General features: G+C 72.7%; 46 protein-coding genes, 1 tRNA gene and 1 pseudogene (1 of these 48 running past the window's edge). 17 read left to right on the top strand and 31 right to left on the bottom strand.

From position 1 onward, the window contains the following. Positions 1-76 precede the first annotated feature (76 nt). A complete protein-coding gene (locus AC3ERT_RS08320) occupies positions 77-3,352 on the bottom strand; it encodes a TIM-barrel domain-containing protein (RefSeq protein ID WP_435131153.1) in 3,276 nt (1,091 codons plus the stop codon). Then, positions 3,349-5,652, bottom strand: a complete 2,304-nt coding sequence (locus AC3ERT_RS08325; protein ID WP_435173445.1) for a glutaminase family protein — start codon at positions 5,650-5,652, stop codon at positions 3,349-3,351. Before AC3ERT_RS08325 ends, AC3ERT_RS08320 begins: the two co-directional genes overlap by 4 nt. 578 nt (positions 5,653-6,230) lie before the next feature. Here AC3ERT_RS08325 and AC3ERT_RS08330 point away from each other — a divergent pair. Continuing rightward, positions 6,231-9,374 (top strand): glycoside hydrolase family 2 TIM barrel-domain containing protein, encoded by a 3,144-nt coding sequence (locus tag AC3ERT_RS08330; RefSeq protein WP_435173446.1) that lies wholly within the window; start codon positions 6,231-6,233, stop codon positions 9,372-9,374. A gap of 85 nt (positions 9,375-9,459) precedes the next feature. Continuing rightward, a complete protein-coding gene (locus AC3ERT_RS08335; protein ID WP_335976930.1) occupies positions 9,460-9,987 on the top strand; it encodes an NUDIX hydrolase family protein in 528 nt (175 codons plus the stop codon). A 31-nt stretch (positions 9,988-10,018) separates the two neighbouring features. Here the strand turns inward: AC3ERT_RS08335 and AC3ERT_RS08340 are convergent, their stop codons facing one another. The 7 genes from AC3ERT_RS08340 to AC3ERT_RS08370 form a co-directional block, all read right to left on the bottom strand. Continuing rightward, complete coding sequence (locus AC3ERT_RS08340; RefSeq protein WP_435131148.1) at positions 10,019-10,807, bottom strand: hypothetical protein; 789 nt, start codon at positions 10,805-10,807, stop codon at positions 10,019-10,021. 141 nt (positions 10,808-10,948) lie between these two features. Then, the gene (locus tag AC3ERT_RS08345; RefSeq protein WP_435173448.1) at positions 10,949-12,151 is read right to left on the bottom strand and encodes a Gfo/Idh/MocA family protein; all 1,203 of its coding nucleotides are present in this window, start codon (positions 12,149-12,151) and stop codon (positions 10,949-10,951) included. Positions 12,152-12,385: 234 nt separating this feature from the next. Beyond that, entirely contained in the window at positions 12,386-14,650 is a 2,265-nt protein-coding gene (locus AC3ERT_RS08350) for a galactose-binding domain-containing protein (RefSeq protein ID WP_435173450.1), read from the bottom strand. Further along, the gene (locus AC3ERT_RS08355) at positions 14,647-16,197 is read right to left on the bottom strand and encodes a M1 family metallopeptidase (protein WP_435131143.1); all 1,551 of its coding nucleotides are present in this window, start codon (positions 16,195-16,197) and stop codon (positions 14,647-14,649) included. The genes AC3ERT_RS08350 and AC3ERT_RS08355 overlap by 4 nt, the downstream gene beginning before the upstream one ends. Beyond that, complete coding sequence (locus AC3ERT_RS08360) at positions 16,194-17,876, bottom strand: extracellular solute-binding protein (protein WP_335976680.1); 1,683 nt, start codon at positions 17,874-17,876, stop codon at positions 16,194-16,196. Before AC3ERT_RS08360 ends, AC3ERT_RS08355 begins: the two co-directional genes overlap by 4 nt. A 77-nt stretch (positions 17,877-17,953) precedes the next feature. Further along, positions 17,954-18,814 (bottom strand): carbohydrate ABC transporter permease, encoded by an 861-nt coding sequence (locus AC3ERT_RS08365; RefSeq protein ID WP_435173556.1) that lies wholly within the window; start codon positions 18,812-18,814, stop codon positions 17,954-17,956. A gap of 133 nt (positions 18,815-18,947) precedes the next feature. Continuing rightward, complete coding sequence (locus AC3ERT_RS08370; RefSeq protein WP_435131139.1) at positions 18,948-19,940, bottom strand: ABC transporter permease; 993 nt, start codon at positions 19,938-19,940, stop codon at positions 18,948-18,950. Positions 19,941-20,244: 304 nt separating this feature from the next. Here AC3ERT_RS08370 and AC3ERT_RS08375 point away from each other — a divergent pair, with 304 nt between their 5' ends. The 3 genes from AC3ERT_RS08375 to AC3ERT_RS08385 all read left to right on the top strand — a co-directional run bounded on the left by AC3ERT_RS08375 (position 20,245) and on the right by AC3ERT_RS08385 (position 24,685). Then, a complete protein-coding gene (locus AC3ERT_RS08375) occupies positions 20,245-21,315 on the top strand; it encodes a hydroxyacid dehydrogenase (protein ID WP_435173452.1) in 1,071 nt (356 codons plus the stop codon). A 92-nt stretch (positions 21,316-21,407) separates the two neighbouring features. Beyond that, positions 21,408-22,517, top strand: a complete 1,110-nt coding sequence (locus AC3ERT_RS08380; RefSeq protein ID WP_435131136.1) for a LacI family DNA-binding transcriptional regulator — start codon at positions 21,408-21,410, stop codon at positions 22,515-22,517. A 236-nt stretch (positions 22,518-22,753) separates the two neighbouring features. After that, entirely contained in the window at positions 22,754-24,685 is a 1,932-nt protein-coding gene (locus tag AC3ERT_RS08385) for a DUF2264 domain-containing protein (RefSeq protein ID WP_435173454.1), read from the top strand. Positions 24,686-24,716: 31 nt separating this feature from the next. Here the strand turns inward: AC3ERT_RS08385 and AC3ERT_RS08390 are convergent, their stop codons facing one another. The 7 genes from AC3ERT_RS08390 to AC3ERT_RS08420 form a co-directional block, all read right to left on the bottom strand. After that, entirely contained in the window at positions 24,717-25,289 is a 573-nt protein-coding gene (locus AC3ERT_RS08390; protein WP_435131133.1) for a DUF309 domain-containing protein, read from the bottom strand. 35 nt (positions 25,290-25,324) lie between these two features. Continuing rightward, complete coding sequence (locus tag AC3ERT_RS08395; RefSeq protein WP_435173456.1) at positions 25,325-25,489, bottom strand: hypothetical protein; 165 nt, start codon at positions 25,487-25,489, stop codon at positions 25,325-25,327. A 142-nt stretch (positions 25,490-25,631) separates the two neighbouring features. Further along, the gene (locus AC3ERT_RS08400) at positions 25,632-26,522 is read right to left on the bottom strand and encodes a Gfo/Idh/MocA family protein (RefSeq protein ID WP_435173457.1); all 891 of its coding nucleotides are present in this window, start codon (positions 26,520-26,522) and stop codon (positions 25,632-25,634) included. A 156-nt stretch (positions 26,523-26,678) separates the two neighbouring features. Next, positions 26,679-27,899: an ROK family transcriptional regulator gene (locus AC3ERT_RS08405; protein WP_435173459.1), complete on the bottom strand. Its 1,221-nt coding sequence runs from the start codon at positions 27,897-27,899 to the stop codon at positions 26,679-26,681. Between the two features lie 22 nt (positions 27,900-27,921). Next, positions 27,922-28,788: a carbohydrate ABC transporter permease gene (locus AC3ERT_RS08410; RefSeq protein WP_335976695.1), complete on the bottom strand. Its 867-nt coding sequence runs from the start codon at positions 28,786-28,788 to the stop codon at positions 27,922-27,924. Beyond that, positions 28,785-29,756 (bottom strand): carbohydrate ABC transporter permease, encoded by a 972-nt coding sequence (locus AC3ERT_RS08415; RefSeq protein WP_435173460.1) that lies wholly within the window; start codon positions 29,754-29,756, stop codon positions 28,785-28,787. Before AC3ERT_RS08415 ends, AC3ERT_RS08410 begins: the two co-directional genes overlap by 4 nt. 44 nt (positions 29,757-29,800) lie before the next feature. After that, positions 29,801-31,222: an ABC transporter substrate-binding protein gene (locus AC3ERT_RS08420; protein ID WP_435173461.1), complete on the bottom strand. Its 1,422-nt coding sequence runs from the start codon at positions 31,220-31,222 to the stop codon at positions 29,801-29,803. Between the two features lie 161 nt (positions 31,223-31,383). Here AC3ERT_RS08420 and AC3ERT_RS08425 point away from each other — a divergent pair, with 161 nt between their 5' ends. The 4 genes from AC3ERT_RS08425 to AC3ERT_RS08440 are packed head-to-tail and all read left to right on the top strand — an operon-like array spanning position 31,384 to position 36,695. Then, positions 31,384-32,430 (top strand): zinc-dependent alcohol dehydrogenase, encoded by a 1,047-nt coding sequence (locus AC3ERT_RS08425; protein WP_335976704.1) that lies wholly within the window; start codon positions 31,384-31,386, stop codon positions 32,428-32,430. 31 nt (positions 32,431-32,461) lie between these two features. Beyond that, positions 32,462-33,262, top strand: coding sequence for a sugar phosphate isomerase/epimerase family protein (locus tag AC3ERT_RS08430; protein WP_435131128.1), 801 nt, complete (start codon positions 32,462-32,464; stop codon positions 33,260-33,262). Next, a complete protein-coding gene (locus tag AC3ERT_RS08435) occupies positions 33,259-34,611 on the top strand; it encodes an MGH1-like glycoside hydrolase domain-containing protein (RefSeq protein WP_435131126.1) in 1,353 nt (450 codons plus the stop codon). The genes AC3ERT_RS08430 and AC3ERT_RS08435 overlap by 4 nt, the downstream gene beginning before the upstream one ends. Next, complete coding sequence (locus AC3ERT_RS08440) at positions 34,608-36,695, top strand: amylo-alpha-1,6-glucosidase (protein WP_435173463.1); 2,088 nt, start codon at positions 34,608-34,610, stop codon at positions 36,693-36,695. Before AC3ERT_RS08435 ends, AC3ERT_RS08440 begins: the two co-directional genes overlap by 4 nt. A 530-nt stretch (positions 36,696-37,225) precedes the next feature. Here the strand turns inward: AC3ERT_RS08440 and AC3ERT_RS08445 are convergent. The 5 genes from AC3ERT_RS08445 to AC3ERT_RS08465 form a co-directional block, all read right to left on the bottom strand. Further along, positions 37,226-37,819 (bottom strand): DUF4291 domain-containing protein, encoded by a 594-nt coding sequence (locus tag AC3ERT_RS08445; RefSeq protein ID WP_435131121.1) that lies wholly within the window; start codon positions 37,817-37,819, stop codon positions 37,226-37,228. A 91-nt stretch (positions 37,820-37,910) separates the two neighbouring features. Beyond that, positions 37,911-38,849: a GlxA family transcriptional regulator gene (locus tag AC3ERT_RS08450; RefSeq protein WP_435173465.1), complete on the bottom strand. Its 939-nt coding sequence runs from the start codon at positions 38,847-38,849 to the stop codon at positions 37,911-37,913. A gap of 10 nt (positions 38,850-38,859) precedes the next feature. Next, the gene (locus tag AC3ERT_RS08455; protein WP_335976719.1) at positions 38,860-39,501 is read right to left on the bottom strand and encodes a cysteine hydrolase family protein; all 642 of its coding nucleotides are present in this window, start codon (positions 39,499-39,501) and stop codon (positions 38,860-38,862) included. An 86-nt stretch (positions 39,502-39,587) separates the two neighbouring features. Continuing rightward, positions 39,588-40,490, bottom strand: coding sequence for a transketolase family protein (locus tag AC3ERT_RS08460; protein ID WP_435173466.1), 903 nt, complete (start codon positions 40,488-40,490; stop codon positions 39,588-39,590). A 96-nt stretch (positions 40,491-40,586) separates the two neighbouring features. Beyond that, on the bottom strand, positions 40,587-41,318 hold the full coding sequence (locus AC3ERT_RS08465) for a transketolase (protein WP_335976724.1): 732 nt from the start codon (positions 41,316-41,318) through the stop codon (positions 40,587-40,589). 54 nt (positions 41,319-41,372) lie between these two features. Here AC3ERT_RS08465 and soxR point away from each other — a divergent pair, with 54 nt between their 5' ends. After that, complete coding sequence (gene soxR / locus AC3ERT_RS08470) at positions 41,373-41,837, top strand: redox-sensitive transcriptional activator SoxR (protein ID WP_435131113.1); 465 nt, start codon at positions 41,373-41,375, stop codon at positions 41,835-41,837. A gap of 112 nt (positions 41,838-41,949) precedes the next feature. Here soxR and AC3ERT_RS08475 read toward each other — a convergent pair whose 3' ends face one another. Continuing rightward, complete coding sequence (locus tag AC3ERT_RS08475; RefSeq protein WP_335976729.1) at positions 41,950-42,243, bottom strand: YiaA/YiaB family inner membrane protein; 294 nt, start codon at positions 42,241-42,243, stop codon at positions 41,950-41,952. Positions 42,244-42,397: 154 nt separating this feature from the next. Here AC3ERT_RS08475 and AC3ERT_RS08480 point away from each other — a divergent pair. Beyond that, positions 42,398-42,471 (top strand) — tRNA-Pro (locus tag AC3ERT_RS08480). Positions 42,472-42,510: 39 nt separating this feature from the next. On the opposite strand, the gene AC3ERT_RS08485 is transcribed toward AC3ERT_RS08480, so the two are convergent. The 7 genes and pseudogenes from AC3ERT_RS08485 to AC3ERT_RS08515 form a co-directional block, all read right to left on the bottom strand. Beyond that, positions 42,511-43,101, bottom strand: a complete 591-nt coding sequence (locus tag AC3ERT_RS08485) for a hypothetical protein (RefSeq protein ID WP_435173468.1) — start codon at positions 43,099-43,101, stop codon at positions 42,511-42,513. 396 nt (positions 43,102-43,497) lie between these two features. Further along, a complete protein-coding gene (locus AC3ERT_RS08490; RefSeq protein ID WP_435173469.1) occupies positions 43,498-43,836 on the bottom strand; it encodes a cyclic-phosphate processing receiver domain-containing protein in 339 nt (112 codons plus the stop codon). A 750-nt stretch (positions 43,837-44,586) separates the two neighbouring features. Next, a complete protein-coding gene (locus AC3ERT_RS08495) occupies positions 44,587-45,594 on the bottom strand; it encodes a TetR/AcrR family transcriptional regulator (RefSeq protein WP_435173470.1) in 1,008 nt (335 codons plus the stop codon). Positions 45,595-45,813: 219 nt separating this feature from the next. Continuing rightward, positions 45,814-46,800, bottom strand: coding sequence for an SMP-30/gluconolactonase/LRE family protein (locus AC3ERT_RS08500; RefSeq protein ID WP_435173471.1), 987 nt, complete (start codon positions 46,798-46,800; stop codon positions 45,814-45,816). Positions 46,801-46,876: 76 nt separating this feature from the next. Continuing rightward, positions 46,877-47,476 carry a carboxymuconolactone decarboxylase family protein gene (locus AC3ERT_RS08505; RefSeq protein ID WP_435173472.1) on the bottom strand — a complete coding sequence of 200 codons (600 nt, stop codon included), beginning with the start codon at positions 47,474-47,476 and terminating at the stop codon, positions 46,877-46,879. Further along, positions 47,473-48,069, bottom strand: a complete 597-nt coding sequence (locus AC3ERT_RS08510) for a carboxymuconolactone decarboxylase family protein (RefSeq protein WP_435173474.1) — start codon at positions 48,067-48,069, stop codon at positions 47,473-47,475. Before AC3ERT_RS08510 ends, AC3ERT_RS08505 begins: the two co-directional genes overlap by 4 nt. Positions 48,070-48,289: 220 nt before the next feature. Continuing rightward, positions 48,290-48,737, bottom strand: a pseudogene (locus tag AC3ERT_RS08515) (ISAzo13-like element transposase-related protein); the annotation flags it as partial. A 218-nt stretch (positions 48,738-48,955) separates the two neighbouring features. Between AC3ERT_RS08515 and AC3ERT_RS08520 the strand changes: the two are divergent. Together AC3ERT_RS08520 and AC3ERT_RS08525 are read left to right on the top strand one after the other, a co-directional pair. Beyond that, complete coding sequence (locus AC3ERT_RS08520) at positions 48,956-49,429, top strand: hypothetical protein (protein ID WP_435173475.1); 474 nt, start codon at positions 48,956-48,958, stop codon at positions 49,427-49,429. Between the two features lie 164 nt (positions 49,430-49,593). Then, positions 49,594-52,179, top strand: a complete 2,586-nt coding sequence (locus AC3ERT_RS08525) for a tetratricopeptide repeat protein (protein ID WP_435173477.1) — start codon at positions 49,594-49,596, stop codon at positions 52,177-52,179. Positions 52,180-52,394: 215 nt separating this feature from the next. On the opposite strand, the gene AC3ERT_RS08530 is transcribed toward AC3ERT_RS08525, so the two are convergent. After that, on the bottom strand, positions 52,395-53,111 hold the full coding sequence (locus AC3ERT_RS08530) for a G1 family glutamic endopeptidase (protein WP_335976807.1): 717 nt from the start codon (positions 53,109-53,111) through the stop codon (positions 52,395-52,397). A 332-nt stretch (positions 53,112-53,443) separates the two neighbouring features. Beyond that, positions 53,444-53,767, bottom strand: a complete 324-nt coding sequence (locus AC3ERT_RS08535; RefSeq protein ID WP_435131063.1) for a response regulator — start codon at positions 53,765-53,767, stop codon at positions 53,444-53,446. A 200-nt stretch (positions 53,768-53,967) separates the two neighbouring features. Here AC3ERT_RS08535 and AC3ERT_RS08540 point away from each other — a divergent pair, with 200 nt between their 5' ends. The 4 genes from AC3ERT_RS08540 to AC3ERT_RS08555 all read left to right on the top strand — a co-directional run. Beyond that, on the top strand, positions 53,968-54,912 hold the full coding sequence (locus AC3ERT_RS08540) for an ATP-binding cassette domain-containing protein (RefSeq protein ID WP_335976810.1): 945 nt from the start codon (positions 53,968-53,970) through the stop codon (positions 54,910-54,912). Continuing rightward, positions 54,909-55,748: an ABC transporter permease gene (locus AC3ERT_RS08545; RefSeq protein ID WP_435131060.1), complete on the top strand. Its 840-nt coding sequence runs from the start codon at positions 54,909-54,911 to the stop codon at positions 55,746-55,748. Before AC3ERT_RS08540 ends, AC3ERT_RS08545 begins: the two co-directional genes overlap by 4 nt. 64 nt (positions 55,749-55,812) lie before the next feature. Continuing rightward, positions 55,813-57,078, top strand: a complete 1,266-nt coding sequence (locus tag AC3ERT_RS08550; protein WP_435173558.1) for a sensor histidine kinase — start codon at positions 55,813-55,815, stop codon at positions 57,076-57,078. Continuing rightward, positions 57,075-57,671, top strand: partial view of a response regulator gene (locus AC3ERT_RS08555; RefSeq protein WP_435173479.1) — the 5' portion only. It continues 72 nt past the right edge of the window; only the first 597 of its 669 coding nucleotides appear in the window; it begins with the start codon at positions 57,075-57,077; its stop codon lies off the right edge, out of view. Before AC3ERT_RS08550 ends, AC3ERT_RS08555 begins: the two co-directional genes overlap by 4 nt.

Raw genomic sequence — 57,671 nt, forward strand, 5'->3', positions numbered from 1 at the left:
CCCCCCCCCCCCCCCCCCCCCCCCCCCCCCCCCCCCCCGGGGCCTTTTCGCTTCCTGCTTCCTGGTGGGGCGTTGCCTAGTGGAAGGTGACGGTGGTGCCGTTGCGGACGCTGCGGGCCGGGAGCGTGACGGTCAGGGTGTGGCTGGCCGCATCGAGGTGCCAGGCGGTCCTGGGCAGCCGGGTGCCGGACGCGGAGACCGCGCTCGCGGTGTCGACCCCGCGGAAGGCGACCGTCCACTGCCGGCTGGTGACCTGGCCGTGGAAGCTGCCGCGGGCGGCGCCGATCCGCAGGGTGTGGGCGCCCTTGCTCTCGGTGTAGTGCACGGCGGTGGTCGCCGAGCGGGCCGGCACCGCGGAGGTGCCGTCGTCCTCGTAGAGGGTGAACGCGCCGGAGGCGCCGGTGGTGACGGTGAGCGTGACCTTCTTCAGCGGGTTGTTCGCGTCGTCGGCGACGTGGTCGGTCCTGGTGGGCACGACCGCGCCGGCCTTGACGAACACCGGCATCGTGTCGAGCCCGGTGGTGACGGTCTGCGTGGTGCCGCCGGGGTAGGTCTTCCCGGTGAAGTAGTCGGTCCAGGTGGTGCCCGGCGGCAGCCACACCGAGGTGGTGGCGGTGGTGCCGGGCGTGGTGACGGGCGCGACCAGCACGTCGGAGCCGTACATGTACTCGCTGTCGGCCGTGGTGTAGGCGCTGTCCTCCTCCGGGTACTGGAGGTACATCGGCCGCACCACCGGGATGCCGGTGGCGTTGGCCTGCTGGGCGAGGGTGTAGGTGTACGGCAGCAGGTCCTCGCGCAGGTTGAGGAACTTGTCGGCGCTGGTACGGGCCGCGGTGCCGTACTGCCAGGGCAGCCGGTCGCTGTGGTTGCCGTGCAGCCGGTCGATCGGCTGGAAGGTGCCGAGCTGGACCCAGCGCGCGTACAGGTCGTCGGGCAGCTTGGTGGTGCTCTTCTGCGTGCCGCCGTCGGTGTACGTCTCGGCGCCCTTCAGGCCGGTGGTGTCGTTGAAGCCGCCGATGTCGTGGCTGACCGCGGACAGCCCGGTGGCCGCGGACTCGCCCGGGGTGTAGCCGACCTCGTACTTCAGGGTGCCCCAGCTGGAGGAGGTGTCACCGGTGAAGTGGACGGTGGTGCGCTTGTCCGCCCAGGGCCCGGTCGGCAGGCCGGTCGGGCTGCTGTAGCCGCCGGACTGGAGCGACCCGAAGGCCCGGGAGAGCACGAACCCGCGGCCGACGGTCTTGTCCGCGTCGGTGGCGTACTGCTGGTTGATCCAGGCGTCGGGGGTGACCCCGGCCAGCGTGGACTGCGAGTTGTCGCAGCACCAGTCGAGCCACCAGAAGTCGGCGCCGTCGCTCTCCATCGTCTGGTGCAGGTCCAGGTACGCCTTCAGCTGGTCGGGGTCGCCGAAGTCGAAGGTGTACGTGCACACGTCGCCGTCGCAGCCGGCCTTGGCGAGCTTGTTCTTCGCGGTGGCCTCGGCCTGCGCGAACTGCGGGTCGGTGCTGATGATGCTCGGGTGGATGTTCAGGGTGTTGTGCAGGCCCTGGCTCTGCGCCCAGTCGAAGAACGCCTTCTCGTCGGGGAACTTCGACGGGTCCATCTCCCAGCCGTCCCAGGTGGCGGGCGACTTGAAGTCGGTGTCGGTGACCAGCACGTCCAGCGGCACGTTCTCGGACCGGAAGTCGGGCAGGACGGTGTTCTCGTAGTCGGCCGCGGTGCGGTCGAGGTACTCGGAGTACCAGACGCCGTAGGCCCACTCGGGCAGCAGCTCGGAGGGGCCGGTGAGCGTGGCCAGGTCCCCCAGGGCCTGCTGGTAGTCGTGCCCGTAGCCGAAGAGGTAGCCGTCCTGGTAGGGCGTGCCGTTGTGGCCGGGGCGCGGCGAGGTGGTGCCGGTGGCGGTGGAGTACAGCGCCGAGGTGGTGTCGTCGAGCAGGTACCAGCCGTCCCGGTAGAGCAGGCCGGGCGTGGTGGCCGGGTCGCCGTTGTCGCCGTTGACGCCGTCCAGGCCGCGGCGGTAGCCGCCCAGGGAGATGTGCGGCTGCGGGGCGGCCGCGCTCTGGTCGGCGACGGAGACGGTGTCGGCGTTGACGTGGCAGCTGGTCGCGTCGGGGCAGCCGAGGGTGATCGTGTCGGTGCCCGCGCTCAGCGCGACGGGGACCGACGCGGTGCTCCAGGTGTCCCAGTCGGTGGTGGCCGGCAGGCTGAGGGTGCTGGTGGCGCCGCCGGCCGTGACCGTCATGGTGCGGGTCTGGTGCAGGCCGTCGCCGCCGGTGCCGTTGGCGTAGCGCAGCCGCAGCAGGTAGGTGCCGTCGGCGGGCACCCCGACGATCCGGTGGGTCAGGGACGTGCCCTGGTTGAGTTCCGCGACGAAGCCGGCGCCGGAGTAGCCCTTGTGGTCGGTGGCGGTCTTCGCGTTGCCGGTGGTGCGGCCCGCCTCGGACTCGCAGCTGGTGCCGAAGGGGCAGTCGAGGATCGCGGTGGTCGACGCCTGGGGGTAGGACGCGCCGGGCGTGACGACCGCGATGCTGTCGAGGTTGACGTGGCCGGTGTCGGCCGCGGTGTGCGCCAGGGTGACCGTGTGGTGCCCGGCGGTCAGCGTCAGCGGCACCTTGGCGACGGCCCAGGTGTCCCAGTCGGCGGTGACCGGCATGCTGACGGTCTTCGCGGCGCCGCCGTCCACCGAGACCGACAGGGTGCGGGTGACGTCCTTGCCGTCGCCGCCGACGGCGTTGGCGTAGCGGGCGTCGAACTCGTAGCTGCCCGCCGAGGTGGCGTCCACGTCGGCGGTGACCGCGTTGCCGGTGGCCTCGAAGCCGGCGAGGAAGCCGGTGCCGGTGGCCCCGGTGTGGTCGCTCGCGGTGCCCACGCCGGAGGCGGTGAGGCTCTCCGCCTCGCACAGCTCGCCGACGGCGCAGGTCAGGCCGTTCCACGGGGCGGCGGTGACCGCGGCGCTGCCGGCGTTCTGCTGCACCGTCAGGTTCTGCGCGGTGAAGGCGCCGGAGTCCAGCTTGTAGCGCAGCGTCACCTTGCTGGTCTTGACGGTGAGCCAGCCGCCGGCGGTGGAGGAGGTGTAGGGCGTGCTGGTGAAGGAGTCCCGGCCGATCGCGTTGAAGGTCGGGCTGTCGGTGAACTGGCCGTCCCCGGCGTACTCGGTGCGGATCAGGGTGGGCGAGAGCACCTCGAAGCGGGCGTCGCCCGCGGTGACCGTCGGGATGTGCGGGCGGGCGCTGCTGTGCGCGGACGCCGCCTGTCCGGTGCCGGTCAGCACCGTCGCCACGGTGGCCGCGGCGGCCACCACCGCCAGCCGCCGCCGCGGGGTCCGGGTCCGGCGGCGGGCCTGTGCGGCGCTCATCGGGCCACGCTCAGCAGGGCGAAGATGCCGCCGACCACCGGGCGGGCCTGGAAGCCGCCGCTCTGCCGGTCGTTGACCGTGTCGTACCAGTCGGTGAACGGCACCCGGGTCGGGGTGGTGTGGACGAACTCGTAGAGGGAGTCGATGAGGTAGCCGCTGACCGGGTGGTCGCGCAGCCAGGCCGCGGTCCACATCTCCCAGTCGGCCTTGGTGTAGGCGTGCCGGTTGTCCAGCGGGATGCCGTGCTGGTTGACCTGGGTGAGGTACCAGGCCGCCTCGTCGGCGGCGACCGACTTCGGGACCAGCCCCAGGCCCAGCAGCGCGTCGGGGTAGCCGTTGTACTTCAGGCTCCAGGTGCCCGGCTGGTCGTAGGCGAGCTTGAGGTGGTCCCCGCCGGAGTCCCCGCTCGTGTCCCCGCCCGTGTCCTGCGCCTTGCCGACCCACTGGCCGATGTAGTCCTTGGCGACGCCGAGGTAGCGGGTGCGGTCGGCGGCGTTGCCGGCCGCGGCGGCGACCTGGCTCATCGCGCCGAGCGCGAGGATGCCCTTCAGCGCGAGGTTGGCGCTGTGCCCGATGAACCCGGTGAAGTCGTCGGTCTGGTTCTGGTAGCCGGGGTCGAGGGCGTTGTCGACGAGGTAGTCCGCCCACTGCTTGAGGATCGCGTAGTGGCCGGTGGCGAAGGACTTCGCGTCGGCGGCGGAGGCGCCCTTGAGGTACGCGGCCGACATCAGCAGCATGTTCGCCGACTCCTCGACGGGCATGTCCTCCTCGTTGCCGTCGTTGTGGCCGCTGGCGTTGGGGTAGGAGGAGCCGATGTCGTGCTCGGCGAACTCCTTGGGCCAGCCGCCGTGTTCGGCGTACTCCAGCATCGGCGCCAGCAGCAGTCCCAGATAGGCCGGGTCGGCCCAGGCGAAGACCGGGACCGTGGGGTAGGTGACGTCGATCGAGGAGACGTTGCCGTCGGAGGAGATCTCCTTCAGCAGAGCCCAGGGCTTGCCGTCCTTGCTGACCAGTTCGGTGGCGCCGTACGCCTGCCGCAGCGCCAGCGCGCACAGCGCCGCGTACTTCGCGCCGCCGGCCGCCGTGGCCTCCTGCCGCACCTTGCGGTCCAGCGCGGCGGTGCGGGCGGCGGCGGTGGTGAGGTCGCCGTGGAAGAACGCCGCCATCTGCTGCCAGGTGGACCAGTACGACTTCCACAGCGGCGGCAGCGGCGTGCCGAGGTAGCTCACCGCGGGCTCGCGCACATGGCCGAGGGACAGCACCGTGTGCTGCGCGGCGCCGTGCACGCTGCCGAGGTCGAAGTGGAAGGCGAAGACGGGCCAGGCGTCGTTGATCGCGCGCGGCTGGCGGCTGTCGGTGGAGCCGTCGAGCTTGCCGTCGGTGAGCGCGGCCGGCCGCACCGCGGTGTCGGCGCCGATCTGCCAGGTCAGCCCGGCGCGGTTGGTGGCGCTCCACACCACGGTGCCCCAGGTCGCCATGTCGCCGTTCTCCGCCAGCGACTTGGTGCCGTCGGGGCTGAAGGACAGCGAGGTGAGCGAGCCGCCGCCGGCGCCGGCGACCTGCTCCGCGGACCAGCCGATCTTCGTGCCGGAGTCGTTGTGCGCCCACTCCCCGGAGATGTCGAAGTACAGCTTCACGTCGTGGGCGGCGCCGTCCGCGCTGCGCACGTCGGCGGTGACGTACGTCAGCGGCACCGACTGGCGGCGCAGGTCGCCGGGCTCCACCGGGGACAGGAAGGTCACCGTCAGCTCCACCCCGGCCGCCTCGAAGAGGAACACCGAGCGGGTCGCGGTGGTGGTCAGCGAGCGCTGCGCCATGCCGCGCAGCACCTGCCCGCTGATGTTGGGCGCGCCGAGGAAGAGGAACGGCACCCCGTCGATCTGGGCGATGCCGACCATCGCCATGGTGCGGCCGGTCCAGAACGTCGGCCAGGTGCCGACCGGGCTGCTCGCCGGCAGCCAGGCGCTCAGGTACGGCGAGCGCACCGCCAGCGGCACCGACGGCGGGCGGATCGGGTCGAAGACGGTGGTCACGGTGCTCACGGCCGAGCCGTGCGCGCCGCTGTCCGCCGTGGCGCCGGCCGCGGCCGCCGCCGCGGGCGCGGGCGCGGCCTGCGCGGCGCTGACCGCGCCCGGCAGCATGCCGGCGCTCGCCGCACCGATCCCGACGACGCCGGCCGCTCCGGTCCAGCGGATCAGGCCGCGCCGGCTCATCCCCGGCTCGGGCCCGGCCGCGGCGGCCGGCTGCACGCCGTCCGCTCCGGCCGCGGATGGCGGGACGTCGTTGTTCCTGTGGGTCATCTATTCCTCCCGGGACCGCTCCGGTGCGGAGCGGGATGGCAGGGGCAGGCGCTCCGGCCGGTGCGGCGGCAGGCCGGAGCGGGGGGTGGCGGAGGGTCCGCCGTGGAGATTCCTACAACGATGTAAAGAGGGCAGGATGATGACAGCACAGCCCGCATGTCATGTCCATCCCTCGAACTCGACGGGTTTCCGCCGTGTTTCGCGTCCCGCCGCCACCGTGCGTGCGACCGCGCCGACAAGGGGAAATCCTGACCCGGCGGCAGGTTTGAGGGCGCCGTCGAGCGGCGCGGACGACACGCGGGAGGGGGTGGCGGGGGTCGCCCGGGAGCAGCCGGGCGGTGTCCGATCTTGAGGCGTGCGGGCGGATTCCTTACATCGATGTAAAGACCCGTCGCAGACCCGCCGCACCGGGTCCGACCTGCGCTCCCCGGCCCGGGAATCGCCGGCACGCCCCTTGACCGGCGGCGGCCCGGCAGTGGGAGAATCCGTAGGTTCGTGGTCGGTTCTGTTCAGTCCTGGTGAGGTGTGGCACCTCCCGGCGGGTGCCGGCCGCACGCGTCCACGAGAGGGGTCCCGCCATGGCGGCCGACCGCACATCACACCCGACCGCCGGGGCGTCCGCCGCCGCTGCCGCCGTCCCGCCCGCTCTGGCAGGCGCCGCCGACGAAGCCGCCCTGCCCAGGACCGTGGAACTCGCCGACGGCTGGCGCTTCGCGCTGGTGGACCTGTGCGACGTCACCGACCCCGCCGGCGCCTACGCGGACGCCGCGACGCCGCAGTACGACGACTCCGGGTGGCGGGCGGTGCGGGTGCCGCACGACTGGAGCATCGAGCAGACCCCGACCACCGACCACCACACCACCAGCGGCGGCGGCTACCTCCCCGGCGGACTCGGCTGGTACCGCACGGCGTTCGCGCTGCCCGCGGCCGCCGCAGGCCGCCGGGTGGGCATCGAGTTCGACGGCGTCCACATGGACAGCGACGTCTACTGCAACGGCACGCTGCTCGGCAACCACCCTTACGGCTACACCGGGTTCGCCTACGACCTCACCGGCCTGCTGCACACCGACGGCCGCACCGCCAACGTCATCGCGGTCACCGTCCGCAACCAACTGCCCAGCAGCCGCTGGTACTCCGGCAGCGGCATCTTCCGCCATGTGCGGCTGGTCCTCACCGACCCGGTGCACGTCGCCCGGCACGGCGTCCAGATCACCACGCCCGGCCTCGCCACCACCCTCGACCCGGCGCACGGCACCGCCCACGCCGCCGTGCACGCCCGGGTCGAGGTGGTCAACACCACCGGCGGCGCGGTCGCCGCCACCGTGCTCGGCACCGTACGGGACCGGCACGGCCGCCAGGTGGCACGGTCCGCGACGCCCCTCCCGCTGGCCGCTTCCGCGCAGCCCCAGCCGGCCACCGCCGAACTGCGGCTGGAACAGCCCGAGTTGTGGTCGCCGGACACGCCCGCGCACCGCTACACCCTCACGACCGAGGTCCTGGTGGGGGACGCGGTGGTGGACACCGTCACCACCCCCTTCGGCGTACGCCACTTCACCCTCGACCCCGATCGCGGCCTGTCGGTCAACGGCGTGCACACCAAGCTCAAGGGCGTCAATCTCCACCACGACCAGGGCGCGCTGGGCGCCGCCGTCCACCACGACGCGATCCGGCGGCAGTTGACCCTGATGAAGTCCATGGGCGCCAACGCCGTGCGCACCGCCCACAACCCGCCCGCGCCGGTGCTGATCCGGATCTGCGAGGAACTGGGCCTGCTGCTGGTGATCGAGGCGTTCGACTGCTGGCGCACCGCCAAGTGCGCCTACGACTACGGCCGGTTCTTCGACGAGCACCACGTCGGCGACATCGCGGAGATGGTCCGCGCGGCCCGCAACTCCCCCGCCGTGCTGATGTGGTCGATCGGCAACGAGGTGCCCGACACCACCGAGACCGCGGGGCTGGCCATGGCCGACGGCCTGATCGCCGCCGTCCGCGCCCACGACACCACCCGCCCGGTGGTGGTCGGCTCCGACAAGTACCAGCAGCTGCCGCCGGCCGGCTCCCCCGCCGACCTGCTGCTGGCCAAGCTCGACGGCCTGGGCCTGAACTACAACAGCGCCGCCACCGTGGACGAGCTGCACGCCCGCCACCCGCACCTGTTCCTCTTCGAGTCCGAGTCCTCCTCGGCCACCGCCAGCCGCGGCACCTACCAGGACCCGCAGGCCCTGAACACCGGCGAGAACCACACCCCCGGCCGCCGCGCCACCTCCTCGTACGACAACAACCTCGCCCGCTGGACGATGAGCGGCGAGTACGCCCTGAAGAAGGACCGCGACCGGCGCTTCTTCGCCGGGCAGTTCCTCTGGTCGGGCATCGACTACATCGGCGAGCCCACGCCCTACAAGGTGTTCCCGGTGAAGGCGTCGTTCTTCGGCGCGGCCGACACCGCCGGCTTCCCGAAGGACATGTACCACCTCTTCCGCAGCCAGTGGACCACCGAGCCGATGGTGCACCTGGTGCCGATGGACTGGACCGGCCACGAGCCGGGCGAGACCGTCGAGGTGTGGGCGTACTCCACCGTGGACACCGTCGAACTGCGCCTGAACGGCCGCTCGCTGGGGGTGCGCCGGTTCGACGCCAAGAAGACCGCGGACGGCCGCGACTACCTGGAGACCACCGAGCCGACCGGCGACGACAAGACGGTCACCACCGGCCCCTACCCGGGCAGTTACACCAGCCCCGGCGGCAGCGCCGGCAAGCTCCACCTGACCTGGCGGGTGCCCTTCGAGCCCGGCGAGCTGACGGCGCTCGCCCTGCGCGACGGCGAGGTGGTCGCCACCGACGTGCTGCACACCGCGGGCGCGCCGCACGCGATCCGGCTCACCCCGGACCGCGCCACCGTCACCGCCGACGGCGACAGCCTGGTCCACGTCACCGCCGACGTGGTCGACGCGTCCGGCGTCCTGGTGCCCGACGCCGGCCACCTGCTCACCTTCGCCGTCACCGGCGGATCGCTGGCCGGCCTGGACAACGGCCAGCAGGACAACGCCGAGCGCTACCAGGCCACCACCCGCACCGCCTTCCACGGCAAGGCGCTGGCCGTGGTCCGCTCCGGCACCGCCTCCGGGCCGCTGACGGTGACCGCGAGCGCCCCCGGGCTACGCGACGGCACCGCCTCGATCCCCACCACCCCCGCCACCGGCCCGGTCGCCACCACGCCCCCGGCCGTCTTCGCCCCCGACCCCGGCCCGGGCGAGCCCGCCTACCCGATCGCCGACGCCAGCTTCTCCGGTTCGCCCGCCAGCACCCCCCAGGCGATCCACGACGACGATCCCGCCACCGGCTGGTCCAACGCCTTCACCAAGGCCGCGACCGGCCTGCTGCCCGCCTTCGACGGCGCCCGCCGCGCGGACTGGTACTCGATACGGCTGCGCAATCCCCGCACCTTCGACAGCGTCTCCGTCCGCTTCACCGTGGACGACACCCACGCACTGCCCGCCGAGGTCACCCTGTCCGCCTGGATCGACGACCGCTGGACGCCGGTCCAAGGCCAGGTCGTCACCTGGGCCACCGCCAGCGACGAGCCCACGATCATCGCCTTCGCCCCCGTCCGCACCGCCGCCCTGCGCCTGGACATGACCAGCTCCGCCCCCGGCACGCCCGCAGGCGCCCTGCGGATCAGCGCGGTCCACTTCACCGTCCTCGGCGTGTGCAGCCGGGGGTAGCGTGCGCGCCCGGAGCCGGGGGGCGGAGTTCCGAAGGTCATAGTGGAGAGCGCGCCCCTCCACGTACGATCACGCAATGGCTGACATGACCGACACCACGCCCGGCTGGCTGGCTCCCGAGGACCTGGAGCTGACCCGCGCTCGTATGCCGATCCTCTACGTCGACGCCGTACCGGTGCGGGTCGACGACAACGGAGAAGTCACCCACATCGGGCTGCTGCTGCGCATCGGACCGGACGGCACGGTCAGCCGCAGCCTGGTCTCCGGCCGGGTGCTGCACCACGAGCGGGTCCGCGACGCGCTGGTGCGGCACCTGGAGAAGGACCTCGGGCCGGTGGCGCTGCCGCGGGTGCCGGCCTCGCTCCAGCCGTTCACCGTCGCGGAGTTCTTCCCGACCGAGGGCGTCACGTCCTACCACGACCCGCGGCAGCACGCGGTCTCGCTCGCGTACGTGGTGCCGGTGGCCGGGGACTGCCGGCCGCGGCAGGACGCGCTGGACCTGGTCTGGTTCACCCCCGAGGAGGCGTCCTCGCCGCAGCTCCAGGAGGAGATGCCGGGCGGCCGCGGCATCCTCCTCAAGCAGGCCCTGGCCCACGTGGGCCGCCTGGCCTGACGGTCCCCGGCCGGTCCGGGCCGGGGGCGCGCTACCCGGTGTAGGAGTCGCCGGTCACCGTGACCTGGCGGCCCTCGGCGGTGGTGGTGGACGTGGTGCTCAGGCAACTGCCGGAGGACGGGTCGGTGACCGTCGGCAGACCGCCGGTGTAGTCGGTCCCGTCCTCCGTCCCGACCGGGGCCCCGTAGGTCACGGTGACCTGCTGGCCGCACCCGGCGGTCAGGTAGGGCTCGATGAAGCCGCTGTCGGCCGCCTTGAACCGGCCCGACGCCGACGGCAGGCTGAAGCTGCCGATGTGCGTCACCGTCGCGCCGGTCGCCTCGTCCACCACGTCCCCGGTCATCAGCTGGGTGTCGCCGGTGACGCTCGCCAACTGGAGCACCAGCGCGTAGGTGCGGCCCTTGGTGTAGGCGAAGCGCGCCGCGCAGCTCACCCCCGCACCGCCGTCGGCGCCGTAGGAGCAGTTGGCGTCGGTGGTGGTGGCCGCGGCGTTGAAGGAGCTGAACACCGCCTGGAGGGTGGGGTTCCCGTCGGCGTCCGCCTCCTTCGGCTGGAAGCCAGCGTAGGGGCGGGTGCCGCTCTCCAGCGTCGTGTAGTAGGCGAAGTAGATGCCGCCGGCGGCGGGCGCGGACTCGAAGGACATCGGCAGCGTGAGCCGGCTGACCGGGGTCGGTGCGCCCGTGCTCCAGGTGGAGGTGGGCGTCGAGGCCCACGACTGCCCGGTCATGGCGACGCCCAGCAGCGCGGCGGCGCCGGCGACGGTGGCCGAGCGCAGCAGTGCGCGGCGGGGGCGGCGGCCGAGGAGTGAGGTGGGTCGCATGTCATCTCCGTTCGTGGGGGCGGTGCATGGCTGCGGTGCGGTGGAACGGGTGGTGCGCGCCGGTCGGTTGGGACCCGGACGGTTGCGGGCCCGGGCGGTCGGGGGGCCGGGCGGTAGGGGGGCCGGACGGACGGGGGCCGGTCAGTTGCGGGTCCGGGCGGTCTGGCCGCGGTCGAAGTAGGCGGCCAGGTCCGGGTCGAGGGGAGGTACGTCGCGGGGGCGGCCGCCGTCGCGCAGCGACTCGGTGGCGCGCACGCCCGCGGCGACCGCCATCCGGGCGGCCACCGGCGAGGTATCGGTGCGGCCGCCGTCGCGCACGAAGCGGACGAACTCATCGATCAGCAGCGGGTCGGCGCCGCCGTGGCCGCCCTCGTCCTGGGCGTCCGGCACGGCGTGTTCGGCGTCGGCGTCGGCCCGGTAGCCGGAGCGGCGCGAGTTCCAGACCTTCACCACCGCGCCGGGCCCGTCGCCGAAGTTCTCCAGCCGCCCGGCGTCGCCGATAACGGTGTAGTTGCGCCAGTAGTCGGGGGTGAAGTGGCACTGCTGGTAGGCGGCCAGTACCCCGTTGTCCAGGCGCATGTTGACCAGCGAGACGTCCTCGACGTCGATGACGGGGTTGAGGTCGCGCTGGGTGCTCGGCGGCCAGTGGCCGTCGCGGGTGTACCAGTCGGCGGTCTTGGGCTCGCCCGGCGCGCGGCGGTGCGGGTTGCCGCCGTACACCATGAGGTCGCCGAGCGCCTGGACGGTGCGGGTGTAGCCGCCGGCGATCCAGTGCAGGACGTCGAGGTCGTGGGCGGCCTTCTGGAGCAGCAGGCCGGTGGTGTGGCGGCGTTCGGCGTGCCAGTCCTTGAAGTACCAGTCGCCGCCGTATCCGACGAAGTGCCGGACCCATACCGCCTTGACGGCGCCGATCTCGCCGCGCGCCACGATGTCCCGCATCAGCCGGACCACCGGCATGTGGCGCATGTTGTGGCCGACGTAGAGGGGGGTGCCGGTCTCGTACGCGGTGCGCAGGATGGTGTCGCACGCCTCGACGGTGATCTCCAGCGGCTTCTCCAGGAAGACCGGGGTGCCGGCCCGCAGCGCCTGGCAGGCGAGTTCGGCGTGGGTGTGGTCGGGGGTCAGCACCAGGACGGCGTCGATGCTCCGGTCGGCGACGACGTTGCGGTGGTCGGCGACGGTCCGCACGCCCGGCAGGTCGGTGGCCGCCTTCTCGCGCGCTGCCGGGTCCGGGTCGGCCAGCAGTGTGACGCGTGCGCCGTTGCCGGGGCGGTGCGCGGTGCGGGCCAGCGAGCCCCGCAGGCCGTAGCCGAGGACGCCGAGGGCCAGATCCGTGGTGGTCACGCGGGTATCAGTCCTTACGGGCGGGTGCCGCGCGAAGCGACGGCACGAGTGCGGGTGCGGGCGCCGGGCGGCGCCCGGGGTGGGTGCCGCGGCCGGTGCGGACGAGGTGGGCCGGGTCGCGGCCGGGTCCGGACCGGCCGCGGCGGTCGGCGGGTCGGGCGGTCAAACGGTCAGGCGGTCAAACGGTCAGGCGGTCAGGCGGTCAGCGGGGCGGTGCGCGGTAGGGGCCGGCGGTCAGGAGTGGACGCGTACCTCGGCGAGGCCGATCCGCCCGGCGGTGGTGGCGGTGATCCGCACGTAGCGGCCGCGGGCGTGCAGGTGGTCCACGGTGGTGGGGCGCAGTGCGGTGCCGCCGAGGTGCACCGTGGTGGCGTGGGCGAAGTCGGGGGTGGCGCTGATCTCGATGTCAGCGTCGGCGGTGGCCATGGTGGCGTCGTTCCAGATCTCGATCCGGTCGACGGACCGGACCGCGCCGAGGTCGGTCTGCCACCAGGCGCCGGGCCCGGCGAGGGTGAGCGCGTCGGTGGTGGTGTCGCCGTCGACGGCGTTCGCGGCGCTGGCGGTGCCGTCGGTGGTGGACTGGCCGGCGGTGCTGCCGCGGGCCAGGTCGGCGCTGAGCGGTTCGACGTGCGGGCCATCGGCGCCGGCCCGGGCGGCGATCGCCACGGCCTGCGCGGGCAGGGTGTCGAGCCGGGTGTGGTTGCCGGTCGCCACCGAGCCGGTGCCGGCCAGGGCCGGGGCGTCGGTGTCGGTCCAGTTGCCGGTGGCGGTGTTGTCGATGCCGTAGTCCGCCCAGTTGGAGATCCACTTGTAGCCCAGGCGGGTCAGGACGTTGCCGGTGACGGTGATGTGGGAGGACTGCTCGTCCAGGTAGATGCCGTTGCCGTCGCGCTCGGTGTTGCCGTACGCGGAGCGGTTGACGTAGTTGCCGGAGATGACCGTGCCGGGCTGGTCGCCCTGGGTGTAGATCGCGCCGCCGTCGTGCTGGCCGCCGGCGACCGCCATGACGTCGGTGATCCGGTTGCCGGTGACGCGGTTGTCGCGCAGGACGGACGTCTGCGCGCCGGGCTGGTCCCAGCCCCATCCGACGGAGATGCCGGAGTACGGCAGGTGCTCCAGCGTGTTGTGGTCGACGGTCAGGCCGGCTTCGTAGCCGGCCCAGATCCCGGCGGCGTCGGTGTACTCGGCCCCGGCGTGGTCGATCGTGTCGTAGGCGACGGTGTTGTCCCGGCCGGCCAGCTCCGGGGCGGGGTCCGGGTCGGTGTCGCCGACGTAGAGGGCGCCGGAGGACAGGTCGGTGAAGGTGGAGTGGGTGACGGCGGAGTCCTGGGTGCCGTCCTGGAGTACGGCTCCGGCGCCGCCGAGGTGGGTGAAGTCGGCGTCCTGAACGTGTATCCGGCGGCCGCCGTCGACGGTGAGCGCGCCGGCCGGCTTGGTGTAGTAGCGGCCGGACTGGTCGGCGGGGCCGCTCGCGCCGGTGAGGGTGAGGCCGGCCTGGGTGCCGGCGTAGCCGTCGCCGGTGTCGGGCTGGTGGTAGGCGGCGTAGGCGAAGCCGAGGCCGGTCAGGTCGAGGTCGTGGGCGTGGTCGAGGACGACCAGCTGCTCGGTGGCGGGGGTGACGGCCTGGGCGCGGCGCATGTCCTGGCCGGGCCGCGGTAGGTAGGTGACGGTGCGGTCGGCGGAGTTCCAGGTGAACTCGCCGGGGGTGTCGAGCAGTTCGGGCGCGTTCTGGAACCAGGCGACGCCGGTGTAGCGGGTGGAGTCGACCGTGGTGGTGTCCCAGGAGGGCCCGGTGCGGCCGGTGCCGCTGGAGGAGTCCGCCCAGCAGGGCTGGGCGAGGGTCATCTCGTCGCCGCTGACGCCGGTGACGCGGCACTGGTAGTTCCGCCAGCGGACCTTGATGACGGCGGTCACGTCGGTCGGGCGGGCCGATCCGGCGATGCCGCTCGCGACGGCGCCGGTCAGGCCGTCCTTCGTCGCGTGGCAGACGCTCGCGGCGCACGCGGCGCCCCGCGCGGGTGTCGCCCGCTCGCCGTCGACGAAGAGCTGGCGCGGGGTCACCCCGGCGGGCACGGGCGCGGTCCAGGTGCCGTCGGTGTGGTGCGTCCAGCCGGTCAGGGTGCGGCCGCCGGTCAGCACGGGGTGGGCGCCGGGCGCGGCGGCCCAGGTCACGGTGTGCCCGTCCCGGCCGGAGTCGGCCGCGCCGAGCGTCAGCGGTGCGGTCAACGGGTAGTTGCCGTCGCGCAGTTCGACCCGTACGTCGCGGGTCATGCCGCCGGCGACGGCGGCGCGGACCTTGGCGCGCGCGCCGTCCAGGGAGCAGGGGTGCGCGAGGTCGCAGGTGTCGCCGCTGCCGGTGGGCGCGACGTGGTAGACCGCCGGGGCGGGGGACGGCGCGGACGCGCCGGGCGCGGCGGCACCTGCGGCGCCGGCGGGCAGCAGGAGGGCGGCAAGGGCGGTGGTGGCTGCGGCGAGTACGGCGCCGGCGGTCCGCTTCACGCGTTCACGCTCCAGTCGGGGTGCCCGGGCATCGGCGGGTTGACGGCGCCGAAGAGCCAGTCGCGCAGGAAGGGGTCGAGCGAGGGGTCCCCGGTGACCTGCACGGCGTGCCGGATGAAGTCCTCGCTGGAGGCGTTGGCGTTCTTGAAGCGCTCCGGCCACAGCCGCATGATCCGGTCGAACCGCTGCTGGCCGGCCCGCATCCGCAGCGCGTACAGCACCAGCGCGCCGCCGTCGTAGATGTTGGTGCCGCCCAGCCCCTTCGGCAGCCCGGGCGGGCCGTCGGCGGCGCGTACGGCGTCCAGCAGGCCGTAGGTCTGCCGCATCTTGTCGGCCAGCACCGACCAGCCCTGCTCCTCGCTGTACAGGGCGGCGTAGTAGGTGGCGGGGCCCTCGTTGAGCCACGCCTGCTGCCAGTTGCTGGGGGTGACCGAGTCGCCCCACCACTGGTGGGTCAGCTCGTGCACCATGGTGTTCTCCCACGTGGGGTTGCCGGAGGCGGTGGGCTTGAACCAGTTGGTGCCGAACAGGCTCAGCGTCTGGTTCTCCAGGGCGTCGGTGTAGCCGCCGTAGATGTGCAGGCCGTACACCGAGAACGGGTAGCGGCCGAACTTCGCCTCCAGCCAGGCGAGATGGTCCGCGGTGCGGGCCACGATCGGGGCGTAGGTGTCCTCCTGGCCCTGCGGGACGACATGGCGCAGCGGCAGCCCGGTGTGGCTCGCGCCGTACAGGTAGGTGCCCTTGACGACGGCGATCCCGCACAGCTCGGTGGGCATCGGCTCGCGCAGCGCGAAGTGCCAGACGGCCGAGCCGTCGGCCCGGGGGGTGGTGTGCAGCAGTTCGCCGTTGGCGGCGGCCACGTAGCCCTCGGGGGCGCTGAGGTGGAAGGTCCACTCGGCCTTGTCGGAGGGGGTGTCGTTGCAGGGGAAGAAGGTGTCGGCGCGCGAGGCCTGGGCGGCGCAGGCGAAGCCGCCGTCGGCGCCGAACACCCAGCCGGACAGCCCGGACCGGGGGTCCTTGCCGTTGCCGTGGTAGTGGACCTCGACGGTGAAGGCCGCCCGGTCGTGCAGCGGGCGGGCGGGGGTGACGGTCAGCTCCTGGCCGCTCTGGCCGAGCGAGAGCGCCCATGCGGCGGCTTTCCCGTCCACGGTGACCTGGTCGATGGTGTGCCCGTCGGTGTCGAGGTTGAACGCCGAGAGGTCCTGGGTGGCGCGGGCCCGGATCGCGACCACGCCGGTGTAGTCGTAGTCGACGGGGGTGAAGTCGAAGGTCAGGTCGTAGTGCGTGACCTGGTAGCCGCCGTTGCCGAGGGTGGGGAAGAGCGGGTCGCCGGCGCCGGCCGCGCCGGGCCGCGGGTCGAAGCCGCGGGCGGCCGCGGAGGCGGGGGCGGTGCCGGCCACGGCGGCCGCGGCGGTGGCGGCCGCGGCGGTGGCCCCGGCGCGCAGCACGGTCCGGCGTGCGGGCGCGGCGGGTACGGACGGCTCGGCGGGTACGGACGGCTCGGCGGGCAGGGCGGGCTCAGCCGGCAGGGCGGGCGGCAGGGTCACTTCGCGCTCCCCTTCTGCGCGGCTTCCTCGAACTCGGTGCGGGCCTTCTCGCCGCCCGCGGCGAGGTAGTTCTTCGTCAGCTCGCTGTACCAGGACATCGGCTTGCGCCCGGTGATGAGGTCCTTGGTGCCGTCGCCGAGCAGCGTGTTGAGGCTGCCCGCGCCCTTGGAGTCCCAGGTCGGCGAGGAGTAGCCGAGGGTGGGGTCGGGGATCATCATCGGCACGAGCACGGTGTACGCGTCGTGGGAGTAGCGCACGCCCGCCTCGGAGGTCGCGCTGAAGACCGCCGGCACCGCGGAGCCGAAGAACTTCCACGGCACGGCGATGTCGGCGCTGCCCTTCGTGGTGAGCACCGGGTTGCCGCCTGCGTCCCGGGTGAAGTCGGTGCCCTCCACGCCGTAGTTGATGAGGGTGTACTCCACGCTGCCGAACGGCGATGCGGCGAAGTCGGCGAATGCCAGCAGCTGCTTCACCCGCTGCCCGGACGCCTTCTTCAGGTGCACGTTCTGGAGCGAGACGTTGTCCATCCAGCTGACCGCGCTCTTGCCGAACGGCACCATGGGCCGCGGGTCGAAGCTCTTGTCGACGGCCTTCATGGCGTCGACGTAGCCGGTGCTGGGGGTCAGGTACGCCGGCATGCCGTCGTAGACGTAGGCGGCCTTGCCATTCTTGAACAGGTCGGTGTACTTGGCCTTCTGGGACCCCGACATGCCGATCGACCCCGGGTAGTAGCAGCCCGCCTTGTACAGCGTGCGCTGCACCTCGATCGCCGTGCGGAACTCGTCCGTCTCCAGCTGGTGGGTGAACTTCCCGGTCCTGGCGTCCATCCGCCAGGACATGGGGGAGCCGGTGCTCATCGCCACCAGGTTGCCCGCGCCGGCCATGATGGCGTACTGGTCCTTCGACGGCCGGGTCAGCTCCTTGCACAGCTTCACGAACGCGTCGGTGTCGGCGATCTCGCGCGGGTCGGTGACGCCGACCTCGGCGAACAGGTCGTGCCGGTAGAAGCCGGCGCCGCCGGTGCCCATCCGGGAGATCGGCACGCCGTACAGCCGGCCGCCGAAGACGGCGCCCTGCCAGGCCGCCTTGGGGATCGCCGCGAGGTTCGGGTAGGCGCTGACCTTGGCGCCGGCCAGGTACGGGGTGAGGTCCGCGCAGGTGGCGGCGAGGAAGGCGGCCTTGTCGTCGACGCCGCCGGTCTCCGGGTACTCGAAGATGTCGGGCAGGCTGCCGCCGGCCACCATGGTGGAGAACTTGGTGGGGTAGTCGTCGCTGGGCACCGCGGTGACCTCGACCTGGCCGCCGAGCAGCTTCTCGATCGCCTGCCAGGCCGCGTTCTTGCCGCGGCCGGGCGGCGGCGGCATGAACGTCTCGGAGGTGGCCCGCACCGGCTGCGCGCCCGCCAGCGGGGTGCCCTTGGTGGCGCGCAGCGGGGTGGCGGGGTAGCGGAAGAAGCCCTGCGGGACGCCCGCCGCGGTGCCCGGCAGGTCGGCCTTGACGCCGATGTCGCGGACGGTGGTGGCCGGCAGCAGGTCCGCGGCCTTCGCGGACGCCTTCGCGGTGCTTCCGCCGTCGCCGCAGGCGCTGAGCACGGGGGACGCGGTCAGGCCCACGCCGACGCCGATGGCCGAGCGCAGCAGCGATCTGCGGCTGAGGGAGGGAAGGGCGGAACGGGACATGTCTCTCCTTGCCAGGAGTGGGGCGGGGTGCTTGCGGGAGGGTGCGGGCGGACGAGCGGGGGGACGAGCGGGGGGACTCAGCCCTTGACGGCGCCGGTGAGCACGCCCTTGGTGAAGTAGCGCTGGAGGAAGGGGTAGACGAGCAGGATCGGCACCACGGCGATGACGAGCACCGCCATCTGCACGGCCTCCTGGGGCGCGACCGTCTCGCCGGTCGCGGCGCCGCTGAGGCTCTGGCCTTGGAGCACATAGCTGCGCAGCACCATCGGCAGCGGCCACTTCGCGGAGTCGTCGAGGTAGAGCAGCGCGTTGAAGAAGGCGTTCCAGTACGTCACCGCGTAGAAGAGGCTGACGACGGCGATGACCGCCTTGGACAGCGGGAGCACGATGCTGACCAGGATGCGCAGGTCGCCGGCGCCGTCGATGCGGGCCGCGTCGAGCAGTTCGGTCGGCAGGTTCATGAAGAACGCCCGCAGCACCACGAGGTTGAAGGCGCTCATCAGCGTCGGCATGACCAGCGACGCGTACGTGTTGTACAGGCCGAGGTTCTTGACCAGCAGGAAGTTCGGGATGATGCCGGCGTTGAAGAGCATCGTGACCAGTGCGGTCATCAGGATGAAGCGGGAGCCGGTCACCTCGCGCCGGGACAGCCCGTAGGCCATGCCGATGGTGAACAGCAGGCTGACGAGGGTGCCGACAGCGGTGACGCCGATGCTGACGAACAGCGCGCGCAGCACCACGCCGCCGGTGAAGACGGTGCGGTAGGCGGCGAGGGTGGGGTGCGCGGGCCACAGCACCAGGCCGGAGTTCTTGATGATGTCGGACTGGGAGGCGAAGCTCGTCGCGATGATGCCGATCATCGGATAGGCGACGGCGGCCACCACCAGGACCAGGATGACGGCCTTGCCCCAGCGTCCAAGCAGGCTGGGCCGCTCCATCCACGGCGGCCGGCCCTCGGGCGCGCCGGCCCGGCGGCGGGCGGCGCGGCGGGCCGCGAGGAAGGCCCGGGCCCCGCCGTCGGACGCGGCGGACCGCGCCCGCGCGCCCGCGGATCGCGTGGTGTCGGCTGTCTCAGCGGTCAGCACCGCGGTACACCCCCTCGTGGCCCAGCCGGTGGGCGAACTTGTTGGCGCCGACCACCAGCACGGTGCCGACGACGGCCTTGACCAGGCCGACCGCGGCGGCGACGCCCCAGTCGTTGTCCTGGATGCCGTGGTAGTAGACGTAGGTGTCCAGGACCTCGCCGGCGTCCGGCCCGACCGCGTCGCGCTGGAGCAGGACCTGCTCGAACCCGACGGAGAGCAGGTTGCCGAGGTTGAGGATCAGCAGCAGCACGATCACCGGCGAGATGCCCGGCAGCGTGACGTGCCACAGCCGCCGCCAGGGGCCCGCGCCGTCGATGGCCGCGGACTCGTACAGCCCGCGGTCGATGCTCAGCAGCGCGGCGAGGATGATGATGGTGCCCCAGCCGGCGTCCTTCCAGATGGACTCCAGGGTCAGCAGCCACGGGAAGGCGTGCGGGTCGGACATCATGTCGTAGCGCGGCAGCCCGACCTTGCCGAGCAGGTGGGGCAGCAACCCGGCGCCGCCGAGCACCTGCTGGAAGATCGAGACGATGATGATCCAGCCGATGAAGTGCGGCAGGTAGACCACGCTCTGCACGAACCGGCGGACCTTGCTGCTCAGCACGCTGTTCAGCAGCAGTGCCAGGGCGATCGGCACCGGGAAGAAGAACACCAGCTGGACGACCGCGATCTCCACGGTGTTGCGGGTCGCGGACCAGAACGCCGGCTGGGAGAAGGCGTCCGAGAAGTTCGCCAGCCCCGTCCAGGTGCTGTGCATGTAGCCGAGGTAGGGCTCGTAGTGCTGGAACGCCACGACGTAGCCGAGCAACGGGACGTAGTGGAAGACCACGAAGTACAGCAGGCCCGGCAGGGTGAGCAGCAGCATCACCTTGTCCCGCTTGAGCCGCTGCCACAGCGACAGCTTGTGCACCGGCGGGGCGGCGGGCCCGGCGGGCTTGCGCCGGGCGTTCATCGGGGGGCCTGTTGCGGTGTCAGCCATACGACGGGGTTCCTGTTCGACGAGGTGGCGCAGGAGTCGCCCTGGGCCGCGCCGGGTGTGTGATCGGTCCGGTTCTGCTGCGAGAACGTAGTAAGCGATTACGTCGAGCGTCAATAGTCTTCATGAAACGTCTGTGTTTCCTGGCGTTCCGACCGTCGATGCCCGCCACCGGAAAACCCGTGGTCAGATGCCATGTGTGGCCGCGCACCGCATGGTTGGGCGCCGACCGGTTTCTTGACGGCCGCCCCGGCGAGTGCCTAGCGTGCCTCCTGTCCGTAGTACACGTTTACTGTCCGGAGGCAGGGTGCGTAGCATCGATGAGGCGTCGACTGGTCCCGCAGCGGACGCCGACGGTCCACCGAGGCGGCCGCGCGCGCTGATCACGATGAACCCCGGCCAGGTCGACGAGGTCTTCCCGCCGGACGTCAGGCGCCGCCTGGCGCAGGTCGCCGACCTGCGCCTGGCGCACCCGGTGGACGACTTCTCGGCCGGCCCCGCCGCGGCCGAACTCGCCGACGTCGAGGTGCTGGTGACCGGCTGGGGCTGCCCCCCGGTGGACGCGGCGGTGCTGGCGCGCGCGCCCCGGCTGCGCGCGGTGGTGCACGCCGCGGGCACGGTGCGCACCTTCCTGTCCCCGGAGGTCTTCGACCGCGGCATCGTCGTCTCCTCGGCCGCGGCCGCCAACGCCGTACCGGTCGCCGAGTTCACCCTCGCGGCGATCATCATGGGCGCCAAGCGGGTCATGCCGCTCGCCCGGCTCTTCCAGCACCGCCGCACCCACCGCACCGCGGCCGACCTGCGCCGCCAGCACTGGCTCGGCACCCACGGGCTGACCGTGGGGGTGATCGGCGCCTCCCGCACCGGCCGCCGGGTGACCGAGTTGGTGCTGCGCACCCTCGACGCCCAAGTGCTGCTCTACGACCCCTACATGAGCGACGGCGAGGCGGAGGGGCTCGGGGCGCGGCGCACCGACCTGGACACCCTGGTGGCCACCAGCGACGTGGTGACCGTGCACGCCCCCCAGACCCCCGAGACCCACCACCTGATCGACGCCCGGCGGCTGGCCCTGATGCGGCCGGGCACCTTGCTGGTGAACACCGCGCGCGGCGCCCTGGTCGACATCGAGGCGCTCACCGAACACCTGGTCAGCAACCGGCTGGACGCGATGCTCGACGTCACCGAGCCCGAACCGCTCCCCGCGCAGCACCCGTTGTGGACCCTGCCGAACGTCTTCATCACCCCCCACCTGGCCGGCGCCCAGGGCAACGAGGCGGCCCGGCTGGGGGCGCTGGCCGTCGAGGAGGTGGCCCGCTACGCGCGGCGCGAGCCGTTCGCGCACCAGGTGCGGCAGACCAGTTGGGAGTATCTGGCATGACGGCGGCCGACCCGGTTGGCGCGAGGTGGCACGACGGCGCCCGCCCAGACCATAGGCTCAGTGGAACCAGACAGCGGGCAGAGGGCGGCACGATGCGTCGGGCAGGAACGACACCCCAGGACGCGCCACGGCGCGCGACCGTCACCGACGTGGCACGGCACGCCGGTGTCTCCACGGCCACCGTGTCACGGGTCATGAACGGCAACTACCCGGTGGCCGCGGCCACCCGGGAGCGCGTCGAGGCGTCCATGCGCGAACTGGGCTACGTCGTCAACGCGCACGCCCGCGCGCTCGCCGGGGTGTCGGCCCGCACCGTCGGCATCGTCGTCAACGAAGTGATCGACCCGTTCTACGCCTACATCGCGCGCGGCGTGGAGCGGGAGGCCACCGGCGGCGGCCGGCTGTGCCTGGTCTGCTGCACCCAGGGCGACCCGCAGCGCGAACTCGCCTTCATCGAACTGCTCCACCAGCGCCGCGCGGACGCGGTGATCCTGGTCGGCGGCAGCGTCCAGGACCGCGCCTACGTGGCCGAACTGGAGCAGCGGGCCCACGCGTTGCACGCCGACGGCAGCAGACTGGTGCTGTGCGGGCGGCCGGGCATCGGCGGGGACGCGCCCACCGCCCAGGTCGAGTACGACAACGAGGGCGGCGCGTTCGCCGTCACCGACCACCTGCTCGCCCAGGGCCACCGCCGGATCGTCTACCTCGGCGGCCCGCCGCGGCTGTCCACCAGCCGCGACCGGCTGGCCGGCCACCGCCGCGCGCTGAAGGCCCGGGGCCTGGCCGCGGACCCCGCCCTGGTCCAGCACGGGCCCTTCAGCCGCTCCTTCGGCTACCGCCGGATGGCCGAACTGCTCGACGACGGGCCGGAGTTCACCGCCGTCTTCGCGGCCAACGACATCGTGGCCGCGGGCGCCGCGCAGGCCATGGAGGAAGCGGGCGTGCGGGTGCCGAAGGACGTCTCGCTGGTCGGCTACGACGACATCCCCGTCGCCCAGGAACTGCGCCCCCGCCTGACCACCGTGCACGTGCCGCTGGAGGAGATGGGGCGGCAGGCGGTGCGGCTGGCCCTCGCCGACGCCGACGGCGACGGCGACGACTGGCGGGCGCAGCCGAGCGGGTCCGTGCGGCTCGGCACGCACATCGTGGTCCGCGACTCGGTGGCGCCGCCCGGCGGCGGCAGCCGGGCCCGCCGGGGCTGAGCAGGCGGGGCCCCGCTCCCCCCGGCGGATCACCTGGCCCGCCCGACCACCCAGCCCGCCCGGCCGTCGAATCACCCGCCCGGCCACCGGACCCGCCCGGCCACCGAGCCCGGCCACCGCACACAGCAACCGTTTACCCCCCGGACCGCTCACCGCCGGCGCACCCGCGCGATCCCCGCGCCACACCCCGCCCCTCCCCACCCCCGGCACCGTACGCAGGAAGGCAGGACCTCCGCATGCCCGCTCCGTACCTCCGACTCCCGCCGACCGACCGGGTGCGCTCGTCCCGCACCGGCTGGACCCGCGCCCACTGGGAGGCCCTCGCCGACCATCTGCTGGACTCCGTCGTGCCGTTCGCCACCCCGGGCTTCGCGCAGTACCGGCTGCCGGGCCGCAACTCCTGGTCGGGGGTGGTCTCGGACGGCCTCGAAGGATACGCGCGGACCTTCCTGCTGGCCGCCTTCCGCATCGCCGGCGCGGGCGGCGCGGTCGACGGGCGGCTCGTGGAGCGGTACGCGCGGGGACTGGCGGCCGGTGTGGACCCCGGCTCCGGCGAGGCGTGGCCGGCCCTGACCGACTGCTCGCAGCAGATGGTGGAGGCGGCCTCGATCGCCATCGGCCTGCACGAGACCCGGCCGTGGATCTGGGACCGGCTGGACGACACCGTGCGGCAGCGGGTGGTCGACTGGTTCTCCGGCTTCGTCGGCGCCCGCACCTGGGACAACAACTGGCGGCTCTTCCAGGTCGTGTCCGAGCAGTTCCTCGCCTCGGTCGGCGCGCCCTTCAGCCGGCGGGACATCGACGGCGGCCTCGACCGCATCGAGGACTGGTACCTGGGCGACGGCTGGTACACCGACGGCGACGGCCGCAACTTCGACTACTACGGCGGCTGGGCGCTGCACCTGTACCCGCTGCTGTGGGCGCGTATCGCGGGCGCGGAGGACGGCGGACGGGCCCGGGAGTACCGCGCCCGGCTGGCCCGCTTCCTCACCGACTACCCGCGCTTCTTCGGCGGCGACGGCGCCCCGGTGCACCAAGGGCGCTCGCTGGCCTACCGGTTCGCGGCGACCGCGCCGGTGTGGATGGGCGCGCTCGCGGACTGCTCGCCGCTTCCCCCCGGGCTCACCCGGCGGCTGGCGTCGGGCGCGGTCCGGCACTTCGTGGAGCGCGGCGCGCCGGACGAGCGCGGGCTGCTCACCCTCGGCTGGCACCGCACCTTCCTGCCCGCCACCCAGGCGTACTCCGGGCCGGCCTCGCCGTACTGGGCGAGCAAGGGCTTCCTCGGGCTGCTGCTGCCGGCCGACCACCCGGTGTGGACCGCGCACGAGGCGCCGCTGCCCGTCGAGGAGTCCGACCTGCGCACGGCGCTGCCGGTCCCCGGCTGGCTGCTGCACGGCACCCGGCACGACGGCATCGTCCGGCTGGTCAACCACGGCAGCGACCACAACCCGCCCGCCGGCCCGGGCCAGGACGACCCGCACTACGCCAAGTTCGGCTACTCCACCGCGACCGCGCCCGAGTCGGCGCCGCACGCCTGGGAACGTACGGTCGACGGCCACCTGGCGCTGCTCGCCCCCGACGGCACGGCCTCGCGCCGGGTACGTATCCATCCGCTGCACTGCGAGGGCGCCACCGCCGCCTCCCGCCACGACGCCCAACTCCCGGGCTGCGAGGCGGTACCGGTCGAGACGGCCAGCGTGCTGCACGGCCCGTGGGAGGTGCGGGTGCACCGGGTCGGCGGCGGCGCGCCGCACGCGGCCGTACGGGAAGGCGGTCACGCGGTCGCCGGCGCGCGGCCGCCGCAGGTCGAGACCGGTCCCGGCTGGGCGCTGGCCCGTACCGCGGACGGCCTCACCAGCGCGGTGGTCGCCCTCCACGGCTGGGACGAGGAGGCCGCGGTCGCCCGCGAGGTCGCCGCCAACGCGTTCGGCTCCCACTCGGCCACGCCGTACCTCACGCGTGCGGCGCGAGAGGCCGAAAGGGCGGTGCCGGACGGGGAGACGGACGCGGAGCCGGGCGGGAGCGTGCACGTCACGCTGGTCGTCCTGTCCCAGGACACCGTGGACCCGGCGGCGCTGCGGCAGGCGATCGGCTGCGAGGTGGAGGGCGACCGGGTCCGGATCGTCTTCCCGGGCGCCGCGCCGGTGGAGGTCCCGCGGCGGTCGTGAGCACCGGTCGCTCGTGAGGGCCCGGCGCCGGTCAGTGGCCCGATCGCGGGGCACGCAGCGGCGGGGGTGCTCCGGCGGTGGTGCCGGGTACGCCCGACGGACCGTCCTCGGCGGCCGCGTAGTACGCGGTTACTGTTCCGGGTTCGACCGCCGCGCCCTGTGCGGCGGCCCACCGCACCAGTCCGGCCGCGTCGATGCCGTACGGGGCGCGGTCGCCGTACGGGGCCAGGCCGCGGGCGGCCCGCTCCAGGAGGGTCGCGGCGCCGCGGGTGTTGCCGCGGGCGGCGTGGGTCAGGCCGACCGCGAACTGGGCGAGGGCCCGCCACAGGCCGCGCTCGCCCTCCGGCGCGGCCTTCCACATGTCCTCCAGCACCTCGTGCGCGTGGAAGGGTTTTCCGTCGTCGAGGAGCCGTTGGGCCTCGTCCAGGGTCTGCCGCGGTGTGCGGCGGATGCCTTCGGGCTGGCGTTCCACGCCCGGGGCGCCGTACGGCAGGGGGCGGCCGAGGCCGTCGCGCGGCCGGCTGTTGCGGGCCCTGCCCTCGGCGTCCCGGTCCCGCCCGGGACGCCGCGCCGGCCGGTCCGCGTCCTGCGAGGCGTCGCTCATGCTCCCATTGTGCCGCCCGGCGACACGCGCGAGCGTCAGCGTCCCTCCGCCACCAGGAGGACCGGGTTGGCCAGGGCCGCCATCGGGCCGAACAGCAGCGCGTCGCCCATGGTGTTGGCCTGGCCCGGGGTGCCGTCGGCCATCGGGTGGCGCACCTCGGCGCGGACGTAGGCGGCGAGCGAGGCGGTCGTCCGCCACACCGCTGGTCCCGTCGCCTGGACCCGCACCCGGCGCCGTGGCCAGCAGGTGATGCCGGCGTGGCCGGCGTGGCAACGCGCCGTGAGCGTCGGCGCGCCGGGGCCGGCCCGCTTGCCGCGCGGAACCCGGACGCCCCGCCGCGGGTCACGCCGAGAGGTCGGCTTTCGCCATCGCGATCAGTTCCTGAAGGCGCAGCCCGCGCGCCGCGTCGAGCGGGCCGGGGACGCCGGAGCGTACGGCGGCGGCGAACTCCGCGCGCAGCAGGGGCCAGCTCTCCTGGTGGCCGGCGCCGTTGCTGTCCCACACCACTTCCTCGTCGGCTCCGAAGAGCTCGACGCGGGTCCGGGCGCGCGGCAGCCGTACCGCACCGGACAGTGACGCCTGGCTGACCGCGCCGTCGTCATGCACGCAGGCCAGTTCCACCCAGCGGCGGGGGTCGCCGGTGGCCCGTACGGAGACGATCGGGCCGAGCGCCGTGTCGAGCAGGTCGAGCAGGTGCGGGCCGAGGTCCAGCAGCGCGCCCTCGGTCAGCCGCCAGCCGGTGGCCATCTCGCCGCCGAGGAAGGCGCCGTGCAGGTAGCAGGAGCGCGCCCCGGTCGGCGTCAGGTCCCGAGCCCGGTCCAGGAAGGCGCGGGTCGCCGGGTGGTAGCGCTTGGTGAGGACCATCTGCGAGACCACGCCGGCCTCGGCGACCGCGTCGGCCACCGACCTGGCCGCGGCCAGGTCGGCACCCAGCGGCTTGTCCAGCAGCAGTGGCTTTCCGGCGCGGGCCGCGCGTACGGCGAGCTCGGCCTGCACGGCCGGCGGCACCGCGAAGGCCACCGCCTCGCAGCTGTCGAAGAGCTCGTCGATGCTGGTGGCGGCGACCGCCCTGTGGGCGGCGGCCAGTTCGGCGGCGGCTTCAGGCCGCCGGGCCCAGACGGCTGTCAGGTTGGTCTGGGGCCCGGCGGCCAGCATGGGGGCGTGCATGTCGCGCGCCCACGGTCCGGCTCCGATCAGTCCGACCCGGACCGGGTCGGGGGCGGTGGAGTGCACGGTGGTTCTCCCGGGAGGGGTCGTGGGTCCGCGGCGCCGGAGGCCGGGTCGTACCCGTGGTCGGGTCCGTACCCGTGGTCAGGTCGTCCCGCAGGCCGTGTCGAAGGCCGGCCGGTGCCGGACAGCGACGGCAGGGTCAGAGGGCAGGGGGCAGGGTCAGGTAGTGGCGGGCTGGTCGGCGAGGGTGGCCGCCAGGCGCAGGTCGGCCTGTTCCGGCGCGTAGAGGTGCTCCACGACGGTGGCGGCCGCTCCGGCCAGCGCGGCCCGGTCGCCGAGTCGCGAGGTGACGATCTGGAGGCTGCGGGTGGAGCGCGGCAGCGCGCGCTGGTAGAGCACCTCCCGTACCCCGGTGAGGAAGTGGGTCTCGGCGAGGTCGCCGGCGATCATCAGCACGCCGGGGTTGAGCAGGGTGACGGCGGTGGCCAGCACCTCGCCGCAGCGCTGGCCGGCCTCGCGGGCCAGCCGTACCGCGTCGGGCTGCCCGGCGTCGAGCAGTTCGCGTACGTCGGTGCCCGACTCGGCCGCGACACCCAGTCCGGAGAGCTGCCCGGCCACCGCCCTCCCACTGGCGACGGCCGCCAGGCAGCCGTAGGAGCCGCACATGCAGCGGGCGTCCGGCTGGTCGTGCAGGCGGATGTGGCCGAGGTCGCCGGCGCCGCCGTCGATGCCGCGGAACGCCTGGCCGTCGATCACCACGCCGGCGCCGATCCCCGTGGAGACCTTGACCAGCATGAAGGTCGAGCAGTCCGGCCAGTCCGCGCGCTGCTCGCCCAGTGCCATCAGGTTGGCGTCGTTGTCGAGCAGCACCGGCAGCAGCGGCTCGGTGCCGGCGCGCTCCGCGAGCGCGGCGCGCATCCGGTCCCGGATCGGGTAGCCGTCCCAACCGGGCATGATCGGGGGCCGGATGACCAGGCCGGTGTTGAACTCGACCGGTCCGGGCACCGACAGGCCCACACCGCATACCTTCGACGCGGCGGCGCCGAGGCCGTCGAGCAGACCGGTGAACCAGTCGGCGAGGGTGTCCAGCACCGTCTCCGGCCCGTCGGCCACCCGCAGTTCGCCCCGCCGCTCGGCGAGCACCGCGCCGGCCAGGTCGAGCACCGCGGCGTGCGCCTGGCTGGTGTCGAGGTCGGCGGCGAGCACCACCGCGTGGGTGGTGTCGAAGGTGAGGCGCACCGACGGCCGTCCACCGGTGGACAGTTGGCCCGGGGCGGAGGCCACCCAGCCGGCGGCGAACAGCTGGTCGAGCCGATGGCCGACGGTGGAACGGGACAGACCGGTGAGACTCAGGAGCTCTCCCCGGGTGCCGGCCTGGCCGGTGCGGATGAGTTCCAGCAAGTGGCCGGCGGTGGTCCGCGGCGCGGCCGTCTGGGCCATCGGGTGGGATCTCCTCATGGTCTCAGCTCTTGTCGGCGCCGGTGGTCAGTCCCTCGGTGAGGAACCGCTCAGCAGCGTAGAACAGGACTATCACGGGGATGGTGAGCACCACCGAACCCGCCATGAGAACCGTGGTGGGGACCTCGATGGCGTTGTTCATCTGCGAAAGTCCGAGCGAGACCGTCCACTTGGCGGGGGTGGCGGCGAGGAACAGCAGCGCGAAGAGGAACTCGTTCCAGGCGATCATGAAGACGTACAGCCCGGTCGCCATCAGCGAGGGCGCCGCCAGCGGGAGGACCACCCGCCACAGGATGCGCAGCCGCGAGCAGCCGTCGAGGGCGGCGGCCTCCTCGATGCTCACCGGCACGGTGGTGAAGTAGTTCTTCAGCATGTAGATCGACACCGGCACGGTCTGGGCGATGTAGACCACGGCCAGCCCCACCAGGCTGCCCTGGAGGCCGATCTTGGCGAACATCACGAAGAGCGGGACCGCGAGCAGGGTCGCCGGGAAGAGGTACACCGCCAGGAACAGCGCGCTGATCTGGCGGCTGCCGACGAACTTCAGCCGGCTGATCGCCCAGGCGCCGGGGACCGCGGCGGCCAGCGTGAGCACCACCGTGCCCAGGGAGACCAGGGCGGAGTTGCGCAGCATGCCGAGCAGGCCCTGACCGCCCTTGGAGGTCGGCTCCAGGATGGTCTTGTAGGTGCTGACGGTGATCTCGTGCAGCGGCACCCACAGCGACCCCGGGTGCAGCAGTAGCTGTCCGGTGGGCCGGAAGGAGAGCATCACCATGTAGTAGAAGGGGAAGAGCGTCGCCACCAGCAGCGCCGCGATGACCACCCACCGCAGCGTGCCGAAGAGCCGATCCTCGAACTGTGCCCGGCTCATGCCTGCTCCTCCTGTACACGCTTGGCGAAGAACCCGAAGTAGATGCCGAGCAGCACCATGAGGATGACGGCCAGGACGAGTGCCTGCGCGGCGGCGGCGCCGACGTCGTAGCTGGCGGTCAGGAAGTTGTAGACCCGCACCGAGACCACCTCGGTACCGGAGTTGCCGCCGGTGAGCAGGTAGATGTCGTCGAACTTGTTGAAGGTCATGATGAAGCGCAGCACGGACAGCAGCGCGATCACCGGCATCAGCTGCGGCAGCAGGATGTGCCGGAACCGCTGGGTGAGGGTGGCGCCGTCGACCTCGGCGGCCTCCTCGATGCCGGCCGGGACCGCCTGGAGGCGGGCCAGCAGGAAGAGGAAAGCGAACGGGAAGTACCGCCAGATCTCGAAGGCGACCACGGTCAGCAGGGCGAGCGGCAGGTGCAGGTGCCAGCCGAGCAGGTCCACCGGGTAGGAACTGGTGGACAGGAACGCGATCGGCTTGCGCCAACCGAACACGTGCGTGCCCCAGTTGTTGATGATGCCGGTCTGCGGGCTGAGCGCGGTCTCCCATACGAAGGTGACCGCGACAACCGGGGCGACGTAGGGCAGCAGCATGGTGCTGCGGACCACTCCCCGGCCGCGGAACGGGCGGCGCAGGGCGAGCGCGGCGATCAGACCGAGCACGATGGAGCCGACGGTGCCGCCCACGGTGTAGATGAGGGTGGTGGTCAGCGAGCTCCAGAAGCCGGGCGCGGTGAAGACCTGCTCGAAGTTGTGCGACGTCCAGTTGCCGAACAGGCCCATGCCCTGGAGGTCGATCAGCTTCGCGTGCTGGAAGGCGAGCAGGACGGTCCAGATGATCGGCACGACGACGATCACCAGGACGACCAGCAGCGTGGGCGACACGAAGGCCAGCCCGGCCCGGTTCTCGGCGCGTTCCGACGGGGTGGACCGTCGGCGGCCGCCGGCGGTGGATGTGCTCATGTGCGCTTCCTCAGGTGCTGCCTCGGGTGTGAGGGTGCTGCCGGTCACAGCAGCGTCTTCTTCAGGGCGGACACCGCGTCGTTCGCCTGCTTGGCCGCGTCCTTCGGCGAGGTGCCGTCCCCGCCGGTCATGGAACCGATGGCCTGGGGCACCGGCAGCGAGCCCTCGGTCGCGCCGACCAGTGCGCCCTGGCCCTGGGTGATGCCCCAGCGCTGCATGTTGGTGACGCCGGCGAGCAGCTGGTCGAGGAAGGCAGCCGGGAAGAGCCGGTTCATCGGCTCGGTCCGGCTGACCCCGATCTTCATGCCGCGCCAGTCGGTGACGTACTTCTGCGGTTCGGCGGCGGTGCCGTCACGGACCGGGATCTTGCCCTCGGGTTCCATGCCGAGCCAGCCCTCGTAGCCGCTGGACATCATGAACTGGATGAACTTCTCGGCCCCGAGCGTGTTGGCGGTCTTGGTGACGGTCCAGGAGGAGATCTCGCCGAACTGGGCGGAGGAGGAGCCGGCGGAGCCCTTGATCGCGGTGACGATGCCGGAGTTCTTCGACAGGAAGGTCGGGTCGCCCTTGCACTGCGGGCAGTTGGGCAGGACGTCGTCGCGCAGGCCGGCGAGGGAGTCCATCAGGTAGGTGGACCACACCACCATCGCCGACTGGCCGGCCTGGTAGGTGGCGCGGGTGGTGTCGACGGTCTGGGTGCCCTCGGGACCGGTTTTGGCGAGGTCGTCGTAGGTCTTGAACGCCTTCACGCAGGCGGGGCTGTCCAGCGCGACGTCACCGCCGGAGTCGGTCAGCTGGCAGCCGCCGGCGACCGCGAAGTCCTCGAAGCTCTGCTGGGTGAAGGCGTCCTTGGGGTCGGTGGCCAGCGAGATGCCGTTCATCGAGCCCTTGTTGAGCGTCCGCGCGGCCTTGAGGATCGCGTCGTAGGTGTCCGGCACCGGCAGGTGGGCCTTGGCGAAGAGGTCCTTGCGGTAGACGAGGATCTGCTGCCAGGAGTCGCTGGGCACCGACAGGGCCTTGCCGCCGTCGCTCGTCAGCTTGAGCGCGTTGGCGTTGAAGGTGGAGCGCCCCAGGTTGTCGAGCACCTTGGCGGTGGCGTCGGTGTCGATCAGGCCGTTGCTGTACATCTGCCAGATCGGGGCGAGCGGGATGCCGCCCATCACGTCGGGCAGCTTGCCGGCCGCGGCGGCGGACTCCACGAGCTGGGGCAGCTGGCTCTCGTCGATGCCCACCAGCTTGACCTTGTATCCGGTCTGCTTCTCGAAGGTGTCGACGAGCTTCTGCGTCGCCGCCATCCGGGCCGGCAGGTTCTCCTCACTCCAGACCGTGAGGGTCCTGCCCGCGTGCGGCCCCGGGCTCTGGCCGGAGCATCCCGCCAGCAGCCCGATACCGAGCGCCGCCGCGGTACCGGCCGCCAGGCACCTGCTTCTGCCTCGGCCGCCGCCGATGCCTCCGAGGGACCTCATGTGCATGAACCGTCCTCACTTGCCCGCCTTGCGTCAACGTCGTGTTGCATAACACCACCACTTTTACTTGTTGACAAGACTTAAGTCTGAGATATCTTCGACACAAGCCAGCGTCATCCGACGGTTCATGGCACGCATCCCGCAGCAGCTCCGGAGTCAACGTGGAACGCATCGTCCAGTTCACCGGCCCCCGCACCGTCGAGGTCGCGGACGTCGCCCCGGAGGCACTTCCACCGGGCCATCTGCGGGTCCGCACCCGCTTCTCCGGCATCTCCGCGGGCACCGAACTGACCGCCTACCGCGGCACGAACCCGTACCTGACCCGCACCTGGGACGCCGAGCAGCGGCTGTTCCACGACGACGTGGCGGGCATCTCCTATCCGGTGGCCGGCTGGGGCTACTCCGAGGTGGGCGAGGTCGTCGAGGTCTCCCCCGAGCTCGCCGGAACGCCGGACCTGCCCGAGCCGGGCGACCTGGTCTGGGGGATCTGGGGCCACCGCAGCGAGGGCCTGGTTCCGGCCGAGCGGATGATCGGCCACCGGCTGCCCGACGGGGTGGAACCGCTCGCCGGCGCGTTCGCCCGGGTCGGCGCGATCGCATACAACGCGGTCCTCGCCGCCGACATCCACCTCGGCGAGGACGTCGCCGTCTTCGGCCAGGGCGTGATCGGCCTGCTGGCAACCCGGCTCGCCCAGCTCAACGGCGCGACCGTCACCGCCGTCGACGCCCTCGACTCCCGGCTGGCCGCCGCCCGCCACTACGGGGCCGCCCACACCCTCAACGTCCGCGCGGGCAAGGTCGCCGAGGCGGTCCGCGACCTCACCGACGGCCGCGGCGCCGACGTCGCCGTGGAGATCAGCGGCGCCTACCCCGCCCTGCACGAGGCGATCCGCTCGGTCGCCGCCGGCGGCCGGGTCGTCGCCTCCGGCTTCTACCAGGGCGACGGCACCGGGCTGCGGCTCGGCGACGAGTTCCACCACAACCGCGTCCAGCTGGTCTGCTCCCAGATCGGCGGGGTCCCGCCGCAGCTGTCCCACCGCTGGAACGTCGAGCGGCTCCAGCGCACCTTCCTGAACCTGGTCGCACGCGGCCAGGTCGACACCGAAGCCCTGGTCAGCCACCGCGTGCCGGTCGCCGACGCCGCCGACGCCTACGCCCTGCTCGACGAACGCCCCTCCGACGCCCTCCAGGTCGTCCTGGAATTCTGAGCCGCCCGGCTGATCCGAAAGGCCCCCTCCCATGCTCAAACTCGCCTGCCAGGAGCAACTGCTGCCCGGAGACACCCTCCAGGCCAAGTGGGACTTCGCCCAGGCCGCCGGCTACGACGGCATCGAGCTGCGCGGCAAGGGCGACCAGCACTTCCGCGACCGGCTGCCCGAACTGCGCGCCGCGCTCGCCGACGGGGTCGTCATGCCGACCGTCTGCGTCGACATGCTGCACTTCCTCGGCGCCTTCGACGCCGAGCAGCGCCGCGACGCCATCGAGCAGATGAAGTCCCAGCTGAGCGTCATCGCCGAACTCGGCGGCCTCGGCGCGCAGACCCCCGCCTCCTACGGCATGTTCTCCCGCCGGCTGCCGCCCTTCGAGCCGCCGCGGACCGAGGCCGAGGACCGCGAGGTGCTGCTCGCCGGGCTCACCGAACTCGGCGAGCACGCCCGCGCCGAGGGGGTCGCCCTCTTCCTCGAACCCCTCAACCGCTACGAGGACCACATGGTCAACCGCCTCGAACAGGCGGTGGACCTGATCGGCGAGGTGGGGCTGGACTCGGTGCGCATCGGCATCGACAGCTACCACATGAACATCGAGGAAGCCGATCCGGCCGCTTCGATCCTGGCCGCCGCTCCCTGGATCGGGCACGCCCAGGTCAGCGACTCCAACCGGTTCCAGCCCGGCGCCGGCCACCTGGACTGGCCCGCCTGGCTGGGCGCCCTCGGCGCCGCCGGCTACACCGGCTGGCTCGCGGCGGAGTGCCGGCTGACCGGCGACCCGCTGGACGCCGTACGGTCGGTGCCCGCCTTCCTGCGACGGGCGGCGGGATGACCTCCCTCCTCCAAAGCGGCGACGTCACGGACACCGACCACGACCACCGGGCGCTGCGGGCCGCCGCCACCCGTGTGCTGCTGGGCAACTGGAACGGCAGGGGCACCGTCCCGTCCCGTTCCCTCTACCCCCACCAGTGGAGTTGGGACTCGGCCTTCGTCGCCATCGGCCTGCGGCACCTCTCCCCCCGCCGCGCGCAGCAGGAGCTCGAGTGGTTGCTGAGCGCCCAGTGGGCCGACGGCCGCGTTCCGCACATCGTCTTCAACCCGGCGGTACCGGCCGGCGCCTACTTCCCCAGCCCCGACTTCTGGCAGTCCTCCAGCGCCGGGCGGCACCGGGGCGCGCCCGCCCACGCCGAGACTTCCGGGATCGTGCAGCCGCCGGTGCATGCCATCGCCGCCTGGCTGGTACACCGCGCCGACCCGCGCGAGTCCGCCCGCCGCGGCTTCCTGCCGCGGGTCGCCGCGCGCCTGGACGCCTGGCACCGCTACCTCGCCGACCACCGGGACCTCGGCGGCCGCGGCCTGGCCGCCATCCTGCACCCCTGGGAACCCGGTCTGGACAACAGCCCCTGCTGGGACGTCCCCCTCGGCCGGGTCACACCGGCCGCCGAGGACTCCTACCGCCGGGTGGACCTCGACCACAGCGCCGCCGGCGACCGTCCGACCGACCTGGACTACGCCCGCTATGTCCGGCTTGCCCGTGACTACCGCGACAGCGGCTACGATGACGCCGCCCCGCACGCCTTCCAGGTCGAGGACCCCGGCTTCAACGCCCTGCTGATCGCCGCCGAGCAGGCCCTCGCCGAGATCCTGCGGGCCGTGGGCGCCGACCCCGCCCCGGCCCTGCGCCGCGCGGAACGGCTCGCCACCGTGCTGACCGAACGGCTCTGGGACGACGAACGCCGGATCTTCGCCCCGCGCGACCTGCACGACGACCGGCTGCTGCCGGTCGCCGGCGTGAACGGGCTGCTGCCGCTGGCCGTCCCGGGCCTGCCGCGCCCGTTCGCCGACGCCCTTGAGTCGACCGCCACCGGCGAGCGCTTCCAGCTCGGGCAGGTGCACATGGTGCCCAGCTACGACCTGACGTCCGAGCGGTTCGACCCCAACCGCTACTGGCGCGGCCCCAGTTGGTTCAACACCGCCTGGCTCGTCCACCGCGGGCTGCACGCCTCCGGCAGCACCGACGCCGCCGACGAGCTGCGCGCGGGCATCCTGCGCGACGCCTGGACCAGCGGCTTCGCCGAGTACGTCAACCCCCGTACCGGGGCCGCCCGCGGCATCCGCGACTTCAGCTGGACCGCCGCGGTGGTGCTCGACCTGCTGTCCGACCCACGGGAGGAACGATGACCGGCACATCCACGGGCCGGGACCGTGACCGCGTCCTCGTCGATGGCGGCACCTTCGCCGTCCTCGCCTCCGACGGCGACATCACCGGCGGCCGGGGCGCCGCTCCGGACGGGCTGTTCGCCCGGGACGCCCGGCATCTGAGCCGGTGGCAACTGAGCGTCGGCGGACAGGCCTTGACCGTCCTGACCTCGGACGACGCGAGCGCGGTGATGGTGCTGCCCGGCACCCGCGACGAGCCGTCGCCGTACACCGTCCGGCGCGACCAGGCGCTCGCCGCCGGGGTGCTGGCGGAACGGCTGACCGTCGTCAACAACCTGCCGCGCGCGGTCACCGCCGCACTGGAACTGACCGTGGACGCCGACTTCGCCGACCAGTTCGAGCTGCGTTCGGACCGGCGCCACTACGCCAAGCCCGGGGCCTCGCGGGTGGTGGAGGAGCACGCCGGCGGCGTGACCTTCCGCTACCGGCGCGAGCCCGGATGGTCGGCCTCGACCAGCGTCACCGCCGACCCGCCGCCCACGGCCGCGGGCCCGGCGGGGGCGGCGGACCGCATCGACATGTCGGGGGGCGAACACGCCACCGCCGGAGTCGAGTTGGACGCCCCCGGCCACCTGCCCGGCACCGCGCGCGTGCTGAGCTGGCGGCTGGACCTCCCGCCGCACGGCAGTGCCCGGATCGACCTGACGGCACGGGCGATGCCCGGCAGCGCGGCCACCGACGCCGCACCTGCCCCCGACGCCGGTCGGGCCACCGCCACCGGTGGGGAAGAAGACACCGGGCCGCAGGCCGTACGGGACAGGATCGCCCGGGAGGTGGCAGCCTTCCGTGACGCCGAGCCGCGGCCGGCCGGGCTGACCGGCTGGCCCGACCTCGCCCACGCGGTGCGGCAGGGGCTTGCCGACATCGCCGGTCTCCGGGTGCCCGCGACCGGCCCGGACGGCGAGCCGCTGCGGGTGCCGGGCGCCGGCACTCCCTGGTTCCTCACCCTCTTCGGGCGCGACTCACTGCTGACCTCGCTCTTCTGCCTTCCGTACCGGCCCTGCGTCGCCGCGCACACCCTCCGGGCGCTCGCCGCGGCGCAGGGCACCCGCGACGATCCCGCACGCCTCGAACAGCCCGGCCGCATCCCGCACGAGCTGCGCCACGGCGAGCTCGCGCACTTCGGCCAGGTCCCCTACGGCCGCTACTACGGTTCCGTGGACGCCACACCGCTCTTCCTCGTGCTGCTCCAGGCGTACACCGAGCACACCGGGGACACCGCGATCGCGCGGCGACTGGAGCAGCACGCCCGCGCGGCCGTGGCATGGATGTTCCGCGACGGGGGCCTGGACGACGGTGGTTGGCTGGTCTACCGGTCCGACGAGCAGGCCGGCGGGCTCGCCAACCAGAACTGGAAGGACTCCGCGGGCGCGATCTGCTTCACCGACGGCACCCAGGCGACCGGCGCGATCGCCGTCGCCGAAGCCCAGGGCTACGCCTACGACGCGCTCTGCCGCACCGCCCGGCTCGCCGAGACCGTGTGGGGCGACCCTGCCTGGGCGCGGGAGCTGCGGGCGGCGGCGCTCGACCTGCGCCGGCGCTTCCCGGCGGAGTTCTGGCTCGTCGGCGCGGACTTCCCGGCCCTCGCCCTGGACGGCGAGGGCCGCCAGGTGGACGCCCTCGCCTCCGACGCGGGGCACCTGCTCTGGTCGAAGATGCTCGACGAGGACCAGGCACGGCGGGTGGCACGGCGGCTGCTCGAACCGGACTTCTTCTCCGGCTGGGGCGTGCGCACGCTCGCGGCGGGCCAGGTGCCCTACCATCCGCTGTCCTACCACCGGGGCGGGATCTGGCCGCATGACAACGCGGTGATCGCCCTCGGCATGGCCGCGTACGGCCTGGACGCCGAGGCCCGCGAGGTGGCCGAGGCACTGGTGGCCGCCGCCGGCCACAACGGATGGCGGCTGCCCGAGGTCATCTCCGGCTACGGCAGTGACCTCCAGCCCCGGCCCGTTCCCTACCCGCACGCCTGCTCTCCCCAGGCCTGGGCCGCGGCCACTCCGCTGGCGCTGCTCACCGCGACGGCGGGGCCGAAGTCCGGCTGAGCGCTTGCGGATACGTGGGGTGCGGGTGCGCGGGGGACGCGTGTACGGGTGGGCGGGTGCGCGGGTCCTGCCGGCGGCTCGTGCTGCGCACCACCGGTTCATGGGCCGTCATGTCGGCCCGGGTGGGCGGCGATGGCGGCCGGACCGGCGAGGGGCGGGGCCGGCGGTGGTCGGCCCGGAGGTGATCGGGACCGTCGGCGGTAGGAGCCGTGGGTGCTCGGGACTGCTCACCGGCATCGTCTGTTCAGTGCCTGCATCCGGGCGATGAGCCCGGCGCCGGCGGGCGACCCGCCCAACTGGCCGGCGCCCTCGGTGCCGAACCGGCCGGCGCGACCGCCGGGCGCGTCGGCGAGGGGTGCGAACGGGTGTCTGTGGTCCTCCGTGGTTCTCACGCTCATGGCCACACTCTGACATCCGTCAGGTCACGATGGCATAAACATCCGTACGCCGTCGCCGCGCGGTCCTTATGTGCCCGGTACACCGCTCCCGTCCGCCGCTCATCGGCGGCTCATCAGCCGCTCATCGGCCGCTCATCCGCGCAGGTGGGCCAGGAGCCGCGCGTCCTCCGGGTAGGGCCGCTCCCGCGGCAGCAGCGCCTCCGCGGCCGCCGACTCCCCCTGCCGTACGAGCGCGTGGACCTCGCGGGCGAGGGCGGTGACGTCGGTGATGCCGACCGTCCAGTCGTCGGCGTACCGGCGCGCGGCCTCCCCGGCGAGCCCGAGTTGGAGCGAGCGGTGCGGCAACGGCCGCAGGTGCAGATCGCGTTCGGGGTCCCACTGGACCCGGGCCGGGGCCCGCCTCAACTCCCGCCGCCAGGCGCCGTGGTCGGTGTGGAGCGCGGGGTCGTAGTGCGCCAGGCAGGCGTGTTCCAGCGCCCAGGCGAAGCCCTCCCGGGTGATCTCGACGGCGAGGACGGTCTCCTGGCCCTCCTTCTCACCCCACCCGCAGCGGTACATCATCCACAGGAAGGACGGCTTGATCCACGTCATCCGGTCCCGTTTCCAGGCCGCGGGGAAGCGGCCGTCGCGCGCCGCGGGCTCGCCGATGTGCGGCGCGTACGCCTGGTAGACGGTCACGGTGGAGGCGGTGTGCAGGGCGCGTATCTGCTGCCGGGGTGCTGCCATGTCCCCCACCCTCACCGCCGCCGCCCCGCGGCCGCCACCGGTTTACGGCGCCCGGCGCCGCCACCGGTTCGCGTGCCGGCGCGCTACCGGTTCACGCGCCCGCCGCCGTACGGGACCGCAGGCGGCGCAGCATGCGGGGGTCCTCGAAGCCGACCGCGCGGGCGGCGGCGTCCGCGGTGGCGCCGTGGCTGATGAGGTGCTCGGCGCGTTCCAGGCGCAGGGCCTGCTGGTAGCGCAGCGGGGTGAGCCCGCCGGTGGCGCGGGTGAACAGGCGGGTGAGGGTGCGCTCGCTGACGCCCGCCGCCGCGGCGAGGACCGGCAGCGGCAGCGGCTCGGCGAACCGCGCGTCGAGCAGGTCCTGCGCCCGGTGCACGGTGTCGTCCGGGTGCGACCGGTGCCGGAACATGGCGCTGGCCTGCGGTTCGTGGCCGTTGCGCCGGGTGTGGACGACCATGTCGCGGGCGACCCGCGCGGCCGCGGCCGGTCCGTGCCAGGTGGCGACGAGGTGCAGTGCCAGGTCGATGCCGCTGGCGATCCCGGCCGAGGTGACCACCCGGTCGTCGGCGACGTAGAGGACGTCGCGGACCACCACGGCCGCGGGGTGGCGGCGGGCCAGCTCGTCCTGCACGTCGTGGTGTGTGGTGCAGCGGCGCCCGTCGAGCAGCCCGGCCCGGCCGAGCGCCTCCGCCCCCGCGCAGACCCCGGCCACCGTGCCGCCCCGGGCGTGGTGGTCGCGCAGCGCCCGCAGGACGGCCGGGCCGATGGCGGGGCCGACCGGGCCGCGGGCGCCCTGCGCGGCGGCCGGCGACCGCCAGCCGGGCACCACCACCAGGTCCGCCGGGCCGAGTTCGGGCCACTCCGTCCCCGCCACCACCGGCAGCCCCTGCGCGGTCCCGACCACCGGCTGCTCGGCGACGTACTCCAGGGTGCAGGGGTGCCCGAAGCCCGCCGCGGTGGAGAAGACCTGCGCGGGGCCGGCCAGGTCCAGCAGGTGGACGCCGGGGACGAGGAAGAAGACGATACGGCTCACGGTCCGGCCATCATGCCGGGTGCGCGCCGCCGTCGGCGGCGGGGTCCCGGTCCTCGGACGTTCGCGCGGCCGCCGCTTCCAGCTCCGCGACGGTCGCGATGGTGGCGAAACGCCCGGCGAGCGCGTACTCGGTCCGCCGGATGACCTCCTGCGCGCTCAACGTCCGCGGGTCCGCGAGCAGTTCGGCGACGCTCCGCCCGGCGGGCGCGTCGCGGTGCGGGATCGGATCGGTGGCGGTGGCATCGACGACGAAGGTGACCTGGTAGCCGAAGTCGCTCGCGATCCGCGCGGTGGTCTCCACGCACTGCTCGGTGCGGATGCCGCACACGGCCACCTCGCGCACGCCGCGCCCGGTGAGGATCTGCTGGAGGTTGGTGGTGGTGAAGGCGTTGTGCGCGGTCTTGTGGAGCAGCGGCTCGTCGTCCCGGCGCCGCAGCCCGTCCATCAGGCGGACGTGGCCCAGCGCCGGGTCGAAGACGCCGCCGCTGCCGGGCTCGGTGTGCAGCACCCACACCACGAGGTCGCCCGCCTGCCGGGCGAGCTCGACCAGCCGGTCCACCCGGTCGGCGATCCGCGGGTCGGAGACCGCCTGCCACAGCGGGCGGGCGCGGAAGGACTCCTGGACGTCGATGACGATCAGTGCACGGGTCATGTGCTGATCCTGGCCGCGCGGCGCCCGCCGGTGACAGGCCCCATCGGGTCGGGAAGCGGACCGATCCGGTCAGGCCCGCGGGGTCCTCACGCGTGGAGGAAGCCGTCGATCCGCGCGCGCAGACCGGCCGGGTCCAGGCCGTGCGCGGCGATGTGCTCCGGCGCGGAACCGTAGCGCCGCAGCTCCTCACGGCGGGTGCCGAGCGCCAGCACCCGGTGCGGCCGGTCCGCGAGCGCGTCCGCCGCGAACGGCGCGGAGGTCCCCGCGAGGTACGGCTCGACCAGCACCAGGTCGGCGGCGGCCGTACGCCCCACCGCAGCGCGCACCGCCGCCGCGTCGAAGGGCCGTACCGTCGAGGCGTAGAGCACCGTGACGTCGCGGCCCTCGGTCGCCGCCAGCACCGCGTCCAGCATCGGCCCGACCGCCAGCACGACGCCGGCGCGGCCCTCGCGCACCGTCTCGAAGCGGCCCGGGGCGACCGGGCGCGGCGCGCGGTTCGCCTGCTCGCTGAGGCGTACGTAGACCAGCCGGTCGCCGTCGGCCGCGGCGTGGCGCACCAGCGCCTCGGCCTCGTCGGGGTGGCCGGGCACGTGGACGGTCCAGCCGTCCAGGGTGTCCAGCAGCGCGACGTCGCCGGGCGCCTGGTGGGTGCGGCCGCCCGCCGCGACGTCGTAGGAGGCGCCGGCGCTCACCAGGACGGCGCCGGCGCCCTGGTGGTTCAGGTCGAGCTTGACCTGTTCGAAGGGGCGCTCCACCAGGAAGCTCGCGAAGGTGTGGACGATCGGGCGCAGGCCGGTCAGTGCGATGCCGCCGGCCGCGCTGACCAGGAGCTGTTCCCTGATGCCGACGTCGATCACGCGGTCGGGGTGGGCTTGGGCGGCGTCCTTGAAGCGGTCGACGGAGATCACGGCGAGTACGACCGCGAGGCGCGGGTCCTCGTCGAGGAGGGTGCCGGCGACCGTGCAGAAGCGGTCACGCATGGTGTCCATGGGGTGGCTCCGATGGGAAAGGGGGCGGGGTGCTGGGCGGGGTCGGCGCTGCGGGATGGGGGGCTGCGGGCTCGGCGCCGGGATCGGCGCTCGGGCTCAGCTCTTGGGTTCCACCCGGGCGACCACCGCGTGCGGGCGGCCCGGGTGCGGCGCGGTGAACGCCTCGTACAGCGCTTCGTGGTCGCGTCCGTCCACGGTCACCGCGGACCAGCCCTCCATCGTGAAGCGGGCGGCGAGCCCGCCGGGCCAGCCGTAGGTCGCCGACTGGTTGTCCACGGCCACCACGTGCAGCCGGTCCAGGCCGACCGCCCCGGCGAACTGCACCGCCTCGTGGTTGCTGCCCTCGTCCATCTCCGCGTCGCCGACCAGCGCCCACACCGCGGGGCCGGTCCGCCCCTGCGCGCGCAGGCCGAGCGCGCTGCCGACCGCCAGCGGCAGCCCGTGCCCGAGCGAGCCCGAGCCGATCTCCACCCCCGGCACCAGCGTCCGGTCCGGGTGGTACCCGAGCGGCGAGTCGTACGTCCCGAAGCCCGGCAGCCACGCGCGCGGCACGAAGCCCTTCGCGGCGAGCACCGCGTAGTACGCCATCGGGCCGTGCCCCTTCGACAGCAGGAAGCGGTCCCGCCCGGGGTCGTCCGCGGTGTCCGGCCGAACCCGCAGCACCCGGTCGTACAGCACCCACAGCACGTCGAGGGTGGAGGTGGCCGCCGGGCCGTGCTTCTCGTCGCCGCTCATCAGCGACATCAGCGGTTGGAGGTCCTGGTAGCCGTACGGCCGCCCGTCGGGGTGGCCCGCCGCGGCCGGCGCGGCGGTTCGCGTCGTCGTCATGCCCCGACTGTGCAACTTCAAGCTCGCTTGAAGTCAAGCGCTACCGTGGAGGACGTGAGCCTTTCCAGCCGTGACCGCCTGACCATCGGCGAACTGGCCGCCCGCAGCGGCAACGCCACGTCCGCGCTGCGCTACTACGAGGAGATCGGCCTCATCCGCGCCGAGCGCACCGCCGGCGGCCAGCGCCGCTACCGCCGCGCCACGCTGCGCCGCCTCGCCTTCGTCCGGGCCGCCCAGCGGATCGGGCTGAGCCTGGAGGAGGTGCGCGACGCCCTCGCGCACCTGCCCGTCGACCACGTGCCCAGCTCGGCCGACTGGAGCCGGGTCGCCCGGGCGTGGCAGCAGCGGATCGACGCGCAGATCGCCGAGCTTCAGCAGCTGAAGGAGCAGCTCGGGGGGTGTGTGGGGTGCGGGTGCCTGTCGTTGAGCCGGTGCGGGTTGTACAACCCCGGGGATCGCGCCGCGGGGCAGGGGCCGGGGGCGCGGTATCTGCTGGGCGATACGCCCCCGGCGGGCTGAGCCGTCGCCGGGGGCCGGGACCGTCCGTACGCGGGCCGGGGGCGCCCCGGCCCCCTCCCCCGGGGCGCCCCTCAGCCCTGCCCTCAGCCCTGCGCGCCTTGCCGGGGCCGCGCTACATCCCCTCGACCTTGAACGGGTCGTGCTCGGCGAGCAGCTTGTCCAGCCGGGCCTGGTCCACCCGGCTCGTGACCTGCCCCTCCTGCTGACGGTCCCGGACCACCTTCGACAAGGTGAACGTCGCCGTCACCACATAGAGCAGCCCCACCGCCAGGAACGCCCGTACCCAAGCGTCCACCGGCAGGTACGCCACCCCCACCACCATCGCCCCCAGCGCCAGCCCGAACGAGATCGCGGCCTGCGCGGCATACGCAGCAGTCGTCTGCTGCTGCGGAATCACCTTGGTCATGCCCCCACCCTCGCCCCGGCCGGCCCCGCCCCACATGAGTACCCCTACTCACCGCCCACCCCGCGCCGCCCTCAATGTGCGGCAGAGCCTCCCCCCGAGTGCGATATAGTTCTCTTGCGCGATCACCCCGGGCCCCGCCCGGAAGATCAAGCATCGGGACGTGGCGCAGCTTGGTAGCGCACCTGACTGGGGGTCAGGGGGTCGCAGGTTCAAATCCTGTCGTCCCGACAGCCGGGGAAGCCCGCTGGCGGAGCACATCGCTCCAGCTCAGCGGGCTTCTTCACGTCCACCGACACCTTCAGCGGACCACCCGCAGCCGCGGCCCCGGACCGCTCCTTGGGACCATTTTGGGACCAGCAGGCGTTGAGGGTGAGTTGACCTTGCTCCCACTGAGGTGTGCGGACAAGGCGGCCCCGGCAAGAGCGATCGTCCGCCTCTCGGACCGGTGAAGAGCCGCGCCATCGGGTCGCGGCCGAGAAGATCCAACCGCCGAGCGACCATAGGGCGGATCTCCGGAATGATCGGCACGGTCCGGCGGCTTCTGCCCTTGGTTCCCTTGTCGACGAGCCCACCGGGACTTGTGGTCGTCTGCCGACACGCGTCCCAGGTCCACGCCTCACGGTCGATGTCCTTGACCCGGGCACCCGACACCTCGCCGATGCGGGTGGCGGTGCGCGCCTCGAACCGCACCACCTCGCCCCATCCCTGGAACTCCCCGGCGGACCGCAGGACAAGACCAACGAGATCACCGTCTTCAAGCCCCTGCTCGCGCCGCTCGATCTCACCGACACCGTGGTCACCTTCGACGCGCTGCACTCGCAGACCGATCACGCCCGCTTCCTGGTCCAGGACAAGCAAGCGCACTCCATCGCCGTGATCAAGGGCAACCACCCCACCCTCCAACAGGAGCTGAAGCGGCTGCCCCGGCGGGAGGTGCCGGATCAAGACCTGCTCCGTCGCGTGCGCCTCACGGGTACGCGGCCACTGGGGCATCGAGAACAAGGTCCACCACGTTCGCGACACCACCTACGCCGAGGACGCCTCTCGCGTGCACACCGGCACCGCACCCCGGGCGATGTCCAGCCTTCGCAACCTCGCCCTTGGCGCACTCCGCCACGCTGGCCACGACAACATCGCCGCCGGACTCCGCCACCATGCCCGCGACTCATGCCGCCCGCTCACCACCTTCGACATCAGGTGATCAAACAGGAGGGCTCCTCCGAACGACTCGGGAGTGTGGTAACCACACCGGCGCTACGCTGTCGCACGTCGGACGTGGTAATTCCAGCGTGTCAGGGCCCGGACGACGGCCTCGGCGCCGATCGGGTTGGCGCTGTGCACGAAGACCGTCCCAATGTCGAACGGCCGTCCGCTGAAGGCGGCTTCTTCCATGAGAGTTACCACGGGCATGATGCTGTCATCCCCGCCGAGATCGTGATCGAGCCAAAGCTCGTCGATGAACCCGTCGCGATGCTCCTGCAAGAGCTGAATGCCCTCGATGCTGGTACGGGCGATCCGGGTTGCCCTGGGCAGCGGCCGCAGATCGTCTATGCCGAGGATGACGGGCATCGGCGCGGCTGGTTCCTCATTCACTCGAACATCGTCCCAGACGAGGGAATACGCAACTGCCAGGGCCCCGACTGCTCGCCGCCCTCGGCGTCACGTGATCAAACCGGACGGATCACCAGAACGACGCCGCCGAGCAGCGGCGCGTTGCGCCCCTCACTACGGGGACGGTACCTCCACCCCGCTCCGATCGCCGCCGCGATCCCCCCGTCGCTGACCATGCACGCGGGCCGCGCAGAACGGCAACAGCCGACAGCCCGCACCAACCACCCACTGCTCCACGCCGACCAGCCACTTCCGGCCGGCTCACCGCGCCGTCGTGCCGAGCGGATGTCCCCGGCAGCACATGGAAAAGCAGTACCTTCAATGACACCCGATTCCATCGGTCCACACGTCCTACGCGACCTGCACCCCGACCACCCCAGCGGCGTGACCGCCGTCGTGACCGGCCCGCAGGTGCACGTCGCCGTCACCGTTCTGGAAACCGCGGGGTGGGACGTCGTAGCGAAGGACACCCTGGTCCTCGCCCGAATCGACCACGAGGAGCCCTACTGGGCGAACGACACAGCCCGGGAACTCACCGCCGAAGGCGCGAGCGTCGAGATTACCCCCACTCTCCAGGCGGCCATCGACGAGGAGTGGACCTGTGGCACCAGCCCGATCACCCGGGCCTCCGGCAAGAACCACAGCGTTCCAGGCCCGCTTCGTCCGCAACAACCGGCTCGCCGATGCCCCACGCGCCGCACGGCCCCGCCGGCCCGGCACCCTGTCCCCCGCTCACCTCGCAGACGCGCTCCTGTCCGGCCACACGGCGCGAACCGCGTCCGGAAGTCCCGACACTCGCCCGGAGCCGAGTGACGCCAACTGGAGGATGTAGCCGGGTACCGTGGCCACGATCACCTGGGTGAGGGGCTCTGCCGCAACATCCGGCGGAAGGTCTCCGGTTTCCTGACTCGCCCGCACGATCCGGGCGAGTTCGGCGGTCACCTGGGTGAGCGTGGCCCTGATCCGCTCGGCGAGCCTCGGGTCGCGCAGGGACTCGGACCACACCAGGAGTGCCATGGCGGCGAAGCCGTTCTCCTCGTGCTTGGCCTCGATCACCCGGAATAGGTCGGCGAGCAGCTCTCCGATGCCGACCGCCGGTTCGCGGTTCACCACCTTGTCGACCTCGGCCACGACCTCGCGCAGGTTCTCCTCGGCGATCGCGGCGATCATGTCCTGCTTGCTGGCGAAGTACCGGTACACCGCCCCCGCCGACAGCCCCGCCTCGACCAGCAGGTCCTGCATGGACGTCGCGTGGAAACCGTCGCGCAGGAAGCAGCGCCTGGCCGCGGCGAGGATCTCCGCACGACGGGCGTCGAGGTGCTGCTGGCTCACCTTGGGCATGGCATCGAGTATACGCAAAAAGCGATCATTCGTTCTCCTGGAAGCAGGCAGCGTCCACCCATCCGGTATGTCCGCAAGATCGATGCCGAGCTCGCGCGCGATCGCGGCCACCGCCCGGCTCTGCGCGGCAATCCGCTCCGCGGTCCGTTCCTCCTGCCGCAGGAGGAGTTCGGCGTCCGCGTACATCGCTTCGTACATTGCCGCGGATCGCCGCTCCGCCGCCTCGGCTTCGGCGTTCTGCGCGACCATCATCACCGACAGCAGCACGAGTTGCAGGAAGTTCTGGGCGACCCAGGAGGTCAGCGTCGCTGTTCCGCCGCTGATGGCGTCGGGCAGGCCGATGAAGCAGAGACCCGCGAAAAGGTAGGCGCACCACATGCTGCCCACGGCCTTGCTCACCGCGATCGCGAACCAGGTGTTGAACCGGTCGACTCGGCTGCCGCGCCGGCCGGGGGCCCGGATCGGGCGGTACGCGGCAGGAGAGTCCCCGTGCCGACGCGATGTCCGGGCGTACGGTGCCGTCATTCGCTGCTCCCACGGGGCTACTTGGGCGACCAGGAACTCTGCGCCGACGGATCATCCGTCAGCCGTTGGTATCCGCCGGCCAACGGCCGGTGCTCAGGATTCGGCGGGCGGGTCGAGTTCGACGCGCAGGAGGGCGGCGTTGCGCACGATGCCTTCGGGCGGGGCGGTACGGCCGCCGTCGGTCGTGACGTAGAGGACACGGCTGTGGTCGCCGGGCTCGCCGCCCCAGTAGGCGCTGGACGGCCCGGCGATCACCGGGTCGAAGGGGTCGCCGGCGAGGTGGCGCACCTCGCTGCCGTGGGTCGGTGCGAGCGGGACGCGGTCGAGGGTGTTGGCCCGGTGCCGGGTGACGTACGCGAAGCCGGCGTCCTCGTCGACGCAGAAGTCGTCGGCGTTGTCGATGGCGGCGACGAATTCGGGGGCGCCGGACGGGTCGAGCGTGGTCGGGTCGACCGGCACACGCATGAACACCTTCTGGGCGGTGGAGGTGTAGTACAGGTAGCCGGTCTTCGCGCCGTACCGCACGCCGTTGATGCCCGGCTGCGGCGGCGGGGCGACCTCGCCGTCGGGGTCCCAGGCCATCGTGTCGTGTGCGAGCCATACCCGGGCGGTGGCGTGGTGGGCCCCGTCGGCCAGGTCGACGCGCCAGACCAGTCCGGCGAAGCAGTCGGCGACCGCGAGCACCCCGGGGCCGAGCGCACAGCTGCCGTTGAGGGCGCGGACCCTCTCGTCGAACGTGAAGATGATCTCCGGAACGACCGGAGTGCCCGGTGCCCAGCCGTTGAAGTCGAGCCGGGCCAGGTGGGATTCGTGCGTGGTGTAGCCCTCGGTGAGACTGACGACGAAGACGTCCGGTTCGACCTCGACGATGCCGGTGACCGGGTGGTCGAAGGTGTGCACGAGCACCGGGTCGACCAGGGTGCGAGGGGCGGGGCCGGGGACATACCACAGCTCCTGCTGCACCACGGCGGTGATCAGCAGCGAGCCGTCGGCGCGGACGACCAGGTTCTCCAGGAAGTGGCCCTGCGGGAAGTGGGCCACCGGGGTCAGGGTGACGTCGGGAAGAGGCGCGATGGCCATGGCGGTTTCCTTTGATTCCTCGTTTGTCGTGCGGTGTCGTGGGGTTGGGCCGGGTGTCGTGGCGCTGGAGTTGCTGCTACTGCTCGAGCCCGACAGCACCGGACGGCACGTCGTAGGCCATCAGCGTCAGGCAGACCGCGGTGAACCAGCCCATCAGGACAGTGACGTCGACGATGCCCGGGTCGCCGAGCAGTTCCTGCGCACGGCGGAACAGGCTCTTGGGCACCACGCGCGCCGCCGCCAGCGCCGAGGACAGCTCGTAGACCACCTGCTGGCGCGGGTCGTCGAACGCGGTGGGCCGGCCGGTGATCAGGGACTCGACCTGTGACGCGTCGAGTTCGCCGAAGATCACGCCGATCTTTTCGTGCTCGAAGTTGCTGTACGCCGCGCCCCAGCGCCCGTTGATGACGTTGGTGACGATCTCGATTTCGGCCTTCGACAGGCTCGACTTCGTCTGGAAGTACGCTCCGGTGGGCACGATCGTCATCGACAGTGCCGGGTTGGCCAGCCATATCTTGTGCGGGCCGGGTACCAGCCCGCGCATCCTCGTCGTCACGTCGTACGCCTCACGCATGGCCGCCGGCATCTCGTCGACCGGCGTCTCCACGAAGCGGCCGAAGGTGCCGAAGTCGGTGGGGTCCTCGAGCCGGGCCAGCAGTTCCTTGGCACTTGTCATGCCTTCCCTCCTTCGGGAGCGCCGGCCACGGGACGGCCGGCGGGCACGTCGTAGGCGTTGAGCAGGACGCCCAATGCCACGTAGTGGACGGTGATGAACACCACGGCGTCGAAGCCCGGACGGCCGAGCTTGGCGACGGCGGCGTCGTACAGCGGCCCGGGAACCGCGCCGGCGCGGACCAGCGCTCCGGCCACGTCAGCGGCCAGCAGTTCTTCCTCGCTCAGGTCGGCGGGGCGCGCCCCGGCACTGAGGGCCGCGATCTGGTCCGCGCGCAGTCCGGCGCGTGCCGCCAGCGGAGCGTGCGCGTACAGCTCGTACGCGACATTGAAGCGGGCCCCGACCGTCAGGATCACGACCTGCCGGGCTCTCTCACCGAGCCCGGGCAACTTCTGCGCGAGGTCGATGAACCGGCCCAGCGGCACGGCGAGTTCAGGGAAGTGGAGCATGACGCCCCAGGGGCCGACGAACGCGCCCTCGGGGTTCCGCACCTCGAAGCCCTGGTACTCGGCGTTCCGGGTCATCGTCTCGAATGCCTCGTAGAGGGGGCGCTGCCCGGCGGTCAGCTCCGCCGGGGGCACCAGTGGCAGTCGCATGGGACTCCCCTCTCTCAAAACGAACGATCAATCGCTTTCTTTTTGAACCGTAGCCCGTTCCCTAGCTCACTGCAAGGCGAACGTTCGTTTTTTTAAACTCCCCGTCCCGCCTGCCGCCTCAAGGACGCGGCGGCCTGGCCGGCGGGCGCACTTCAGCCCAGGCTCGTGCTGTGTGGCGGCGCCGCGTGGCGAGTTCGTCCTCCACCGTCGGCAGCGCGGGGACCCCGTACGGCACCGCTTTCTGAGCACCTTTCTCGGGGAAGTCGTGTGCGCGGACCCGCACCGGCCGCCCGTCGGTGAGGTACGCCGTGACCTGGTCGTCGATATAGCGGAACTGGGCGCCCCCGGTCCGGACGCCGGGCTCCTTCCGTGGTCCTGCAGGTGCCCTTCAGGGAAAAACCCTCCGCCTTCACCAGCGTGGCCACCGGGTCCGAAGCGACCCGGTGCCCCTGGCCCGTCAGCTCGGCCGCCAGATTCCGGGTGGACCGCACCGTCCACAGCAGCCGAGATTCCGGGTCACCGCGCTGGCCCGGCTCGACCAGCGCCAACAACGCGGGCATCAGCCCCGGATCAGCCTCCCGCAAGGGCTTCCGACCCGCGCCCGGTGCCCGGACCCGGCCGGCGTGCTCCTCCGCGTGCGCCAACTCCCGCTTGCCGCGCGACACCGTGGACGCGCGCGACCGGGCCCCTCGTGGTGCAGAGCACAACCATGGCCCCGAAGCAAGGACCCAGACGTTTCCCGAACAGAACTCACCCACAGAGCCAGACGTTCTCCTGCCGGAACCAGAGACAACTGCGGCGGTGTCTGATGGAGTGGACGCGGTGAAGGCACTGGTGTAGTGCGTGCCCCAGTTCCGGACTGATGTCTCAGGGGGGAAGGGCGAGGATGCTGTCGGAGGCAATGGCTGCGCTGGCCGCGGCGGGAGGCACTGCGGTGGTGCAGGCCGCAGGCACAGACGCTTGGACAGCGGTACGCCAACAGGTGGCCCGTTGGTTCGGCCGGGGGAATCCGCAGCGCGAGCACGCCGAGCTGGAGCGCCTCGATCAGACCGCGGGCGAGCTGCAGGCGGCTCGGCCGACCGAGGTGGAGCGGGTGCGTATCCGTCAGGAGGCGGCGTGGCAGGGCCGGATCGAGGCGTTGCTGGAGAGTCTTGAGGACATTGAGCGGGCCCGGGTCGCCGATGAGCTGCGCACCCTGCTGGCCCAGCAGGCCTCCCACAGCAGTGCGTCGGCCGGCCCGAGCGGTCTGGCCATCGGCGGAGACGTGGACGTCCGGGCCGACCACGGGTCCGCTGCCGCAGTGACCATGGGGCATGTGACCCTGGGAAACCCTTCGCAGCCGGGTCCGTACCAGGACTGAGCGCACCCGGTGCCGTCCCGGCCGCGCCGCCTCACCACATCAGCGGCATCTTCGCCGACCACGGCAGCATCGCCGTCGGCTACGCCGGGCAAGTCCACCACCACGCTGCACCGCGCAGACCAGCCGCCTGGCCGCACCAGGTCGGCGTGCTCCCGCCTCGCGCCTTGTCCTTCCAGCACCGGTCCGAGGTGGACCAATTGCGGATGGCGGCCGACGGCGGGGGTGCCACGGTGCTCAGCCAGGTACTGACCGGCACCGGCGGGGTGGGCAAGACGCAGCTGGCGGCCGACTACGCCCGCACCGCTTGGCATGGCGGCGAGGTCGACGTATTGGTGTGGATCAGTGCGAGCAGCCGCTCAGCGATCACAGCCGGGTACGCGCAGGCCGGCGTGGAGGTTCTTGCCGCCGACCCCAGCGACCCGGATCAGGCCGCCCGGGCGTTCCTGGCCTGGCTGGAGCCCAAAGCCGGCCAGCAGCCGTGCCGGTGGCTGATCGTACTGGATGACGTCGCAGACCCTGCCGACATCCGCGGCTGGTGGCCGCCCGCCAGCCCGCACGGCCGTGTCCTGGCCACCACGCGCCGCCGCGAGGCCGCACTGACCGGGGCGGGCCGACGCCTGGTGGCCGTGGGCTCATTCACCCCGCAGGAAGCCGCCGCCTACGTCACCGCCGTACTCGCCGCGCACGACCGCCACGAGCCGACCGACCAGATCACCGGTCTCGCCGCCGACCTGGGACACCTGCCCCTCGCCTTGGCCCAGGCTGCCGCCTACATCATCGACGCGGACCTGACCTGTGCCTCCTACCGCGAGCTGCTGGCCGACCGAATCAGGAAGCTGGCCGACTTGCTGCCGGAGCCCGGCGCACTACCCGACGACCAGACCGCCACCGTTGCTGCCACCTGGTCCCTGTCCATCGAACGCGCCAACCAGGCCCGCCCGGCGGGCCTGGCCCGCCCCATGCTCGAACTGGCCGCCTTCCTCGACCCCAACGGCATCCCCACTTCGGTTCTCACCAGCACACCCGCACTGGCCTATCTCACCGAACACCGCAGTCAAGCCCACCTCGCAACGCCGCGCAGGGCGCGCTGGTGGACAGCACGGCGGCACCGCAAGCCGGTAGCGGCCACGGCCGACGAGGCAGTCAGCACGCTGCAGGCCCTGCACCGGCTGAGCCTGATCGACCACGCCCTCACCACTGGAGAAGTTCGGGTCCACCAACTCATCCAGCGCACAACCCGTGACGCCCTCACCTCGCGACAGCGCAGCCAACTGGGCAGTGCCACCGCTGACGCCCTTACCACGGTCTGGCCCGAAGACGAGCGCGACATCGTCCTGGCGCGGGCCTTGCGCATGAATGCCGCCGCCCTCACCCACCACAGCGAAGACACCCTGTACCAGAAGGACAGGACGCATCCTGTGCTCCACCACCTCGGCCTCAGCCTCGCCCGCACCGGCCAAGTAGCGGCAGCCGTGGACCACTTCGAGCACGTAGTCAGCACTGCGACGGATCGCCTGGGCCCGGGCAACCCGACAACCCTGGCCGCACGGGCAAACCTCGCCACCTGTCGAGGGAAAGCAGGTGACGCGGCGGGCGCTGCCACCGCCTTCGCCGAACTGCTGGCCGACCGGGAACGGGTTCTCGGAAAGCGCCACCCCGACACCCTGGCCACCCGGAACAACCTCGCCAGTTACCTGGGAGAGGCGGGGGACGCGGCCGGCGCCGCCACCACGTTCGCCGAGCTACTGACCGACGTCGAGCGAATCCTCGGCCCCGACCACCCCACCACCCTCACCGTCCAGCACAACCTTGCCCTATGGCGAGGGCAGGCGGGGGACCCGGCCGGCGCCGCCACCGCCCACCAAGAGCTGCTGGAGCGCGCGTTGCGGGTGCTGGGGCCCGACCACCGGATGACCATCAACGTCCGGAACAACGTGGCTCGGTGGTTGGGGGAGGCCGGCGACGCGGCCGGTGCCGCCACCGCCTACGACGACCTGCTGCCCGATGTCGAAGAGATCTTCGGTCCTGACCACCCCGACACTTTGGCCATTCGGAACAACGCCGCCCTGTGGCGTGGCAAGGCGGGCGACGCGGCCGGCGCCGCCAGAGCCTTCGCCGAACTGCTGCAGCACACTCTTCACGTCCTTGGCCCGGATCACCCGGACACCTTGTCCAGCCGCAACAACCTCGCCACCTGGCGAGGGGAGGCCGGCGACGCGGCCGGTGCCGCCAGAGCGTTCGCCGAACTGCTGACCGACCGCGAACGGCTCCTCGGGCCCGACCACCCCGACACCCTCACCAGCCGCAACAACCTCGCCACCTGGCGAGGGGCAGCGGGAGACGCACCCGGCGCCGTTACGGCGTTCGCCGGCCTCCTGACCGACGTCGAGCGAATCCTCGGCCCGGACCACCCCACCACCCTCACCGTCCGCAGCAACCTCGCCCTGTGGCGAGGAAGGGCGGGGGACGCCCGCGGCGCCGTTACCGCGTTCGCCGACCTACTGACCGACCAGGAACGGGTCCTCGGGCCCGACCACGTCGATACCCTCGCCACCCGCATCGGCCTCGCAACCTCGCAAGGGGAGGCGGGGGACGCGGCCTGCGCCGCCACCACGCTCGCCGAACTGCTGACCGATGTCGAACGCGTCCTCGGCCCCGATCATCCGGCGAGTCTCACGGTCCGTAAAAGCCTCACTCGGTGGCGCGGGGAGGCAGAAGACGGGATGGTTGATCAATCGCCCGATTCCTGAACGAGATCACCGAGCGGGGCGCGCAGCCGGAAGCAGTGGTGACTCAAGCAGGCGAGGTAGGCCATGCTGCGACAAGTCCACCGTGCGCCCCTCGGGGGTCGAACCGCCCGTTCACTCCGGACCGTTGCACGGTGGCCGGGTGCCGCGGTGGGGGCGTCCGGGACCGCGGGCAGGTGGGTGCGCTGGGGCGGGGTGCCGCCCCAGCGCCGGCGCGGCTACTCCCGCAGGTACGTTTCGCTGAAGCTGGTGCCGCTGGAGCCGAGCGCGCTGGTCCGGGCCTCGTACGCGCCGTTCGACGGGTCGAGCGCGGTCGGGCCGTAGGAGCCGAGGGAGTTCCCGTTGACGGTGGCCGAGGTGAAGTTGAGGGTGCCGAAGTTCGGGTAGGCCCCGGTCGGCGACTCGATGATGACCTCGGCGCTGGCCCGTTGGGAGGAGAGGGACTTGTTCGTGCTGTAGGTCCAGCCGCGCGTGGAGTCGGTCAGCTTCAGGGCGTACGTGCTGCCGCTGGTGTTGGTCACCGAGGCGGTGATGTGGTCCCCGGCCGAGACCGGGTACGAAGTGCGGCTGAGGTAGACCGGGTTGGCGGGGTACATCTCGTACCAGGCTTGGTGAACGGGGCTGCCGCTGGAGCAGTCGGTCTCCACGCCTGTCTGCTCCACGGTGGACGAGCCGTACCCGTCGATGCCGACCCAGGGGGCGTAGAGGTCGTTGGTGGAGTTGCAGGTCGCGTTCGCTTCGGTCCAGGCGGCCGACACCGAGGTGAAGCCGCTGCCGGTGGCGGCGTATCCGCCCCAGTTGTAGCCGTTGATGTTGTAGTGCAAGGGGCGGAAGGACAGTCCCGGTGCGGCCGCCGCCGCGGTGGCCGGCGCGGCCGGAGCGGCAAAGGCCGCCGCAGCCGCGAGGGTGGCGACGCCTATCAGGAATCTGCGCATGCTGGCTCCTTCGTGGGGGGTGCAGGATGCTCAAACCGCCGGCCTTTGGTCGTGCGCGGGACGTGGCGCGGCAATTCAGAATCTTCGACGGTCATGGACCTGTCAATACGGTCTCTGTGTGACGCCGCCATCCCCGGCAGCTCGGCGGGCGCGGCGAACGGCGAACGGCGTTGTCGTACCCCCGAGGTAGCGCCGAGGCGGGCGAAGTCGCCGACGCCGGCAGCGCGAAGTGCCGGTAGGGCGACTGCCAGTGCGGCACCGAGGACCATGGGGAGCACGCCCCTTGCCCGGCTCGTCGGCCTGCCCGAGCCTTGCCCCGCAGCTACCTCCAGCTACGCCCGCGCGCAGCTCCGCGAACGCGTAGGCGTCCATGTCGAACGTGGTCGGGAGGAGGTCGCCTCGCAGATGAGGCGGGTGGCCTCGATCCCGTCCATGCCGGGCATGCGCAGGTCCATCGGGACCACGTCGGGGCGTTGCCTGCGGGCGCGGCCTCGACCGCATTCACGGCCGTCGGCGGCCTCGGCCACGACGCGGATGCCGGTCGCGGCGCCCAGGTCGCCGTCGAACATCGCGACGCGTTCCCGCATGCCGGTGAGGCCGCTGCCGGCCGGCGAAGAGGGCGGCGGCGCGCCGTCGTCGGTGATGCGGAAGCCCACCGCGTCGGCAGGCCGCCCGGACGCGGACGCGGCCCGGACGGTGCGACCGGGGTCGCAGTGGCGCGTAGTACCGCGGTACGACCCGGGGGGCGCGGATCGGTCCGCGGTACCACCGGATCAGGGGGTTCGGGCTTCTAGCGTTGTCGGTGAGGCGTCCAGAGCGGCCGGCGGGCGCCGGCTCCGAACAGGAAGAGACGCGCATGATCGACGCACAGCAGTTGACCAAGAGGTACGGCGAGAAGACGGCCGTGGGCGGGCTGGACTTCGCCGTGCGGCCGGGTACGGTGACCGGTTTCCTCGGGCCCAACGGCGCGGGAAAGTCCACGACCATGCGCATGATCGTCGGGCTCGACGCACCGACGGCCGGCTCCGTGACGGTGAACGGGAAGCAGTACGCCCGTCACGAGGCGCCGCTCCAGGAGGTGGGGGCGCTGCTGGAGGCGAAGTCCATCCACCCGGGCCGCTCGGCCTACAACCACCTGCTGGCGCTCGCCCTGACGCACGGGATTCCCCGCCGCCGGGTCGACGAGGTCATCGAGATGGCGGGGCTCGGCAGCGCGGCGAGGAACCGGGCCGGTGCCTTCTCCCTCGGGATGGGGCAGCGGCTCGGCATCGCGGCGGCGCTGCTGGGTGATCCGCAGACGGTGATGCTGGACGAACCGGTCAACGGGCTCGACCCGGAGGGCGTCCTGTGGATCCGCAACCTGCTGAAGGGCCTCGCCGCCGAGGGCCGGACCGTGTTCGTGTCGTCGCATCTGATGAGCGAGATGGCCCTGGTCGCGGACCACCTGATCATCGTGGGGCGCGGGCGCCTGCTGGCTGACACCACCGTGGCGGACCTCGTGCGCGACGCCGGCGGGGACACGGTGCAGGTGGCCACCCCGGAGCCGGCGCGGCTGCGGGAGGTCCTGGCCGGGCCCGGGGTCGACATCACCGGCCGGGCCGGCTCCGAGGAACTGCGGGTGACGGGGGCGAGTGCCCGCGAGATCGGCCTGAAGGCGGCCGAGCACGGGATCGCGCTGTTCGAACTGACGGCACGGACGGTGTCGCTGGAGGAGGCGTTCATGAACCTGACCCGGGATGCCGTGGAGTACCACGGCACCACGACCGTCGAGTCCCTTGCCACCGTCGGGAGGCCCGCATGAGCACGCTCACCACGACCGTCGAGGCGCCCGCGTCGGTTCCGGCCCGCCCCGCCTACCGGGTGACCGGACGGCGCGTGCTCGCCTCGGAGTGGGCCAAACTGTGGTCCCTGCGTTCCACCTGGATCACCCTGGGCCTCGGCCTGCTCTTCCTCGTCGCCTTCGGGCTCATCGCCGCGGAGCACTACAAGTCCGGCGTCGGCTCCCCGCACCAGGACAAGGACTTCGCCACCGCGACGGCCGTGAGCCTGTCCCTCTTCGGCACCAACTTCGCCCAGCTGGCCCTCGGTGTGCTCGGGGTCCTGGTCACCGCGGGTGAGTACTCCACCGGGATGATCCGCTCGACGCTCGCGGCCGTGCCCCGCCGCCTGCCCGTGCTGTGGTCCAAGGCGGCCGTGTTCGGACTGGTCGCCCTGGTGGTCGCCACCCTCGGCGCGTTCGTCGCCTTCGGGTTCGGCAGCGGCATCGTCTCCGGCACCCCCGCCGCCATGGGCTTCACGCACACCGGGGTCCTCCGCAGCCTGCTGGGCGCCGGCCTCTACCTCGGGCTGGTCGGCGTGATCGGGACCGCGCTGGGCGCGCTGCTGCGCTCGGTGGCCGGCGGCATCTCGGTCCTGGTGGCCTCCCTGATGCTGGTCCCGGGGCTGATCTCCCTCCTGCCCAGCTCCTGGCAGGACAACATCAGCCCCTACCTCCCGAGCAACGCGGGCGAGTCGATGTTCGCATTGACCCACGACGCGACCGCCCTGTCACCGGGCGCCGGGTTGCTGGTCTTCCTCGGCTGGACGGCGCTCGCGCTCGCGGGGGCGGCGTACCGGCTGGTGCGCAGCGACGTCTGACCACCTGCACCATGGGCAGGTGACGACCTTGACCACCACCACGGACACCGGCGACCTCGGCGGGATGGGACCGCTGGCCGCCCGGTTCGCCCAGGCCGGCCAGCGGCTCCGGCAGGCGGACCGGGCGCACCCGTGGGTCCTGGACACCGCGGTGGTGGTGGTCGTCTACCTCGTGTTCTGCCTGCCGGACCTGCTGCACCACGGCGGCGCGGGGGACGGCGACGGGGACGAGCAGCACCGGTTCCAGTTCTCCTTCACCCAGCTGCCGCCGGCGGCGGTGCTGCTCCTGCAGGCCGGTCTGGTGCTGCCGCTCCTGTGGCGGCGGCGCCGGCCCATGGCGGCCTTCGTCGCCATCGGCGTCGTCTTCGTCCTCCAGTGGTCGCTGGATGCCGCGCTGCGCGCGGACGTCGCCCTGTTCGTGGCCCTGTACAGCCTGGCCCTGCACGGGCGGCTGCGGCTGCTGCCCTGGGCCTGCGGGGGCATGGCGGCGGGGATGGTGCTGGTGGCGGTGCGGATCTCGCCGGCGGTGTCCGTGTGGGACACCTTGTTCTTCCTGCTGAGCACGGTGATCGCGGCCCTCGCCGTCGGCCTGATGGTGCGGACCCGCCGCGCACAGCTCGCGGGGCTGCGGGAGCGGGCAGCGCGGCTGGAGACGGAACGCGACCAGCGCATCAGGCTCGCGACCGCGACGGAACGCGCCCGGGTGGCACGGGAGATGCACGACATCGTGGGCCACAACCTGTCCGTCATCATCACCCTCGCCGATGCCGGCATGTACACCGCCGAGACGGCTCCCGCCCGCGGGAAGGAGGCGCTCCGGCTGATCGGCGACACCGGGCGGACGGCCCTGAGCGAACTGCGCCGGGTGCTGGGCGTCCTGCGGGAGGCGTCGGACGGCGCCCGCCAGGTGGTCGAGCTCAGCCCGCAGCCGGGTCTGGCGGACGTCGAGGCGCTGTGCGACAGCGTGCGCGGCGCCGGCCTGGAGGTCGTCTACCGGACGGTCGGCGAGACGGGGACGCTGGACCGGGGCGTGCAGCTGACCGTCTACCGGATCGTCCAGGAAGCCCTGACGAACACCCTGAAGCACGCCGGGACCGGCACCCGGGTGGCCTTGTCGGTCATCGTGGACGACGAACGGCTCGTCCTGCGCATCCGGGACAACGGCCAGGCCGAAAACCCAGGACCGGGCAACGAGGAAGGACACGGACTGGTGGGCATGCGCGAGCGGGCGGCGCTGTACGGAGGGACCATCGACGCCGGTCCCGCATCCGACGGGGGATGGGTCGTGGAGGCCACGCTCGACGTGGCACCCCAGGGAGGCACCGCGTGACCACGGTGCTCGTCGTCGACGACCAGCAGTTGCAGCGCTACGGCTTCCGGGTGCTCCTCGACTCCCTCCCCGAGACGGAGGTGGTCGGCGAGGCCGCGAACGGGGTCGAGGCCGTCCGCAGGACCGCCGAACTGCGTCCTGACGTGGTGCTGATGGACGTGCGGATGCCCGGAATGGACGGCATCGAGGCGACGCGGCGGATCGCCGAGGCCGGGGGGCGTTCCCGGGTCCTGGTGCTGACCACTTTCGACGTCGACGAGTACGTGCACGCCGCGCTGCGGGCCGGCGCCAGCGGTTTCCTCCTCAAGGACGCCCGCCCCGAGGAACTCCTCGCCGGCATCCGGGCCGTCGCCGAGGGCGACGCGGTGATCGCGCCGGCCCTCACCCGCCGCATCCTGGACGAGTACACCCGGCATGTGCCGTTCAGAACGCCCGGCCAGGGCGAGGACCCGCGACTGACGGCGCTCACCGAACGCGAGCGGGAGATCCTCGTGGCCATCGGCAAGGGTTGGACCAACGGCGAGATCGCCACCCGCTTCGTGGTCAGCGAGTCCACCGTGAAGACGCACGTCGGCCGGGTCCTCGCCAAGATC

This window comes from Actinacidiphila sp. bgisy145 (assembly GCF_057708125.1).

Bases quoted from the DNA above. Each gene is read 5' to 3' on its own strand.
- AC3ERT_RS08500 (WP_435173471.1), bottom strand. From the start codon at position 46,800: ATGGCCATCGCGCCTCTTCCCGACGTCACCCTGACCCCGGTGGCCCAC.
- AC3ERT_RS08455 (WP_335976719.1), bottom strand. From the start codon at position 39,501: ATGACCCGTGCACTGATCGTCATCGACGTCCAGGAGTCCTTCCGCGCC.
- AC3ERT_RS08410 (WP_335976695.1), bottom strand. From the start codon at position 28,788: ATGAGCCGGGCACAGTTCGAGGATCGGCTCTTCGGCACGCTGCGGTGG.
- AC3ERT_RS08460 (WP_435173466.1), bottom strand. From the start codon at position 40,490: ATGGACACCATGCGTGACCGCTTCTGCACGGTCGCCGGCACCCTCCTC.
- AC3ERT_RS08440 (WP_435173463.1), top strand. From the start codon at position 34,608: ATGACCGGCACATCCACGGGCCGGGACCGTGACCGCGTCCTCGTCGAT.
- AC3ERT_RS08430 (WP_435131128.1), top strand. From the start codon at position 32,462: ATGCTCAAACTCGCCTGCCAGGAGCAACTGCTGCCCGGAGACACCCTC.
- AC3ERT_RS08320 (WP_435131153.1), bottom strand. From the start codon at position 3,352: ATGAGCGCCGCACAGGCCCGCCGCCGGACCCGGACCCCGCGGCGGCGG.
- AC3ERT_RS08340 (WP_435131148.1), bottom strand. From the start codon at position 10,807: ATGCGACCCACCTCACTCCTCGGCCGCCGCCCCCGCCGCGCACTGCTG.
- AC3ERT_RS08510 (WP_435173474.1), bottom strand. From the start codon at position 48,069: ATGCGACTGCCACTGGTGCCCCCGGCGGAGCTGACCGCCGGGCAGCGC.
- AC3ERT_RS08365 (WP_435173556.1), bottom strand. From the start codon at position 18,814: ATGGAGCGGCCCAGCCTGCTTGGACGCTGGGGCAAGGCCGTCATCCTG.
- AC3ERT_RS08545 (WP_435131060.1), top strand. From the start codon at position 54,909: ATGAGCACGCTCACCACGACCGTCGAGGCGCCCGCGTCGGTTCCGGCC.
- AC3ERT_RS08335 (WP_335976930.1), top strand. From the start codon at position 9,460: ATGACCGACACCACGCCCGGCTGGCTGGCTCCCGAGGACCTGGAGCTG.
- AC3ERT_RS08360 (WP_335976680.1), bottom strand. From the start codon at position 17,876: ATGTCCCGTTCCGCCCTTCCCTCCCTCAGCCGCAGATCGCTGCTGCGC.
- AC3ERT_RS08550 (WP_435173558.1), top strand. From the start codon at position 55,813: ATGGGACCGCTGGCCGCCCGGTTCGCCCAGGCCGGCCAGCGGCTCCGG.
- AC3ERT_RS08475 (WP_335976729.1), bottom strand. From the start codon at position 42,243: ATGACCAAGGTGATTCCGCAGCAGCAGACGACTGCTGCGTATGCCGCG.
- AC3ERT_RS08540 (WP_335976810.1), top strand. From the start codon at position 53,968: ATGATCGACGCACAGCAGTTGACCAAGAGGTACGGCGAGAAGACGGCC.
- AC3ERT_RS08385 (WP_435173454.1), top strand. From the start codon at position 22,754: ATGCCCGCTCCGTACCTCCGACTCCCGCCGACCGACCGGGTGCGCTCG.
- AC3ERT_RS08435 (WP_435131126.1), top strand. From the start codon at position 33,259: ATGACCTCCCTCCTCCAAAGCGGCGACGTCACGGACACCGACCACGAC.
- AC3ERT_RS08380 (WP_435131136.1), top strand. From the start codon at position 21,408: ATGCGTCGGGCAGGAACGACACCCCAGGACGCGCCACGGCGCGCGACC.
- AC3ERT_RS08520 (WP_435173475.1), top strand. From the start codon at position 48,956: ATGCTGTCGGAGGCAATGGCTGCGCTGGCCGCGGCGGGAGGCACTGCG.
- AC3ERT_RS08465 (WP_335976724.1), bottom strand. From the start codon at position 41,318: ATGACGACGACGCGAACCGCCGCGCCGGCCGCGGCGGGCCACCCCGAC.
- AC3ERT_RS08390 (WP_435131133.1), bottom strand. From the start codon at position 25,289: ATGAGCGACGCCTCGCAGGACGCGGACCGGCCGGCGCGGCGTCCCGGG.
- AC3ERT_RS08370 (WP_435131139.1), bottom strand. From the start codon at position 19,940: ATGGCTGACACCGCAACAGGCCCCCCGATGAACGCCCGGCGCAAGCCC.
- AC3ERT_RS08445 (WP_435131121.1), bottom strand. From the start codon at position 37,819: ATGGCAGCACCCCGGCAGCAGATACGCGCCCTGCACACCGCCTCCACC.
- AC3ERT_RS08325 (WP_435173445.1), bottom strand. From the start codon at position 5,652: ATGACCCACAGGAACAACGACGTCCCGCCATCCGCGGCCGGAGCGGAC.
- AC3ERT_RS08420 (WP_435173461.1), bottom strand. From the start codon at position 31,222: ATGAGGTCCCTCGGAGGCATCGGCGGCGGCCGAGGCAGAAGCAGGTGC.
- AC3ERT_RS08530 (WP_335976807.1), bottom strand. From the start codon at position 53,111: ATGCGCAGATTCCTGATAGGCGTCGCCACCCTCGCGGCTGCGGCGGCC.
- AC3ERT_RS08330 (WP_435173446.1), top strand. From the start codon at position 6,231: ATGGCGGCCGACCGCACATCACACCCGACCGCCGGGGCGTCCGCCGCC.
- AC3ERT_RS08415 (WP_435173460.1), bottom strand. From the start codon at position 29,756: ATGAGCACATCCACCGCCGGCGGCCGCCGACGGTCCACCCCGTCGGAA.
- AC3ERT_RS08405 (WP_435173459.1), bottom strand. From the start codon at position 27,899: ATGGCCCAGACGGCCGCGCCGCGGACCACCGCCGGCCACTTGCTGGAA.
- AC3ERT_RS08505 (WP_435173472.1), bottom strand. From the start codon at position 47,476: ATGACAAGTGCCAAGGAACTGCTGGCCCGGCTCGAGGACCCCACCGAC.